This is a genomic window from Mycobacterium aquaticum (assembly GCF_002086485.1).
Classification (GTDB): Bacteria; Actinomycetota; Actinomycetes; order Mycobacteriales; family Mycobacteriaceae; genus Mycobacterium; species Mycobacterium aquaticum.
On the sequence record NZ_MVHF01000057.1, the window covers coordinates 1 to 47091 of the forward strand.

The window sequence follows — 47091 nt, forward strand, 5'->3', positions numbered from 1 at the left end:
CGTCCAGCTGAACCGGCGGGGGCGGGGCGAACGGATCGGCCGGCGGCGGGGCCATCGGGTCGGCCATCGGCGGAGGTCCCGGGGGCAGCGGAGCTTCCGGCGGGGGAGCGTCGAACGGTGCCTCGGGTGGCATCGCGGCCGGATCATCGGCAGCCACCGGCAGGTACATGTGGTGCGTGAACTGACGCTGGAAGGCGCCACCGCCGCCGATCTTGACGCCGCGGCCGCCTTCACCGGACGACACCGGCGTGCCGTCGGGCAGGGTCACGGCGGTGTGGCCGCCATTCCAGCCGATCACCAGGGCGCCTGGCTCGCTGCCGTACTTGAAGCCGCGGGCCAGCAGAGCGCGCTCCTGGTTGCCGGTGTTGAAGCGGTCCCCGAAGGCGGGGCGGCCGGTTGCCACGTTGCTGACCCAGGAGGCCAGACCGGAACAGTCGGTCCCGGCGGGAGTGTCACCACCGGAGATATACGGCGTGCCCGAAACGGACTGGACGAGCGCCATCAGCGATGCTGTCGCAATAGCAAACATGCGGCGGGACGTTAACAGCAGGCAAACTGGGCTGACAAAATATGTGACACCCTTCACAAGGGCCGTCGAGTATTGGCTGGTTCACGCAATTTCGGAATGAGTGTGCTCTTCCTTGGCGCCGGTACTCAGGCTCACCCGGCCTGCGGAGGTGGTCATCTGGTTCGTGTGACGGTTTACTCCAATGTCGTTGTCGCACTGGGCGAGGCGGTTGTTGCGTCACGGTGCGATTGGGTGGGGGAATGCGCGAATCGGCCGAATTCACTTATCAAATAGGCAATTTCGCAATCGGGTCGGATAAGGTCGCGCAACGGTGAGCGCCGCTCGGTGTCCGGAACCGGGGACGTTATGTGAGTTGCGGGCGGCATTGGCACGCTGCGCGGCGTTCGGTGATTCTGGCGAATGGCGGACCGGTATGAATTCTGCGCCCCTGCCGCGTCGGGCAGCGATTTCGCGGGGGTGCGACGACGACATGCAGCCAAATGGCTGCATAATGGGACGGCGCCGCCGGACGGCTGCGGATCAGGAGGTCGGTGGGCGATGGATGAGGTGTTCAAGGCCTTGGCCGACCCGAACCGGAGGCAGTTGCTGGACGCGCTCAACGACCGCGACGGACAGAGTCTGGCCGAGCTGTGCGCCGGCCTGCCGATCGCGCGGCAATCCATCACCAAGCACCTGGCGCGGCTGGAGGCCGCGGGGCTCGTCACCACGGTGCGCCAGGGCAGACACAAGTTGCACTACGCCAACGTCGAGCCGATCACCGCGATCACCGACGGCTGGCTCAGCCGCTACGAGCGGGCGGCGACGCCTGCCCTCAGCGACCGGATGGTGCACCCGCCCGACGTCACAGAGTTCCGCTACACCACATATATAAGGACAACGCCCGAGCGACTGTGGCAGGCCGTCACCAATCCGGCGGTGGCCCCGGAGTATCTGGGCCACGCGATCGAATCGGCGTGGCTCAAGGGTTCGGCCTATGTGTGGATCGAGAACGGTCTGCGTACCGAACACCCCGACCAGGTGATCCTGGAGTCCGATCCGTATCGACGGCTCGGATTCACCTACCGCACGCTCACCGCTGACGTCGCCGACCTCACCGAGGAACTGCTCGTCGCCGGTGACACCGAACCGCGCTCGCGCGTGCACTTCGACATCGAGCCGCTCGACGATCTGGTGAAACTCACCGTCGTCCACGACAACCTCAGCCCGGGCGGCGTCGTACTCCCACTGATCTCACACAGCTGGCCGATGAAGCTGGCTCACCTGAAGTCCCGATTGGAACAGGACGCGCCCTGACCGAGCGACGGGCGTGGTGCGCCTCAGGCGAGGGCGTCCGCCCGATTTCTTTCCGCCGGCTCGGGCCACGGTGCGGGTAGCGGCCGCTGGCGCACGTGCTGGGGCCACCAGAACCACTTTCCGAGCAGGGCCGCGATCGACGGCGTCATGAACGAGCGGATGACGAGGGTGTCGAAGAGCAGGCCGAGGCCGATGGTGGTGCCGACCTGGCCGATCACCGCAAGCTCACTGACGGCCATGGACATCATGGTGAAGGCGAACACCAGGCCTGCCGAGGTGACCACCGAGCCGGTGCCGCCCATGGCGCGGATGATGCCGGTGTTGAGCCCGGCGTGGATCTCTTCTTTGAACCGGGACACCAGCAGCAGGTTGTAGTCGGCGCCGACGGCCAACAGGATGATCACCGACATGGCCAGCACCATCCAGTGCAGCTCCAGCCCGACGAGGTGCTGCCAGATGAGCACCGAGAGACCGAAGGATGCGCCGAGTGATATGACGACGGTCCCGACGATGACGGCCGAGGCCACCACGCTGCGGGTGATGATCAGCATGATGATGAAGATCAGGCACAGTGAGGCGATGCCGGCGATCAGCAGGTCGTAGTTGGCGCCTTCCTGCATGTCCTTGAAGGTGGCCGCGGTACCGCCGAGGTAGATCTTGGAACCCTCCAGCGGCGATCCCTTGATGGCTTCTTTGGCGGCCTGCTTGATGGCGTCGATGTGCGAGATACCTTCGGGGCTCATCGGATCGCCCTCATGGCTGATGATGAAGCGCACCGCATGCCCGTCAGGCGACAGGAACATCTTCATGCCGCGCTTGAAGTTCGGATTGTTGAACGTTTCCGGCGGCAGATAGAACGAGTCGTCGTTCTTGGACGCGTCGAAGGCCTGGCCCATGGCCGTCTGGTCCTTCATCATCGCTTCCATCTGATCCTGCAGCCCACCCATGGTGGCCTGCATGGTCAGCATCATCGTCTTCATGTTCTTCATGGTCGCGATCATCGGCGGCATGATCTTGACCATCTGCGGCATCAGGACATCGAGCCGATCCATGTCCGGCATCAGCTTCTGAATGTCATCCGTCATGGTGTCGACCCCGTCGAGGGTGTCGAAGATCGACCGCATCGTCCAGCACACCGGGATGTCGAAGCAGTGCGGTTCCCAGTACAGGTAGTTGCGGATGGGCCGGAAGAAATCGTCGAAATCGGAGATGTGGTCCCGCAATTCGGCGACGTCGGCGACCATCACATGCATCTTGGCGACCATGCTGTGCGTGGTGTCGGCCATCTCCTGGGTCAGCTTGACCATGGATTCCATGGTGTTGATGGAGACCTGCATCTCGTCAGCCATCTTCAGCATGTCCTTCATGCGGTCCTGCATGTACTTCATGTTCATCATCTGGGTGGTGCCCTGCATGCTGATCTGGAACGGGATCGAGGTGTGCTCGATCGGCGTGCCCTGCGGGCGCGTGATGGCCTGCACCCGGGAGATGCCGGGAACCTGGAAAATGCGTTTGGCGATCCGGTCGACGACGAGGAAGTCTGCGGAGTTGCGCAGATCGTGGTCGCTTTCGATGAGCAGCAGCTCGGGGTTCATCCGAGCCTGGGAGAAATGCCGGTCAGCCGCGGCGTAACCGCTGTTGGCGGGGATATCCGACGGCAGGTACTTGCGGTCGTTGTAGTTGGTCCGGTAACCGGGCAGGGTCAGCAGGCCGATCAGCGACAGGGCGATGGTGGCGATCAGGATCGGTCCGGGCCAGCGGACGACCGCGGCACCGACCTTGCGCCATCCGCGAGTACGCATGGCGCGCTTGGGCTCCAGGGTCTTGCGGAACTTCGTGACGACCGTGATCACCGCGGGACCCATGGTCAGCGCCGCGAACACCACGGTGACCATGCCGATCGCCAGTGGGATACCGAGTGACTGGAAGTACGGCAGGTTGGTGAAGTGCAGGCAGAATGTGGCGCCTGCGATGGTCAGCCCGGACCCCAGGATGACGTGCGCGGTGCCGTGGAACATGGTGTAGTAGGCCGATTCCCGGTCCTCACCGACACTGCGGGCCTCTTGATATCGGCCGATCAGGAAGATCGCGTAGTCCGTGGCGGCGGCGATGGCCAAGGTCACCAGCAGGTTGGTGGCGAACGTCGAGAGCCCGATGATGTTGTAGTAGCCCAGGAACGCGATCAGGCCGCGGGCCGCGGACAGCTCCAGCACCACCATCAGCAGCACCAGCACGACCGTCACGATCGAGCGGTACACCAGGAGCAGCATCACGATGATGACCGTGAAGGTGAGTCCCTCGATCATCTGCATGCTGCGGTCGCCGGCGATGTGCTGATCGGCCGAGAGGGCCGCGGGGCCGGTCACGTAGGTGTGGATGCCCTGCGGAGCCGGCACACTCTTGACGATGTTCTGAACGGCTTCGACGGATTCGTTGGCCAGCGCCTCGCCCTGGTTACCGGCCGTGTAGACCTGCACGTACGACGCCTTGCCGTCGGAGCTTTGCGCACCTGACGCGGTCAGCGGGTCGCCCCAGAAGTCCTGAACGTGTTCGACGTGCTTGGTGTCGGCGCGCAGTTTGGCGACGATCTGGTCGTAGTAGTCGTGCGCATCCGAGCCCAGCGGCTCGTCGCCTTCGAGCACGATCATGACCGAGCTGTTGGACTTGAATTCCTGGAACACTTCGCCGACGCGCTTCATCGCGATCATCGACGATGCCTGGTCGGGGGTCATCGAGACCGAGCGCATCTTCCCCACCTCTTCGAGCTGGGGAACGATCACGTTGAGCACCACGATGACCGCGATCCAGCCGAGGATGATGGGCAGCGCCAGCCGCCGGATCCACTTGGCGATGCCGCCGTGGTTGACCTGCGGTGGCGACGCCGCGGGGAAGGCGTCGGTGGGCGCGTCGTGCGTGGGGGTGCTCATGCAGATTTCACCAAGCAGAAGGTCTGGGCGTTGACGCCGGTGGACGTGCGCTGGTCTTTGAGTTCGTCATCGACGGTGATGCGGCAGCTGATGGTGCTGCCGTCGCCCTGCGCCACGATGTTCGGGAACACCGACGGCGCGGTGCTCTCCAGCCGCAACGTCCACGGCAGGGATACCCCGTCGACGCGTTGCGGCTGGGCGTTGAGGTCGAGGTAGTTGACGTCGGCGGTCGCACCCGGCTCGCCGGTGATCTCGTAGACGACGACTTTGGGGTCGAAAGGTTTGGTGTCGTCGACCTTGGCGCTGGCGACGCCCGAACCGTCACCGGCACCGAAGAAGGTACGGACCCGCATCACGGTGAACGCCCCGATGACGACCACCACGAGGATGAGCACGGGGATCCAGAACCGTCTCAAGAGCTTCATGTTTCGCTGGTCAGCCTTTCGGGTGCGCGACGAGACAGCGGTCCTTGCCGTACGACAAGTGAAACCTATACAGGCGGCTAAGTTCAATCAAGTCGATTGGATAGCCGTTGATGTGATGTTGATGTGATGATGCGGACCCGCGCTGTCGCTTCCCCGGTTCACGGTTGCCGTCACCTTGATCCACGCGAGATATTAGCCTATTTAACAGATTCGCAAAACGGGTGGCTACCCGCGTCGTAGCTGGTAACCGTCGTCGGACTCATCGATGCCGGCGTGGTGACACGCCCGGCGCTGGCCCGAGAAATGGAAAACCCCCTGCGACATGTCGCAGGGGGTCGGCAAACCCGTGGGCTACTGCCAATTCCATACCGACATGTCGCCGGCCGGGTAGTTCGCGCAGACATCGGTGGTACGAGCCGCGACACCCTTGTTGTTGAAGAACAACTTGGCCCAGTTCGGCCACTTCCACGCCATGTTCTCGTAGAACGCGTTGGTCGCGGTGTCCTCGGAGTACTGCCGACGGGCCGCGTAATCGAGCGAGAAGAACCAGTGGATGCGGTCCTGCGTCTCCTGCTGGAGTTCGGGCGACTTGTTGTTGTAGTCGATCATGTATCGCTCGTAGTACACGGGCTCGACGTCCCGTGCGGCCGCCATGATCTGTTCTGCGGTGCAGGTGGTCCGCAGGATGCGGTTCGGGATCGGGTAGTCGTCGGTGGCATCGGCCGACGCCATGCCCGGCGCGGCGGCCAGGCTACCCGCGACGGCACACGCGGCGACACCGGTGCGGATCAGATTGCTTACCCGACGTGTACGCATTGCCTTCAATGTTTCGCTCCAAGCCCTCGATCTGGATCGGCTGACAATCAGCCCTGATGCGCTGCCACCTGATCGATCACCGGCTGCAGGTCAGGGCAGTAGAAGTTGATGGCCGTCCCCACGAACTGCCAGGCCTGTGCGGTGGTGCTGTCCTTGGGCAGGTTCTGGGATACGAACTTGGCCGACTGGTACGCGTCGTGATCGACGCCGTTGTGCAGCCGCTTGCACACGATCTTGCCGATCCAGGCGTTGTAGTCACGCGGCCCGTAAATACCGAAAGTGTGCAGCTGGTTGGCGAAGTCGGTGTCGATCTCGGCGTGTGCCGGAGCGGCGAACGCGATGGCGGCGGCGGCGCCGATTGCTGCCAGGCCTGCAATCTTCATGCGCTGAATCTTAGATCATCTAATACAGAATTGGACAGTCAACCCCCGAAGATCCGATTCCGAATTCGCCGGGTCATCGCTGCTCAACCGTAGGAAACCAAGAGCGGAATTCGTTGTTCGGCGCTGGTCAATGAGCCATGCTGGCCGATCAGCGACGACTCGATCGGCTCGGTCCTGCGGCGCAGCAAGGCCGCTGAACCGCGGGTCGCGGCCACGACGTCACCGATCCGGTACCGCACCTCGTCGCGGACCCGGGGCCCGAACCACCCAGCCGCGATGGCCTCGTCGCGGGGCAGCACCCATGCCGTGTCGGCGAGCGCTGCGCGCCACCGGGCCAGCACATCGTCACGCGCACCGGCCGCCGTGTAGACGTGCCGGGCCCGCGCTTCACCGCCGATGTCGGTTACGCCGTCGTGCAGGTCGGCGCGCTCATCGAGGTCGACGACCGCTGCGGGATCGACGGCGACCATGCCGTGGTCGGCGACGACGGCGAGCAGGGCGTCGCGCGGCAGCGTCTCAATGATCGACTCCACCAGCTTGTCGACCTGCCGCAGCTGCATCCGCCAGGCCGGCGAGCCCGGCCCGTGCAAGTGGCCGACGAGATCGAGGTCGCCGTGATAGCCGTAACAGAATCCGCCCCGAGCCACCGCGTCCGTCACACCGGCCGCGAGTTCTCCCAGGGCGTGCACACCGACGTAGCGGGCGCCCCGCAGTACGGCCCGGGTCAAGCCCGACCCGGCGAACTCCGCACCGGAGACCACGCTGACCGCCACCCCGGCCGCCGCTGCCCGCTCGAACGTCGTGGGCAGCGGCTGCAGCTCCTCGGGCCGCACCTGCTCCCGCAGGTCGTCGCCGCGGGGGTGCGGTCGCCACCGCAGGGCGTTCATCACTCGAACATCGGGGGCATCGGGCACCCGGAACGACATGCCCACCAGGCCGTGTTCGCCGGACCGGCATCCCGTGCCGATCGCCGCGAGGCCGGCCACCGTTGTGGAGGGGAACCCGACCTGCAGGGTCTGTCCGCGCAAACCGGCCAGCACCGGGGCGTCGGCGGCGTGGGCGTCCAGCAGTTCGGCGCCCAGCCCGTCCACCAGCAGAACGCTCGCGCCGCGCGCGGGGCCGGGCAACTGGAGGCGGGTATCGAAGCCCGCCACCCCGAGCGTGCTCAGCACCGCCGGGACCACGTCGGCGAGCGCAGGGGCGTCCGGATCAAGGTGTGGCACATCCACATTGCGAGCTTCCCATACCTCTCGCCCGCCCCAGGTCGGCGTGCTGGCCGACTCCTGCAGTGGTCGCAACCGGCACGGTGCGGCCGTGCGCGGACACCGGGGAATGCCCGGGCAACCGGTACGCTGGCGTGCTATGAGGCCGATGAGAGCAGCGATTCTCGCCGCGGCACTTGTCGCGGCCGGGGTGGGAACCTTCAGCGGCGTAGCCGCTGCTGATCCGGACACGCCGGAGCCGACGCCCGCACCGCCCGCCCCGGCGGCTCCCGCCCCCGCGGCACCGGCCGGCGGCCTGGCCACCAGCATCGATCACGACGGCACCTTCGTCGTCGGCAAGGACATCGCGCCGGGCACCTACGCGTCGGCGGGTCCGGTCGGCAGTGGTGCGTGCTACTGGAAGCGCATCGGTGACGACCAGAACCCGATCATCGACAACGCGATGACCAAGAAGGCGCAGACGGTGGCGATCGAGCCCACCGACAAGGCGTTCAAGACCAGTGGTTGCCAGCCGTGGGCGCAGACCGATGCGCCGCCGGACGCGCAGGCGCAGGGTGGCCTGCTACCTGCGTTGATCGCCGGGGGACAGCTCCGCGGCATGCTCGGCACTCTGAACAACGGCGCCCGTCAGTACGACGGATCTCAGGTCCCGATGCCCTGACGGGCCGATGCGCCCCGACACGCCGAGCCTGCGTCGAGCGTCCGTACCGGGCGCCTCACGCGTCGGCTGATTGTCTTGCCGCGCAAGCAAAACCGGTGGTCGAGCCGGGTCGGCGAGGCCTGATTCAGCAAGTGCACAGCGCCAGCGACGCGCGACGTGAGCGCTCCCGCTGTTAGTCTGCGAAGGCCGCCGGTCGCCAGGTCGCATCGGCGAGTGGACACGGAAATCGGCAAGGATACGTAGAACGTGGCGCGCGGCGCAGAGATCAAAGCCCTGACCGGAGTGCGCATCGTCGCAGCCGTGTGGGTGGTGCTGTTCCACTTCCGCCCACTGCTCTATCAAGTCGCGCCCGACATCACCAAGGCGCTCGCCCCGATACTCAACTGCGGTGCACAGGGCGTCGACCTGTTCTTCATCCTCAGCGGTTTCGTGCTGACCTGGAACTACTTCGAGCGCATGGGGCCGTCCTGGTCCACCCGCGCCACGTTGCACTTCCTGTGGCTGCGACTGTCCCGGGTGTGGCCGGTGTACCTGGTCACCCTTCATCTGGCCGCGCTGTGGGTGATCTTCACCCTCAACGTCGGTCATATCCCGCCGGAGGATGTCAGCCCCTTCAACGCGGTGAGCTACTTCCGGCAACTCTTCCTGGTGCAGCTGTGGTTCCAGCCCTACTTCGACGGATCCAGCTGGGACGGCCCGGCATGGTCGATCAGCGCCGAGTGGTTGGCCTACCTGTTGTTCGGGGCGTTGATCCTCGTCGTGTTCCGTGTTGCACGGGCCACCCGGGCCCGCAGCCTGGTGCTGCTTGCCATCGCGGCGTCGACGCCTCCCGTGGTGCTGATGCTGGTGAGTGGGCACATCTACACGCCGTGGAGCTGGTTGCCGAGAATCGTCATGCAGTTCACCGCGGGGGCGCTGGCCTGTGCCGCGGTGCGCAAGCTGGATCTCAGCGATACGGCGTGCCGTCGTGCCGGCTACCTGTCCATCCCGCTGGTGGCCCTGGTCATCGGCGGGCTGTATTTCTTCGACGCCCATCCGCTGAACACCGTCGGTGATGCAGGCGGAATCGTCGATCTGCTGTTCGTGCCACTGATGGTCTTGCTCGCCGTCGGGACCGGAAGCCTCCCGGCGTTCCTCTCCACCCGGCTCCTCGTCTACGGCGGCCAGATCTCCTTCGGCCTCTACATGGTGCACGAGCTGGTCCACACCGCATGGATATGGACGGTCAAGCAGTTCGAGATCACGCTGACGCCGACGTTGTCGGGTAAGGCGACCGTCTTCGGCCTCGTCGCGCTGTCGGTCCTCGGCGGCGTACTGCTGTACCACGTCGTCGAGGAACCGGCCCGGCGCTGGATGCGCCGGATGGTCGACATCAAACCGGCCGACCCACCGAACAGACTGCACCGCATCGACGGCGAGCAGCAAGCCCGCCCGACCGGCGTCTCCGCACGCGCCGGATAGATGCGCACGGCAGCGAAACAGCCTGTGCCACAGGTTGTAATGGGCTCGTTATCGGTGTGTCACCGTGGCTGGGGTAACCTGCCTCGGGGCCAAAGGCGCGCCGTGATCACGGTGGGGGACGCATCGTCTCACCGGCAGTGGAGGTAGCAGTGAGTCGTGTGTTCACTTTTGTCATCTCACTTGGCCTTCTGGCGGGTGTGGTCACGCACATACCGGTGCAGCGGTACACGACATCCGGTCTGGATCCGCGGCTCAATCACATTGCCGTGATCGGCGACTCGTACACCACGGGCAGCCTGGAAGGCGGCGAGGGTCCGCGGGGCTGGACCACCCTGGCGTGGGATCAGCTGGCCCATCGCGGTGTGCAGGTGAAGGCCGACGTGGTCGCCGAGGGCGGAGCGGGCTACGTGCAGCGCGGTAACCGCGGCAGCATCTTCGGTGACCTCACGTCGCGCGCGGTTAAGCCTGACGATTCGCTGATCGTGTTCTTCGGCTCGCGCAACGACAAGGACATGGACCCCGCGGCGATCACGATGATGAGCCACAACGCCCTGACGCTCGCGCAGCACATCGCGCCGTCGGCCAAGCTGCTGGTGATCGCGCCGCCGTGGGTATCGGCCGACGTGCCGCCCTCGATCCTGACCATCCGCGACATCCTCAAGGCCCAAGCCCACGATGTGGGTGCGGCGTTCTTCGATCCGATCGAAGACGGCTGGTTCTTCGACCGGCCCGACCTCATCGGTGGCGACGGTATCCATCCCACCGATGCCGGGCATGCGTACATGGCCGACCGGCTGGCCCCGCTCATCGGCAGGCAGCTGCCGCGCGCGCTCTGAGCGCTCAGTTCGGGGCCGAGGTGCGGAAGCGGTCGCGGTAGGCCTTCGGTGCCACGCCGAGGTGGTTGACGAACACCCGGCGCAGTGTCTCGGCACTGCCGAATCCGGCCAGCCGGGCGCTTTCCCCGACCGAATGCCCGGCGTCGAGTGCGGCCCGGGCGACGTCGATGCGGACCCGCTCGACATAGCGCGCCGGGGTGGTGCCCAGCTCGGCCGCAAACAGCCGCGTCAGCTGGCGGGTGCTCAAAGACGCAACCGCGGCAAGGCTTTTCACGCTGTGATCGGCGGTGGGATCGGCTGCGACGGCATCGATGACGCGCCGCAGCACGGAGGGCTCGGAGGCGTCGACCTCCACCAGGGTGGAGAACTGCGACTGACCGCCCGCCCGCTTGAGATACACTACCAGTGACCTCGCCACCTCGCGGACCAGGTCGGCACCGTGATCTCGCTCGACCATGGACAGCGCCAGGTCGATACCGGCCGACACCCCGGCCGAGGTGTAGATCTCGGCATCCTTGACGAATATCGCGTCCGGTTCGACGACGGTGTCGGGATACGCGCGCCCGAGCAGGTGGGCGTGCCGCCAGTGCGTGGTGGCCCGCCGGCCTTTCAGCAGGCCGGCCTCGGCGAGGATGAACGCGCCCGTGCAGATTGACGCCAGCCGGCGGGTACGGCCCGGCACCTCCCGTAGCGCGGCGACCAGGGCCGGGTCGATCGGCCGCCCGACCAGGTTGTCGCCGCCGGCCACCAGCACGGTGTCGACCTCATTGATGTCCGAAATGCGTTCGGTGACAGGGAATTTCGTGCCGATGGACGTGGTGACCTCACGTCCGTCCAGCGACGCGATCCGGATCACGTACTGCGCGCCGAACCGATTCGCCTCGGCGAACACCTCGGCCGGGCCCGCCGCGTCGAGCAGCTTCACGCCGTCGAAGACGACGATCACCACCACGCGCGGACGGGCGCTGCCTGCCATCAGCCTGCGGTACGGCGGTAGGCGAGCTCCTTGAGTTCGGTCGGCAGCGCGTCGGCCCGCAGAATCTCGTGCAGCAGTTGGGGTTCGAGGGTCAGGGCGCGGAACACGATGCCCACGGTCACGTCGTGATCGGGCCGTTCGGTCACCACGACCTCGTCACCCGCGCGCACGGTGCCCGGTGTCACCAGGCGCAGGTAGGCTCCCGGAATCGCAGTCCTGGTAAAGGTTTTGATCCATCCGTTGATCTCCAGCCATGCGGCGAAGGTGCGGCAGGGGATGCGCGGCCGGGACACTTCGAGTTCGAGGCCGTCCGAGCCCACCCGCCACCGCTCGCCGATGACCGCGTTGGTGACGTCGACGCCGGCCGTGGTGAGGTTTTCGCCGAACACCCCGTTGGCGATCTCGCGGTCCAGTTCGCTCTGCCAGTCGTCGAGGTCTTCGCGGGCGTAGGCGTAGACCGCCTGATCGTCACCGCCGTGCACCAACTGGTTGCCGATGGTGTCGCCGACCAGGCCGCTGCCGAGGCCGCCGTGCATGGGTCCGGGGGCGCGGACCGCGACCGCCCCGGCGGCCGGGCGCTTGTCGATGCCCGTCACCGTGCGCTGATCGTCGGGGTTGGGCCGTGGATGAGCCACGTTGACGGTCAGAACATGTGCCATGACGCTCAAGCTAGACCATCGGTGTCGCAACGTCATTCGGGGCGGCCGGCGGCGGCGGAACCGGCAGGCACAACCCGGTCGCGGTGTCGAGCTGGCGGCCGGGCACGCAGAACGGCGCGCATCCGTAGATGACGCCGGTTTCACCGTCCGGGCAGCCCGCCATCACGGTGGGCGTCGCGCTGCCGGCGAATCCCAGTGGCACCGCGGCGAACAACACTGCCGCCAGCGTCGTGATGCTCCGCCGCGCTCGGCTTGCCATGCCGTACTCCTGATGTGTTCGGGGCTCTCTGATCTGCTTGGAAGTTTAGGCTGCGACGAGAGGAGGAGGTCCACATTGCCCACCTCGATGCGTATCCCCGCGGTGGTGATCGTGGGCGCGGTACTGACGGCATGCGGCGGAGGGCGGCCAGTAGCCGGACCGTCGAGCGCGCAGCCGACCACATCGCCGCCCGCCGCGGCGTCCGCCGCGCCGCCGACTGCTTATGCGCCGGCCAAGCAGCAGAGCAAGGCCTGGGTGGATCTGCAGGCCGGAGACTGCCTGGTCGACATGCCACCGACCGATCCGAGCGTGGTGATGGTGACGACGGTCGACTGCGCCACCCCGCATCGCGCCGAGGCGTTCTACCGCGGTGATGTGGCCGTCAACGACGCCGTGGCGGGCGTCGCCGACCAGGCCTGTGTCTCGGGATTCGCGTCCTATACCGGCCACCCCGCGGGCGGCAGCAGATTTTCGGTGACCTATCTGATCGATTCCCGCCAGGACCGCACCTCGAACAATCCGGAACCGAGTTCGGTGATCTGCGTGCTGTACCCGGCGGACGGGACGCAGCTGACCGGGTCCGCCCGTCGGTGAGGCGATCCGGCGTCGGCTAGCGTCACCTGCTTGTGCAGACCCTGATCGACCTCGACAGCTCGCCGGTGTTCGCGATTCCCCTGCGCGACAGCACCGCCATCTACGAGGGCGTGCTGGTCGAGGGACCGCAGGGCTGGGGCGAGTTCGGCCCGCCGGCCGATGCCGAGGCCTCGACGCTGGTCCGCTGGCTGACCGCGGCGACCGAGCCCGGCACCGTCGGCTGGCCCGATCCGATGCGCGGCCGAATCCCCATCGCTGCCACCGTCCCCGCCGTCGATCCCTCGCGCGCCCGGGACATCGCGGTCGCATCAGGGTGCCGGTCGGCGACCGTCGAGGTCGGCACCGCGTTGGCCGACGACGTCGCCCGGGTGGCTGCGGTGCGCGAGGCCCTCGGACCCGACGGCGTGATCCGCTGTGACGCCAAGGGGAGGTGGGACGTCGACACCGCGGTGGCCGCGATCGCGGAGCTGCAGCGGGCGGCCGGCGGCCTGGAGTTCGTCGTGCAACCCTGCCCAAGCCTCGCCGACGGCGCGCGTGTGCGGGCTCTAGTCGACGTACGTATCGCGGCTGACGTGTCGATGCTCGCCGCCGAAGGGCCCGTGACGCGCGAGACCGCCGATGTCGCCGTCGTGTCGTGCGGCCCGCTGGGCGGCGCGCGCCGGGCGCTGCGGGTGGCCGAGATGACGGGGCTGCCGTGCGTCGTCACCTCGACCGTGCAGACCAGCATCGGCCTCATGGCTGGGCTCGCGCTCGCGGGTGCCCTGCCCGAGTTGCCCTACGCCTGCGAACTCGGCGGCCGCGCGCTGCTGGCGGGCGATGTCGTCGCGCAGTTCCGTTCGCTGACCGTGGTGGATGGCTTCCTGCCCGTCGCCCCGATGCCTCCCGCGCCCCAGCCGGAGCTGATCGACCGCTACGCCGTCACCGACCCGCACCGGATCGCGTGGTGGCGTGATCGCCTCCGCGCGGCCACCGCGCTGCAGAATTGAGAGCGCTCAGTCCTGCACGGCCTTGGCGATGGTCACGCACATCGTCAGCCAGTCGGCGTCCGGTTCATCCTGCTCGGTGAGCTCCCACATCGCGTTGTGCATGGCCCGCACGATCACCCGGGCCCTGGCCCGGTCGACGTCGAGTTCGGCGGCATCGGCCAGGGTGTAGAAGCGCCGCCGCACGCCGTCGCGGACGTAGCCGGCGAGTTCGTCCCACCGGTTCCACAGCATCGGGGCGATCTCGTAGTGCGGGTCGCCACTGATCGGTTTCGGGTCGATCACCAGCCACGGTTGTCGTTCGGCGGCCAGCACGTTCTCGTAGTGCAGGTCGCTGTGGATGAGTGTTGCCGAGCAGGCCGGGTCGGCGATGAGTTCGGTACCCAGCGTGATGGCCTGCTCCACCAGGCGGCGCGGGACCGGCGCGTTGCGGGGGAGTGCTGTGAGGTCGGCGGTCCAGCGTTCGACGAGTGCGGGCAGCCGGCGAAGCTGGGGTAGGGCCGGGACATGGATCCGCCGGTACAGCGACGCGACGATCTCGCACGCCTCGATGTCCCACAGCCCCTTGAGATCTCGAGTCTGCAACCGCTCGAGCAGCAGCGCCCGGCGATGCGGCTCGGCACGCAGCAACCGGACTGCACCGTCGCCGCCCCACCTGCGCAGCGCAAGGTGTTCGTGTTCGGACTCCTCGTCGGGCAGCGCGATCTTGAGCACCGCAGGCCCGGTGTCGCGGCTGCGCACCGGCACCACGATCGAGCAGAAGCCGTGCATGGGCGCCCCGTCCGGGGTGAGCGCCCAGTCGTCGAGCTGAGCCTGCAGCAGCCGTGGCAGCCGGTCCACCCAGTCCTGCCACTGTGGTCCACGCACCGCCATCGCGCGCATCGCGTCGGGCAGATCGATCATCGGCTCCATGGTCGCACCCCGGCCTGTCTCACCCGGCGCCGGTTTTGACAGACTGTGCCCATGGCACAGATAACCCTGCGTGGAAACCCCGTCAACACCGTGGGCGAGCTGCCCGCCGTCGGCTCGCCGGCACCCAGCTTCGCGCTCACGGGCACCGATCTCGGCCCGGTCACCAACGAGCAGTTCCGTGGCAAGGCCGTGCTGCTGAACATCTTCCCCTCGGTCGACACCCCGACCTGTGCCACGAGCGTGCGCACCTTCAACGAGAAGGCCGCATCCAGTGGCGCAGCCGTGCTGTGCGTGTCCAAGGACCTGCCGTTCGCGCAGGCCCGTTTCTGTGGCGCCGAGGGCATCGAGAACGTCACCACCGCGTCGGCTTTCCGCGACGGCTTCGGTGAGGACTACGGCATCACCATCGCCGACGGTCCGATGGCCGGGCTGTTCGGTCGTGCCGTCGTGGTCATCGGTGCAGACGGCAACGTCGCCTACACCGAGCTGGTGCCCGAGATCGCCAACGAGCCGAACTACGACGCCGCGCTGGCCGCGCTGCAGTAATCGTTCGACCACGTGCTGCCCGCCTGCGGTTCAGGCGGGCAGCACGTGTATCGGCCTCAGATGGGCCACTGCTCGCGCCGGTACCCGGCGTCGAAGAACATCCATTCGTACTGCGCGGTCTGCCGGAAATGCGCGCGCGCGACAGCCTCGTCGGCCTCGGTCAGGGTTGGCCCCACGCGGTCGGTCAGGGCCAGCACTTCCGCCACGGTAGCGGCGAAGGCCTCGCCGCCGTAGCTGTCGATCCAGCGCTGGTAGCGCGAATCACTCGATCCCCGGGCGGCCAGATCGGATCCCACCCGGGCGTAGATCCAGTAACAGGGCAGCACCGCCGCCAAGCCGTCGGCGAAGCTGCCGCCGTACGCGGTCGCCAGCAGATAACTGGTGTAGGCCCGGGTCGTGGGGGCCACCGGCTCCGCATTCAACGTCACGGGGTCCAGTCCCAGTTCGGGCAGCAGCTGGGTGTGCAGTTCCAGCTCGACGTCGAACACCTCGGCGGCGTGCCGGGCGAACATCGCGGTATCGGTCAGCTCCGGGGCCTTCGCCGCGACGAGGGCCAACGCACGCGCATAGTCCCGCAGATAGTGGACATCCTGGGCGACGTAGTGAGCGAACGCCTTGTCGTCGAGGCTCCCGTCGGTGAGCCCCGTGATGAAGGGATGGGCCAGGATCGCCGCGTAGGTGTCCTCGATGTCGGTCCACAACCGTTTCGACCAGCTTGTCGTCGCGTTCATGGTCGCCATCTTGTCATGTCCGGTTGTTCTGCGGGAAAAGGCATTGCCGCACAACCTCATTCACATGTGTTCTGGTCTGGGGCGGGCCTCGCCGGTCGTGCCGTCCGGCCCGGCGTGAGTCACCGTTCGGTCACGGTACTGCATCTCATTAGCGTTGTGCCGCATAGAAATTGGGCAGAACGCCGATCGGCCGGTACAAATAGTTGCGGTGACTGCTGTCGACGGGCGGTCAGCCTGAGATGACACTGGGTCGAAGAGAGTTGAAGTATCCGATGAAGCGCACGTATGCCCTGATGGTCAGCCTGGCTCTGCTGCTGGCGGCCCCCGGACTCGCGTCCGCAGATCCGTACCAGCGGCCGGCCGGCAACCAGAAATTCATCGAACAGGTTATCTCCCGGGCACTTTCGCAACGCGGCGTGCCGTTCGTCTACGGCGGCGGGGACTCCAACGGGCCTACCCGTGGCGTCGTGCGTGACGCGGCCGTGGCCGCCGCCAATCCCGCTCTCCCCGGTGCCGCGGGGCCGGTCTTGGCGCCCACCACACCGGCCACTCCGGGGCTGTTCCCCGGCCTGTTGGGTCTCGGTGCCACACCCGCCGCGCCCGTCGCTCCCAACGTCGTCGGTTTCGACGCATCAGGTCTCATCGTGTATTCGTTCGCCGGCGTCGGGGTGAAGCTGCCGCGGTCCTCCGGTGAGCAGTACAAGGTCGGTCAGAAGGTCATGCCCGCGCAGGCGGCTCCCGGCGATCTGATCTTCTACGGCCCGGAGGGCACCCAGAGCGTCGCGCTGTTCCTCGGCAACGGGCAGATGGTCGAGACCACCGAGCGTGGCGTGGCGGTGTCGCCGGTGCGGACCAACGGCATGGCGCCGTACCTGGTCCGCATCATCGCCTGACGCCGGGCGGCGGCCCCGGATTGGTGTCGGGGCCGCACCGCAACCCTCCGTAGTGTTGGGTCTGACACGACGAAGGGCACACCGATGGACCAGCCACCCGCGACCACACGGACCGTATTCCCCGGCATCAGTTCCCGGGCCTGGGAGCACCCTGCCGACCGCACGGCGCTGACGGCGCTGCGCCGGCTCAAGGGTTTCGACCAGATTCTCAAGATCCTGTCGGGGATGTTGCGCGAGCGGCAGCACCGGTTGGTGTATCTGGCCAATTCGGCGCGGGTGGGGACGCGTCAGTTCGCCGACCTCGACGCATTGCTCGACGAGTGCGTGCAGGTGCTCGATGCACCTACCAAGCCCGAAATGTTCGTCATGCAGTCACCTTTCGCGAACGCGTTCACCATCGGGATGGACGAGCCGTTCATCGTCATCACCTCTGGGATGTACGACCTGTTGACGCATGACGAGATGCGGTTCGTCATCGGGCATGAACTGGGTCATGCGCTCAGCGGGCACGCTGTGTACCGGACCATGCTCAATCACCTGATGCGCCTTGCGGCGTCGTTCGGTTTCATCCCGCTCGGCGGGTGGGCGTTGCGCGCCATCGTGGCGGCACTGCAGGAATGGCAACGCAAATCCGAACTTTCGGGGGATCGGGCAGGTCTGCTGTGCGGGCAGGATTTCGACACCGCCATCCGCGTCGAACTCAAGCTGGCCGCCGGTGCCCGCCTCGACAAGCTCGACACCCAGGCCTTCCTGGCGCAGGCCAGGGACTACGACGCGGCCGGTGACATGCGCGACGGTGTGCTCAAGTTGCTCAATCTCGAACTGCAGAGCCACCCGTTCTCGGTGCTGCGTGCGGCCGCCTTGACCAGATGGGTCGACACCGGCGGCTACGGTGCCATCATGGCCGGCGACTACCCGCTGCGGGCCGATGACGACAGCGTCCGGTGGTCCGACGACGTCACCGCTGCCGCCCGCCAGTACAAGGACGGTTTCGACCAGTCCAACGATCCGTTGATCCGGGGCATCCGCGACGGGCTGGGCGGGTTCGTCGACGGGGTCGGTCAGGCGGCCACCAGCGCGGCCGATTCGATGGGACGCAAAATCTCTGAGTGGCGGCGCAATTCGCGCTCCGAGGACGAATAGCCGACGTTCGCGTCAGGACTTGCCGTCGCGGCAACGGTAAGCCCCTAGACTGACCTGCGTGGGCATCCTGTTCGGTTTCGCGCCGTGGATCATCTACTGGGTTCTCGTCGGCAACGTGCCATTCCTGACCGCCGTGCTCGTCGCGCTGGCGGTTGCTGTCGCCACGTTCGTCATCAGCCGGATCGCGGGGACCCCGGGGCGCACCCTTGAGGTCGGCGCGCTGGGCACCTTCGTCGTGCTGACCATCCTCACGATGGTGTTGAGCCAGGATTTTCTGCAGAAATGGATCCAGCCGCTGAGCAACGCAGGCATCTTTCTGGTCGCGCTGACCGGGCTGTTGATCGGCAAGCCATTCGTGCAGGAGTACGCGGCCGCGGGCCAGCCTCCGGGTGTGGTGGAGAGCGACCTGTTCAAGCGGATCGTGACGATCCTGACGTGGATCTGGGTGGCCGCGTTCGGCGGTATGACGGTGTCGTCGGCGATCCCGCCGATCGTGCAGGGCGACGCCACCATCCTCGACACCAGAACGCCACTGTCGTTCATCTGCTACTGGGTGATTCCCGCCGTCCTGCTGGGCGTCGCCGCGCTGGCATCGCGGATCCTGCCCGACCGCATGACCGCAGGCATGAACGACATCGTCCGCAAGACCACCTTCGTCGCCTACAGCGAAGCGGCGATCGACGAGCTGTACTACCTCGCGCAGGAGCACGCCAACCGGGAGGTGGGCGCCGGGCAGGAGGCCTACGACGTGCGCGTCGGGGGATCGGGCACGCCGTTGCTGGGCGACGACACCAGGATGTCCTGGCCCTCGACCTACAAGGTCCGGGACCGCAAACGCTGACCCGTTCTGGTCATTTGGTCCCGAAGATGCGGTCGCCCGCGTCGCCCAGCCCCGGCACGATGTAGCCGTCGGCGTCGAGTTCGCGGTCCAGCGCCGCGGTGTAGATGGCCACGTCGGGATGGGCCGCCTGCATGGCGGCGACGCCTTCGGGACAGGTCAGCAGGCAGACGAACTTGATCGACTTCGGCTGGTATTCCTTGAGCCGGTCGATGGCCGCCACCGCCGAGTTGCCGGTCGCCAGCATCGGGTCGACCACCACCACGTCGCGCTCGTGCAGATCGCTCGGCATCTTGAAGTAATACTCCACGGCGACACGGGTTTTCGGGTCCCGGTACAGGCCGATGTGGCCGACGCGTGCGCTCGGCACGACATTGAGCATGCCGTCGAGGATGCCGCTGCCTGCCCGCAGGATGGATGCGAACACCAGCTTCTTGCCGTCGATCACCGAGCCCGTGGTGGACTCCAGCGGGGTGTCGATCTCGATCTCGTGCACCGGCACGTCGCGCAGCACCTCGTAGGCCATCAGCATCGAGATCTCGATCAGCAGCTGCCGAAACCCCTTGGTGGACACCTCTTTTTGCCGCATCATGGTGAGCTTGTGCTGGACCAGCGGGTGGTCCACGATGTGCAGGTTGCCCATGGCGCCTCCTAGAAGACCGTGCCGTCGCTGCTGATGGTCAGCGGTGGGCTGCCTGCCCGCAGCCGCTCGGCCAGCCGGCGTCCGGTGGCCCAGGTGCCGCCTTCGAGCACACATGCCAGCGGCAGATGCTCGGCGCCCGCACCGAGCCGAACCCGCACCAGCGCAGCGAGTTCGTCGAGCAGCGCAACCGTCAGGGCTCGCCACTCCACCACGAGTTCGTCGCCCACCGACCAGGTGCGTCGGGCCCACTCCGGCTTCCTGAGCTGCACCACCCCGGTGTCGAGCAGCAGGCCTCCGTTGCGGTATTCGGGCAGACCGGTCAACGCGTCGAGGCCCGTCACCTCGACACCGGACCAGGTGAACGGTTCCAGCAGTGAGTACGTCAGCCATTGCGACAGCTTGTGAAACGGCATCCAGCCCCACGACGGTCCGTCGCCGGGCACGGCGGGGTGTGGCCAGCAGTCACCCAGGGGCTGGCCGTCGATGGCGTTGTCGGCGGGCCAGATACCGGACAGCGACGTCAACAACCGGGTCAGGATGGTGTGGGCGGTGACGGTCGGGCCTGACACGGTGTCGAAGAGTCCACCGGGGCGGCCGGGCTCACCGAACACCGCGGGTTGGCCTGCCATCGCGGCACCCAGCCGACGCAACAGCTGTGCCCGCCCGTCGAGGCCGACGAGGGGATTACGGGAGTCCACCTGGAAAGCCCGGGCCAGTGCGTCGTCATCGAGAGCGCTGAGGCCGGCTGCGTCGACCTGCCAGGGTCGACCGGGGTCGCTGGAGAACACGCCGTCGAAGAATGCGTGCCAACTCGCGACCGCGAGACCTTCGGAACGGGCGAAGGTGCGTCCGGTGGTGGTTTCGCGGTACTGCCAACCGGGACCCGCCCCGGCGTCGAGCAGCACGCTGACCACGGTGAGATCGATCAGGGTCCTGGCCCGTGCTGCAGAGTCGAGATCGGCCAGCCGGCCGTCGAGTTCGGCCTTGCGGTCCACGCCGCCGGCTTCGAAGTGGCGCCACCGGCTGTGATACGGGATGTGCAGATCGGGATAGCGCTCCCGGGTGACCGCGGCGACTTCGGCTGCGGCGCGCGGCAACGCCTCGTCGTCGACCACGAACCAGGGGGAGCGGCCGGCCCTGGCCCGTTGCAGCAGCACGCCGGCCCGCTCCCGGATGGCGGCGGTGGACCGCAGGGTGGCGACCGCGGCGGCGGCCTCGGTATCGGCGGCGGTCATGGCAGGAGACCGCGCCCCTTGGCGATCCTGAGTTCCTCGGCGTCGGGTACCGGTCCTGGCGTGAAGTAGCCGGCCGCCATCTTCGCGTCGATCTCGACGCGAGCGTCCGGCGGGATCAGCTCGTCGGGGATGTTGACCCGCTCGCCGACTTCGATGCCGGAACCGGTGATGGCGTCGTACTTCATGTTGCTCATGGATACCAGGCGATGGATCTTGCGGATACCCAGCCAGTGCAATACGTCGGGCATCAGTTCCTGGAACCGCATATCCTGCACGCCGGCAACACATTCCGTGCGGGTGAAGTACGCCTCGGCCGTGTCGCCGCCTTCCTGGCGTTTGCGGGCGTTGTAGACCAGGAACTTGGTGACCTCGCCAAGGGCGCGCCCCTCCTTGCGGGAGTAGGCCACCAGCCCGACGCCGCCGCGCTGCGCGCCCCGGATGCACTCCTCGATGGCGTGGGTGAGATAGGGACGGCAGGTACAGATGTCGGAACCGAAGACGTCCGACCCGTTGCATTCGTCGTGGACCCGCGCGGTCAGTTCGACACCGGGATCGGCCAGGTCTCGCGGGGCGCCGAAGATGTAGACGGTCTGGCCGCCGATCGGGGGCAGGAACACCTCGAGGTCACCGCGGGTGACGAGTTCGGGGTACATGCCGCCGGTCTCCTCGAACAGCACGCGCCGCAGATCGTTTTCGCTGCACCCGAAGCGCGCCGCGACGCCGGGCAGATGCCAGACGGGTTCGATCGCGGCCTTGGTGACGACGGCGGCGCCGCTCGGCAGCAGGGTCTGACCGTCGGGCTTCAGCCGGCCTTTGGCGACCGCTTCGGCGATCTCCGGCAGGATCACATGCGCCTTGGTCACCGCGATGGTCGGGCGGATGTCGTAGCCGGCGGCGAGTTCGGCTGTGAATGCCTCGGCGACCATCGCGCCCCACGGGTCCAGGCTCACGATGGTGGCCGGTTCTCCCCATTGCGGGTAGGGCCCGATCACGTCGGTGGGGGCGGTGTTGGTCAGGTCGGCGCGGTGGTCGCGCGACAGTGCTCCGGCCGCCACTGCCAGGGCCCGGTAGACGCTGTAAGAGCCGCTGTGCGTGCCGATCACGTTGCGGTGGGCGCGCGTGATCGTCGTTCCGATGACCGGGCCCCGTTCGGCCGCGGTGGGCGCGCCCCAGTGGATGGTGAGGGCGTCGGCCGCACCGCTGTGTGAGGTCAGCCGGATGTGCCGGGCCGGGCCGTGACCCGGTGCCGGCGCGGCAGAGCCTGGATCCACAACCATGGCCATGGCCCCTTTCTGTGGCGTGAGGCCTCCAGTCAACCTCGAATTCGGCGGGCGCGCAGCGGCGTCGCCACAGTGTGATGAGATCGCCGAGTACAAAGAGATGGTGGACCAGACGCCGGCCCGGCGCGCGGTCGCCGTGGTGGCGGCCGCCGTCACGCTGGTCCAGTGTTCTCCTGCGCCGCCGAAGCGGCAGCCGTCGGCAACCTCGTCGTCGACGCGTGTGCAGGCACCGCCGTCGATCGCTCGGGTCACGGCCGCCGAGCTCGGCGCGACCTGGCATCCGGGCTGCCCGCTGGGGCCCGAGCAGCTGCGCCGCGTCGAACTCGACTACTTCGGCTTCGACGGCACGACCCGGCGCGGCGTGCTCGTCGTCCACGAAAGCCTTGTGCCGCAGGTGATTGCGATCTTCGACCAGCTCTACCGGATGCGTTACCCGATCGAGCGCATGCGCACGGTGGATCACTACCCGCAGGCGCAGGACGAGTTGTCGATGGAGGACAACAACACCTCGGCGTTCAACTGCCGTGGTATCCCGGGCTCTGGCAATTGGTCACTGCATGCCTACGGCCGGGCCATCGACCTCAACCCGCTGCTCAATCCGTACGTCGATGGCGCCGATGTGGAGCCGGCGAACGCCGGGCGGTATCTGGATCGCACGCGCACGGACCCCGGGCTGCTGCACGCCGACGATTCCGCGGTGCGCGCGTTCACCGATCGCGGCTGGCAGTGGGGTGGCGCGTGGCGATCCCCGATCGACTACCAGCATTTCGAAGTGCGCTGAGTCAGTGGCACGACGCGGCCGGCCGCGGGCCGTACTCGTCGTGCCAGTTCCACCATTCGTACGGCGCGGACTGGGGATAGCCCTCAGGTGAATCTTCCCAGGTCTCCTGGCGTCCCAGAGCCGTCATGTCGAGGAAGCTCCAGGTGTTGACGAAGGCCTCGTCGCCGCGGTTGTTGATGAAGTAGGTGCGGTAGACGCGGTCGCCGTCGCGGATGAAGGCGTTGGTGCCGTGCCACTGGTCCACGCCGAAATCCACGTCGAACGGCTGCCCGGCAGCCGGCTCGGCGTTGATCGTGCACCACGGGATGTGCCAGCCCATCCTGGCCTTGATCCTCGCGATGTCGGCCTGTGAACCGCGCGAGGCGTACACCAGCGTGGTGTTGCGGGCGTTCAGATGGGCCAGGTTTCCGATGTGATCGGCCATCAAAGAGCAACCGACGCAACCGTGTTCGGGCCAGCCGTGCACGCCCGGGTCGACGAACGCGCGGTAGACGATGAGCTGGCGGCGGCCGTCGAACAGGTCGAGCAGCGTGACGGTGCCGTCGGGACCGTCGAATTGGTAGTCGGGGCGCACCGGGGTCCAGGGCATGCGGCGGCGTCGCGCGGCCAGGTCGTCACGGGCCCGGGTGAGTTCTTTTTCGCGGACCAGCATTTCGCGGTGCGCGGCATCCCATTCCTGTGCCGTGACGATCGGTGGTGTCTTCATGTGGGCTCCTCCTGACGTTCAACAACACGGTTGAATATCTGTTTCTTCAGGACACCACGACATGTGGATATAGTCAACAATGTGGTTGAAGATCAGGTGTTGGACCGGGCGTACGCGGCGCTCGCCGATCCGACCCGTCGCCAGCTGCTGGAGGCGCTGCGCCACGGCGACGCGCGGATCACCGATCTGGCTGCGCCGCTTCCCATGACCTTTGCCGGCGTGTCACGACATGTCGGGGTACTCGAATCGGCCGGGTTGGTCCGGCGCGAGGTGCGCGGGCGGGAACACTGGCTGTCGCTGCAACCCGATGGACTGGCGCTGGCCCAGCAGTGGATCAACGAGCAGACCGAGTTCTGGGCGGTGCGTACCGATGCGCTGGCCGAGCGGCTGCGGCGGAAGAAGGGCGGTCGATGAGCACCGAGACGGTGGTGGTCCGGGTGCAGCGGGTGATGCCCGCCACTCCCGAAGAGGTCTTCGACGAATGGCTCGACCCGGAGGCCCTGCGGGAGTGGATGTGCCCGCGCCCGGTGCGATGCGTGACAGTGCATGTCGAACCCCGCGTCGGCGGCCTGGTCCGGTTCGACGTCGACGACCGGGGCTCCAGCGTGCTGATCACCGGGCAATTCCTGACCATCGACCGGCCGCGGCTGCTCAGCTTCACGTGGTCCAACTCCGACTGGTCCGATCCGACTGCATCCAGCGTCGTCAACGTCACCTTCACCGCGCAGGGTGACGATCAAACGCTCATGGCCATCGAGCATTCCCTACTGCCGTCCGAGGAATTCGAGAACTTCCACAACGGCTGGATCCTCACGGTCGATCAGCTGGCGGCGGTGCTGGCCCGCCGCTGACGTCGGCCGGGCCGGATCGACTGCTCGGCGCCGCCGGGCCAATGACTCTGCGCTCAGGGCGCGCTGGTCTCGGTGTTTGTGGCCCTCGCCGCACGGTCAATGGTTGTGGCACCTTTGCTAGTCGAGTGCCCAGCGCTGGCGGGCCGACGACTCTGCGCTCGGGGCGTGCTGGTCTCGGTGTTTGTCGCCCTGGCCGCAGGGCCAATGGTTGCGAGGTCCTTGCTAGACGAGTGCCCAGCACGATGCCCGATGCCCTCGGGCTCTCAGCCAACACCCAGCCCGCTGGGACGGATTGGGGCATATTGGCACCATGCGGCTCGCCTTCGGACGTATCGGCCCGGTCATCGCCACTGCCGTCGTGATGGTTGCGGCGCTCGTCATGGGAGCACCGGCGAATGCCTCCCCGGCGCCCTGGGCGGCGGCCCAGATCGACTTCGGCGGGGTGCCCCGCAGCTACGAGCTGCACGTCCCAGCCGGCGTAGACCACCCCTCCGGCCTCGTGGTGAACCTGCATGCGGCGGGCGCGACGGGCCACGACCAGGCCGCGCTGACCCACTACGACGCCGTCGCCGACGCGCACGGATTCATGGTGGTGTATCCCGACGGCATCGATCTGAGCTGGGCCGACGGGCGCGGCGCCTCGCTGCCCGACCGGCAGGGCGTCGACGACGTCGGATTCATCTCCGCGCTGGTCGAGCAACTGGTCGCCGAGTATCACGTGGACCCAGGCCGGGTGTTCGCGACCGGCTTGTCGGCCGGCGGGTTCATGGCCAACCGGCTGGCCTGTGACCGCCCGGACCTGTTCGCCGCGATCGCCCCGGTCGCGGGCACCCTCGGCGTCAACGTGGGCTGCAGTCCGTCGCGTCCCGTGTCGGTGCTGGCCACCTATGGAACCGCGGACCCCATCGTGCCGTTCGACGGCGGCACCATGACCGGCCGCGGCGGAACCAGCGACATCCTGTCCGCCCCGGCGCTCATCGACCGGTGGCGCCAGGTGAACGGCTGCCCGGGGGCATCGGCGGCGGACCAGCTTCCCGCGACCGGCGACGGCACGGGCACGCAGCGCATCACCTATGCGCCGTGCGCCCAGGGCACCGCGGTGGTGTTCATGCGGGTGGACGGCGGCGGCCACACCTGGCCCGGCGCCCCGGAGATCCTGCCCGCGCAGGCGGTCGGTCCGGCCACTCACGGGTTCGACGCCTCGGAGGAGTCGTGGCAGTTCTTCGACAGCCACGCGAGATAGCGCCCGCGCAGGTCAGCGGGGCCGGTCCGCGGCGCGCTTTAGACTGCCAGCATGGCTTTTGAGGCACCGGAAGGTCTGTTGCGGATCGAGGATTGCCTCGACGCTCACGGCAACGTCGTCCTGCCGCCGGGCGTGCACCTGATCTCCCTGATCGAACGCAACATCGCCAATGTCGGCGACACCGTCGCGTACCGTTTCATCGACCACAGTCGCTCGGACGGCGAGCTCACCGAGCTGACCTGGACCCAGCTCGGTGTCCGGTTGCGTGCCATCGGAGCGCAGCTGCAACAGACCGCGGCGCGCGGTGAGCGCGTGGCGATCCTGGCGCCGCAGGGCCTTGAGTACATCGCGGGATTCTTCGCCGCGATCAAGGCGGGCATGATCGCGGTCCCGTTGTTCGCCCCGGAATTGCAGGGCCATGCCGAACGACTGGAGACTGCGCTGCTGGACGCGCGGCCTGCGGTGATCCTGACGACGACTGCCGCGCACCCGGCGGTCGCCGAGTTTCTCGAGGCGCTGCAGCCCGGGCGGCGTCCGCGCGTCGTGTGCATCGACGAGATCCCCGACGCAGCGGGGGAGACGTTCCAACCGGTGGTGATCGACGCCGACGACGTCTCGCACCTGCAGTACACCTCGGGATCGACGCGACCGCCCGTCGGCATCGAGATCACCCACCGCGCGGTCGGTACCAATCTGCTGCAGATGATCCTGTCGATCGATCTGCTCGATCGAAACACCCACGGCGTCAGCTGGTTACCGCTCTACCACGACATGGGCCTGTCGATGATCGGCTTCCCCGCCGTCTACGGTGGGCACTCCACGTTGATGTCGCCGACCGCGTTCATCCGGCGGCCACAGCGGTGGATCCGCGCCCTGTCCGACGAATCGCGCGACAGCCGGGTGATCACCGCGGCACCCAACTTTGCCTACGAGTGGACAGCGCAACGGGGTCTACCCGCACCGGGTGACGACATCGATCTGAGCAACGTGGTGCTCATCATCGGCTCCGAACCGGTGAGCATCGGGGCGATCACCACCTTCAACAAGGCGTTCGCGCCATACGGGTTGCCCGCCACGGCCTTCAAACCCTCGTACGGCATCGCCGAGGCGACCCTGTTCGTGTCGACCATCGCCCCGCACGAGCAGGCGGCTGCCACCTACTTCGACCGCGAGCAACTCGCGGCGGGCCGTGCCGTGCGCGTCGCGGCCGATGCGGTCGGCGCGGTCGCGCATGTGGCGTGCGGCCAGGTCGCGCGCAGCCTGCAGGCCGCGATCGTCGACCCGGCAACCGCCGCGGAATTGCCGGATGGTTCGGTCGGAGAGATCTGGTTGCAGGGCAACAACATCGGGCGTGGCTACTGGGGGCTGCCGGAGGAATCGCAGCAGACGTTCGGTGCCGAACTGCGGACACGTCTCGCGAGCGGTCACACCGACGGCGCGGACCCGCGACGCCCGTGGCTGCGCACCGGAGACCTCGGGGTGTACCTCGACGGCGAACTCTATGTCACCGGCCGGATGGCAGACCTCATCGTCATCGCAGGCGGACAGCACTACCCGCAGGACATCGAGGCGACCGTCGCCGACGCCTCACCGATCGTGCGGCGTGGGCACGTCACCGCATTCGCCATACCCGGCGAAAAGTCTTCGGGGGAACGCGAACTCGTGATCATCGCCGAACGTGCCACAGGAACCGGGCGCACCGACCCGCAGCCCGCGGTCGAGGCGATCCGGGCCGCGGTGACCAACCGGCACGGCTTGTCCGCCACCGACGTGAGGTTCGTCCCGGCCGGGGCGATCCCGCGCACCACCAGCGGCAAGCTCGCCCGGCGCGCCTGCCATGCGCAGTATCTGGCGGGCGAGATCGGCGGATAGCGCTACCCGGCGTCGTCGAGCAGGCCCAGCTGCCGCAGGTCGACGATGTACTTGGCGATCAGCTCCTCGGACAGGTGCGGTACATCGTGGCCAGCCCCGATACCGGCGGATTGCACTGCTGCGCGGAACTTTTCGGCCGGCATCGCAACCCCGCCGGTCGGCGGCGCGGGGTGCGCATACGCGCTCATCAAGGGCAGCACCGAGTTCTTGCGCTGGTCCTCGGGCAGGGCCTTCATGGCCTCTTCGAATCGCTCGCGCCACTCGTCGTAATCGTCGATGCGTTCGATGGGAAGCCCCTGCGCGATGAGCCAGTCGACGAACTCGTCGAGCGAGATCCCGTCGTCGTGGGTGTTGAGCACGTTGTAGGTGTGGTAGCCGCTGGTGCCCGCGACACCGAGCGTGGTGATGGCTGCCGAGGTGAAATCCGCAGGCAGCCCGTCGTAATGGGCCCGCTGCCGGTTGCCCGCGGCGTCGAGGGTGTAGAACGATTTGGGCGCCAGGCCGGTCGCGACGATACTCAGGATCAGCCGGGTGAACATGTCGGTGACATTGACCTGACCCGAATACGTGCTGTGCGCCAGGATCATGTCCGAGCGGAACACCGTGACGGGTAGGCCGCACAGATCGTTTGCCTCGCGCAGTAGGACTTCGCCGGCCCACTTGCTCGTCGCGTAACCCCCGGCGTACGCCGTGCCGAGGGACCGGGCCGGGCTGGCTGCCCGCACGTCGACATCCTCGCCGACATAGGTGCCGTCGGGCAGCGCGGTCACCGCGACCGTGGAGATGTAGTTGACGGGCTTGAGCCGGTCGGTGATCGCCAGCTTGATGATCTCGGCGGTGCCGACGGCATTCGGCCCGAACAACTGGCTGTACGGCAGAACATGATTGACCAGCGCAGCGGAATGCACGATCAGGTCGACCGAGTCAGCCAGCCGGTTCCACGTCGCCGTGTCGACGCCGAGATTGGCCGCACCCACGTCGCCGACGAGGACCTCGAGATGCTTGTCGGCCAGTTCGCGGAAGCGTTTGGACAGGGCCTCGTCGCCGGAGTCGATGGCCTCCTCGATGCGTTGCCGCGCCGCGATCGGATCGGCGCCACGCGCCAGGCAGATCAGCCGGCCGCCGGTCGGCGCAAGGCGTTCCAGCCAGTCCAGGCACAGGAACCGGCCGAGATAGCCGTTGGCCCCTGTCATCAGCACCGTGTTCACGGTCGCACTCGGGGCAGGCAGAGTCGGTGCGGCGGCGAGGGTGGCCGCGTCGATGAACTTGTCCAGGGTCAGATCCGTCGCCTTGGCCACCTCGGCACCGCGTCCGTGCACCGACGCGAAAGTGGGTCGGGTAGAAGCGGATTGGCGTTCGCCGTCGACGTACTCCGCGATGGTGGTCAGCGTCGCGGTGGGGCTGACGATGGTCTGCACCGGCACGTCGATGTTGAAGATGCCCTCCAGCAGCGTCGCGAACGAGAACGCCGACAGTGAATCACCGCCGAGTTCGATGAACTTGGCGTCGGACGGCAGGTCGGATCCACCGGCTTCCAGGCCGAGCGTCGCGGCTGCCGCACCCCGCACGGTCTCGATGGTGGGTTGATGACGGCTGTCGGCGCGTAGCGCGTCGAGCTGATTGTCTTGTCCCGCCGTGATTTCCGCGTACATCGCGTCCAGGCGGTCCTGGTAGTGCCGCTTCAGCGCGGGGCGCAGCAGCTTGCCCACCCCGGAGAGCAGACCGTTGTCGCGCGTGAAGGGCTCGGGTTCCAACAGGAAATCCCGGGGAATCTCATAGGGATTGAGGTGATTCTCTGCGGCGATCTGCTGCACTGAGTGGGCGATCAACGACCGCGCGTCGCCCGCGCCCACGCCGTCGGCGTTCGGCACGATCACGGCGAGCAGGAACGGTTGATCGCTGCTGCCGTAGATGTAGATCTGCCGGATGTAGGGGCTGGTCGAATAACTTGCTTCCAGGTTGGACACCGCCACGAATTCGCCCTGCGACAGCTTGATGACGTTGTTGCGGCGGTCCAGGTACACGAGGTGATCCGGGCCGATCTCGGCCATCACGTCCCCGGTCTTGTAGAAGCCGTCGGCGTCGAAGATGTCGGCCGACAGCTCGGGGTGCTTGTAGTAGCCGGGAATCAGGGTGGTGGTCTTGAGGTACAGCTCGCCGCGCGGGTGCGGCTTGTCGGTGGTGGAGTAGCCGAGTTCGGGTACGTCGACGAGTTTGTACTCGGTGACCGGTGGGCGCTGCACCACACCGTTGCGCATGATGCCGCCACCGTTCTCGGTGGACCCGTAGCCATCGCTGACGGCGATGTCCAGCAGCGATTCCACGAACGCGTGCATGTCTTTCGACAGCGGGGCGCTGCCGCACATCGCCGAGATCACCCGGCCACCGAGAAAGTCCTCGCGCAGCTGGGCCTTGACGGTCTCCTCCAGGTCCGCCGCGGTGGGCTCGGCTGCGGTGCGCTGGTCGAGCTCCTTGCGGTACCGCCGGAAGAACATGTCACACACCCGCGGCACCAGGTTCAGCGCGGTGGGTCGTACCAGCGTGATGTCGTCGAACAGGGTTGACATGTCGCTCTTGGCCGCGAAATAGCCGATGCCACCCGAGGTCAATGTCGAGATCAGCCAGGCCATCCCGTACACGTGGCTCAGTGGCATGTACTGCAGGTGGACCGCCGGGATCTCGATACCGACGTCCAGCGATGGACTGCGCGGCCGCTGCCACAGCCGCGTCATCAGATCGGCGGTGTACATGGCCCCTTTCGGGGCGCCGGTGCTGCCTGACGTGTAGACGAGCGTGGCCAGCGGATTCTCACCGGGCGCCGGGATGAACGGGGAAGCCTCGGCCATCGACCGGCCCGCGTCCATGTCGGCCACCAGCGACACCACCTCGACCGCGCGTCCTGCGGCGGCCAGGCGGGCGGTCGCCGCCTCGACATGCTCACGCTGGTCGTCGTCGGCCTCGGAGTAGTCGAAGACCACCAAACGCCGCACCGACGGGGCCTCGATCGCCAACTCGACGGCAGTGTCGAGAGACTCCACGCTCGCGGCGAAGATCCGCGGTGTGGTCTCGGCGATGATGGGCGCCAGCTGCTGTGCTGATGAACTGGTCTGCAGGGGAACGAAAACTGCCCCGAGCCGGGCGCAGGCCAGCTGGATCACGGTGTAGCCGATGCTGGTGAAACCCAGCACCGCGACGAAGTCGCCTGGCTCGAACCCGCTGTCGTGCCAGGTGTTGGTCAGTGCCACGACGTTGTCTCGCAGACGGCCGTAGGTGATGGTGTCGAACCCGGCCAGCAGGCGGGTGGTGGTGCGCCCGGTGGCCGGGTCACGGATCACCTCACGGGATCGCAGGCCGAGGGCGGGGCGGTCGGCATAGCCGGTCAGGCACCTGTCGATCGCCTGCCACAGGCGCAGGTCCGGATCCTGGATGCGGAGGCTGACCTCGGGATCCGGGGCGGCAGCCCGGAACTGTGGGTCGGTCGCGTGCAAATGCTGGATGCGCTGGATGAGTCGTTGCTGTCGGGCGTCGTCGGTCATCGTGGTGTCGTCCCCCCGTCGTACCTGATACGCATTTCTCCACTACACCACTTGGCGACGGACGTTTCCACGTGTTCAGGCAACGCACAGACACGGTCACGCCCCGCTCAGGAATGAAAACGTTTGCTGCCCAGTGCCTTTCCGGCGCACTGTCACGGGCGGCTGACGGTGAAGCGGTCTGAGTCGGCTTCGGCGAATATCTCGCCGGGGCCGCCCATGTACGCGCGGCACGTGATGCGCCAACCATCGATGTCGCCGTCGGGCAGCAGCGACCGCTTGACGTTGAGGTCGAGCACCGATCCGACCCGTGCCGACAACAGATCGGCGTAACCCTCGACGGGGCGGGCACCGTCAACCGCTACTGCCAGCACGTCGTAGGAATTCAGGGACGGATGCGGCGTGCGGGAGCGGATTGCGCCCTCGATGTCGGTTCGGTTCTCGGCGACCTGGACCATGATCACGCGGCCTTCCCGGCGAGGAACTCGACCAGCGCGGTGCTGATGGGTTGACCCGCCTCGGCTTCAAAATAGCTGTATCCGGGCATGGGATTGACCTCGAAGCACACATGATCTCCGTCGGGGCGTCGACGCAGATCGATCCCGGCGAACGGCAGGTCCAGTCGCGCACTGAGCTCGACGCACCGCGCCGCGACGTCCTGCGGAAGCTCGACGGGCGTCAGCACCGCGGTGGCGCCGTCGCGGTGCGCGTAGCGGTAGTCGACCACCGAGCTGCTGATCTCCGTGGCGAAGACCTGCTGCCCGACGACATGGACCCGGACGTCGACTCCCTCGACGAGCTCCTGGAACTGGGTTGGCAGATCGCGCACCCGGTCCAGTCCGGCGGCGCGTTGCTCGTCGAGTGGCCGGACGATCGACCGGATGCCGCTGATCGACTTGAACACCACGCTGCCGTGCCGAGCCCAGAATTCGCGGACGCGTTCGGGGTCGGTGCTCACCAGGGTGTCGGGCACCGAGAATCCGCAGGCGGCAATCTCCTGGGCCTGGAACGGTTTTGACGCGTTCGAATGCATGGCTGCCGGTCGGCTGACCACCAGGCAGTCGGCCACATCGAGCCATTCGATGAACACGTCGTCGAACGCGCGGGCCCGTTCGCGCTCGCGCTGATCGCCGTGCATCGGTGTGGTCAGCGGCCTGGCGTAGACGGCCTCGATCTCATCGATGCGAATACTGCTGCCGCTCACCACCAGTCGCCCCCGCACGTCGCCATCGCGGACTTCGAGGCACATGTCGCTGTGCGCGGCGTGCCGCTGGTCGATCACCAGATAGTCGAGCCCCAGATCGGCGGCCGCATCGATCGCTCGCTCCAACGGCCGGTCGTCGGGATACCCGTAGAAGACGATCATGCCGCTACTCCGGCAGTTGTGAGAGCCACGCGCGCCACCAGAGCAGCGACCGCGTCCACCGCCCTCGGCTGGATGACGGTTCGGAACGGCACCGGACGTACCGCGACGACGTGCCCGGCGGCGAGCTCGACCTCCAGCACGCGACACCGGGCGGCGGCGGCCAACGCGAGGTATGGCACGGCATCGACGCCGGACCGGTCGGCTACGACGACATCCCCTGCGATGACGGCGATTTCGCTCGCGGTGCCCACCCGGGTGCCAGTGGCCAGGTAGGGGCGGCGGGCGTCGTAGGGCGATCCCTGCCAGCCCTCGACGATGCGGGCCGAGCTGGACCGGGCGGAGTCCACGACCGGTAGCCCGGCCCGGCCCGCCTCGACGAGCCATCGCTGCGGGCTCCAGGACGGCCCGCTGAGACCCATTCCGTCGACACCGTTGATCACGCGTGGTCCGAGGCTACGCAGCCAACTGACCATGAGTGCCCGGAACTCGCCGGCCGCATAATTGCGGTCAGCGGTAGTCGATTTCGCGAACCGGGGGACCGGCACGGCCTCACTGCGCACCAGGACCGCGGCAACTTCGGTGCTGTCGATCCGGCGCCCACCGGGCAGGGCGATCTTCGTCGTCGCGGCCCCGCCGCGATCGACGGTATGGGTCCATGCGGCGCCGGACAGGCTCGCGGGCGACGCGACGGTCACCCGCAGATCGGCACGGAGCGCGGCGGTAGCCGACGCCACCGCCGCAGCCCCTGCGTCGCCGGGATCGGCGACGATCACCATGTCGGCCACGTCAGCACGGCGTGGTGTCGAACTCTCGCTTGGCACTCGGGTCTCCCGAAGCCATGCGACCGGTCAGGTTGCCCTGTTCGGCGGCGGGTCCACCGATCAGGTCGGGCCGCAGATCGCTGCCGATGAACGGTTGCGCCGCCCCGGCCGCGACAGTGGCTTCCAGGGCCGCCACGCGTGCTTCGAGTTCGCCGACCCGGTCATATCCCGCACCGGAATCGGCGTCGTAGTAACCGGCATCTGCGCCGAACCCGCCACCGCCGAGGTCACCGCCACCGGGCCGATCGAACGGCTTGTCGCCGGCGCCCTCTTTCAGGTCCTTGCCCTCTTTGGCGGCGTCCTTGCTGTCCTTGAGGCTCTCCTTGATGTCCTTGCGGCCGTCTTTGAGGTCCTTGGCGAGTTCTTTGATGTCCTTGCGGAGGTCCTTGACGTCCTTGGGCCCGTCTTTGAGATCTTTGCGGCCGTCTTTGAGGTCCTTGGCGAGTTCCTTGGTGTCCTTGCGGAGGTCTTTGACGTCCTTGGGCCCGTCTTTCAGATCCTTCGGTCCGTCCTTGAGATCCTTGACCAGGGTCTTACCGCAGTGAACGCTGATCGTCGCCGTCATCGTCGGGCCGGACGGCGAGATGCTGGTGATGGATACGCAGGTGTCTTGGCCTGCATACGACTTCGTGTTCGGCGTGGAGCCCGCCGTCAGCGACGTGTTGTTGCTGCTGCCCGGATAGGGATCGCCGGCGTCGCCGCGGTTGTGGTTCAACTCCAGGTCGCGGTTGCCGTCGGCTTGCAGCAGGCCGACCTTGTAGTGGTTCTCGTCGGTGTTGCCGGGCTGGTTCTCGTCGATGTGCCACGCGAGAAGACCGTCGCCCGGCAGGTCGGCGTCGAACCCGGTGCGCTGGCGGTTTTCGACGAGGAAGTACTCCGGTCCCGCTGTGCCGTCCTTCCACAGCCGCAGCAGGTTGTGACTCGTCTTGACGTCGGGAATGGTCACCGAACCGTTGGCAGTGATGCTGGTGACCGAAGCCCAGCCCTGGTTCGCTTTGCACCACGCAGACGGGTGAGCCGGCACGTCGCCGCCACCGTTCCAACTGCCACCGGCCATCAGGCACCAGTTGCCGATGCCTTCCGAGGTGTAGTCGGTGTCGTAGAGATCGGGGAATCCGAACAGCAGGTGGCCCAGCTCGTGGGCACACACCCCGATCTTGGCGTCCTCCGGAATGGTCAGGTAGCCATAGATTTTGGTGTTGTCGGTGCTGTAGGCGGTGGCCAACGTCGACTTGTGCGACCAGATGTCACCCGCGTTGCCGGTGACCTCGGCGCCCTGTCCCGCGTGCACGACGATGAAAGCGTCGACAAAGCCGTTGCCGTCGTTGTCGTACGGCCCGAAGTTCACGTCGGGATCGGCTGCCACCGCCGCGTCGTGCGCGAGTTGCGGCGAGCGGAAGGCGCCGCCGCCCTTACCGATGCCGTAGTTGTTGTTGGCGTACCACGCCAGCGTCTGCGGCATCTGGTACGGACCGACGACGTCACCCGACAACGACACCAGGCCGTTTGTGACCTCGTTGTAATACTCCTTCACGCTACCGTGGGGCAGCACGCCGGTGGAGAAGAACAGATCGCGGAAGTGGTTGGCGTCGTTGCCCATTGCCTTGTCGGAGAACTGCACGAGCACGACGATCACCCGGACGGTGCCGCGCAGCGGAGCGCGGTCGGCGGCGGCGCGGCTGATCACGCTCACCGGTGTGCCCAGCGGGAACTCCTCGGGCGGGATGATCACGCCGTCGTCGAAGCCGAGGCGGCGCGGTTTTCGCTCCAGGCCCAGGGCATTGGTTTCGGCGCGCGTCCCGCGCTTCTTGACGCGTTGCAGTTCGGCGGTCCAGCGGTCGCGGAGTTCTGGGCTCGGGCCCACCGCGCAGAAGTCGCTGTAGCGGGCGATGACAGAGTGCTTGTTCGTGTTGGGCCGCGAGTCGCCGGTGGCGATCGCGTCGCGGTGATGGGTGGCCCCGGAGGGCTCCCGAAACGGTTTGGTAGTCATGGATCGGGACAGTATTGAAAATGCGCAGTGTTATCCCGAGTAGTCGACTACTTCACTTTGCGTCCCGCAATGCCCAATAACGCTGGTGCATGGCGGTATTCGCAAGTATCCCACGGTGGCTCCCGGCCGGCGTCCAGGCCGCTTCGCTCGGGTTCTGATCGGGTCAGTGGGTGAATGACGTTGTGTACCAATAGCGTAACCGGGCGACATGCGCATGCGCCGTGACGGAACTACTTGCAGATGCAAGCACGATCATGGCTGCGCCGCGGTTTTCCGTGCCCGAGAGGGTATTTGAGAGAACACCCGTGGACACACGGTAGGCGTGAGTACTCGGCTACTCGTGGCGGCGCTGCCCGGGACCGTCAGGTCGTTCGACGATGCGAAGATGGACAGGTGGCGATCTCTTCAATCCATGACGTGCAGTGGCGTGGTTTTGCCAGTGACAACTATGCCGGCGTTCACCCGGAAGTTCTCGCGGCGATTTCCGCAGCGAACGGCGGCCATCAGGTGGCCTACGGGGGCGATCAGTACACCGCCCGTCTGCAGGAGGTCATTCGCGAGCAGTTCGGTGCGCACGCCGAAGCGTTCCCGGTTTTCAACGGCACGGGCGCCAACGTCGTCGCGCTCACCAGCCTGCTCCCACGGTGGGGTGCGGTGGTAACCGCGACCACGGCACATATCAACACCGACGAGGCCGGCGCCCCGGAGCGCATGACCGGCATCAAACTTCTCGCCGTGCCTGCGCCGGACGGCAAGCTGACGCCGGAGCTGGTGGCTCGCGAGGCATGGGGGTGGGGCGATGAGCATCGGGCTCAGCCGCTGGCCGTCAGCATCACGCAGAGCACCGAGCTGGGCACCGTCTACACGCCCGCAGAGGTACGCGCGATCGCCGACTTCGCCCACGAGCACGGGATGGCGGTGCACATGGACGGCTCGCGCCTCTGGAACGCCGCGGCTGCCCTTGGGGTGCCGTTTCGCGCGTTCACCGTTGATGCCGGGGTCGACATCGTCAGCCTCGGTGGCACCAAGAACGGTCTGCTCGGGGTAGAGGCCGTCGTCGCGCTGGCCGCTACCCCCGACGCCGGGCTCGTCTACCTCAGGAAGCTGACGATGCAACTGGCCAGCAAGATGCGCTTCGCCTCGGCACAGCTGCTCGCCCTGTTCGACGACGACCTTGGCCTGCGCAGTGCCGGGCACGCCAACGCCATGGCCGCCCGGCTGCGGTCCGCGCTGGAGGCAGGCGTCGCCGACGGAGCGCTACCCGGACTGGCGTTCACCCAACCCAGCCAGGCGAATGCGATCTTCGCGACGTTACCGACAACCGTCGCGGACCGGATCCGCGAACGTGTGCGGTTCTACGATTGGGACCGCGCCCGCGGCGAGGTGCGCTGGATGGCCGCGTGGGACACCACGGAGGATGATGTCGACCGGTTCGTCGCCATCATCCGCGAGGAGTTCGGTCGCGGGCAGTATCAAGCCGAAAACCTGGCGGCGACAACGCAGTTCGACTGAACCCGCGGGGAACTTCCGGCTTCGGCGTCGTCGGTGTCCGCGCCCTCGCGATGCTCGACGGTGACCGTTCTGCAACGAGAGCCGTGGCGTGTCCGGACCGGCCGCTCAGTATCGTTTTGGGTGATGGCACGAGATCGATCAGGCGGCCTGCCCCGCTTCCGCAGCGGGGCGTGGATCGCGCTACCCGGACGCCGTGACCCGGCACCCCTTGCAGGCCAACGCAGCCGGACTCCCAGCGAGATCGGTGAAATCCACACCAGGAAGGTTCTCGACCTCACCATCCGGCTCGCCGAGGTCATGCTGTCGTCGGGGTCCGGTACCGCTGACGTCGTGGCCACGGCCAAGGATGTGGCACAGGCGTACCAGCTCGCGGATTGCGTCGTCGACATCGCGTTCACCACCATTTTCGTGTCGGCCCCGCCGACGCTGGACGGGGCGCCCGTGACGATCGTGCGATCGGTGCGGACCCGGGCAACCGACTACACGCGGATGGCGGACTTGGACCGATTGGTCCAGCAGATCACCTCCGGCGAGGTCACGCTGGATCAAGCCCACGAGGCGATGGACAGGTTGACCGAACGTCCCCATCCCTACCCGCGGTGGCTGGCGACGGCCGGGTGGGCCGGCTTTGCCCTCGGCGTGGCGATGCTGCTCGGCGGTACCTGGCTCACCTGTCTGCTGGCGGCGCTGACCGCCGCAGCCATCGATCGGCTCGGGCGTGTCCTCAATCGGATGGGGACGCCGTTCTTCTTCCAGAATGTCGTCGGCGCTGCCGTGGCGACCCTCGTTGCGATCGGGGCGTACCTGGCCACCGGCGAGGGACTCACCGCGCTGGTGGCCACCGGAATCGTCATGCTGCTATCAGGTTTGACGCTGGTCGGCGCGACGCAGGACGCGCTCACCGGCCACATGATCACCGCGGTTGCCCGGCTCAGCGAGGCGCTGTTCCTCACCGCCGGGATAGTCGTCGGCATCATCGCCGGCCTGCAGGTCGTCACCGTCGCCGGCATCGAGATCCGGCTACATGTCGATACGACGCTGACTTTCGTCCCAGTCGACCGGCCGCTGCCCATCTTTCTGGCGGTTGCCGGCGCCGCGCTGGCCAGCGTGTGTTTCACGATCGCGAGTTATGCACCATTGCGTTCGGCCGCACCTGCTGGGCTCGCGGCCGCGCTCGCCGAGCTGGTGCTGATCGGCTTGGGCCTGGCCGGGTTCGGCCAGCTCGTGGCAACGGGTATCGCGGCCACCGGCGTCGGCCTGTTCGCCACGCTGGTGTCGGTCCGGCGCCGGGCGCCGGCCCTCGTGACGTCCACGGCAGGCATCATGCCGATGTTGCCCGGCATGGCAGTGTTCCGTGCGGTCTTCTTCTTCGCCGTCGAGGACCGTTTCACCGATGGTGTGGCGCAGATGGTGGCGGCCGGAGCCACAGCCCTGGCGCTTGGCGCGGGTGTGGTGATGGGTGAGCTGTTCGGGTCCCCGCTGCGCCACGGCACCGGACGGATTCGTGACTTCTTCCGGATCGAAGGACCGCCCGGCCTGCGGCGCGTGGTGGGCCGCGTCGCGCGGCTACGGCCAGCCGTCACACCCCCGTCCGAGCGCAGCCGCCGCCGGCGCCCACGAAACTTCGCGCTCAAACCGAAGCCCACCTCGGATGCGAGCGCTGCGGAGGACACCAACGGCCAGGATCAGACGCCGGATTGACCTCAATGTCTGGCTGGAGCGCGACGACCAGCGATGGTCGTGCAGTTGTCGAGTGTGATACGCGACTGTGATGCCGCCGCGGCCGTACCCGGATCAGGTGAGCGGGATGAACCCGTCGTTGATCCACACGCCCCAGTGACCGCCCGAACCCCAGTCCCACCACACGACCGGCTGACCCTGCCACGTCTGCGCCGGTTTGCGCGGCGCCGAGGGCGGTGCCTCGAGCGATGGCGGCGGTGCAGCCGGGTCGGCGCTCGCGATGGCGGCGCCCAGACCGACTGCTGAGCCGGCGATCGCGCCGGCGACCGCGACGGCCGCCAGAGCGCTCTTGCGGGTGAGGATCATGTTTTGTACCTCGGCGGTTGGACTGAAGTCGGACACTTGAAGCTTAACCAGTCTAAGCGAACGGCTGTCGGACGAGTCGCCTCGGTGACGGCTGGAAAAAAATGGCGACGAAAGATGTCGAGAACGTCGTCGCGGCTCCGTCCCAGACGTGAACAACCAACTAGGGTCGCTCACCGAGCGGACCAGAAACGGAGAATGTCATGGCCAAGTACCTGCTGCTCAAGCACTATCGCGGCGCGCCTGCCGCCGTCAACGACGTGCCGATGGATCAGTGGACGCCCGCCGAGATCGAGGCGCACATCGGCTACATGAACGATTTCGCGGCGCGCCTGCAAGAAAGTGGCGAATACGTCGACAGCCAGGCACTCGCACCCGAAGGCGCCTGGGTGCAGTACGGCGGTCAGGGCAAGCCGCCGGTGACCGACGGCCCGTTCCCTGAGACCAAGGATCTGATCGCGGGCTGGATGATCATCGACGTCGACTCGTATGACCGGGCTGTCGAGCTGGCCGGCGAGTTGTCCGCAGCGCCCGGCGCCGGAGGCGCGCCGATCCACGAATGGCTTGAGGTGCGGCCGTTTTTGACCCACACGCCGACCGTCACCGAGTAGATGACCGATGGCACCGCGGTGGATGAGGCGCAGCTGCGGGATCTGATCCCTGGTGTGCTCGCGGCGCTCGTCCGCCGCGGCGCCGATTTCGCGACAGCCGAGGACGCGGTCCAGGAGGCGCTCGTCAAAGCTGTTGAGACATGGTCGAATACGCCGCCGGACGATCCCAAGGGCTGGCTGATCACCACGGCGTGGCACCGGTTCGTCGATATCGTCAGGGCCGATACGGCACGACGCAACCGCGAGGATCGCCTGTCGGCCGAGCCGCCGCGAGGGCCCAGTGCCTCGACGGATGACACGCTGCAGCTGTATTTCTTGTGCGCACATCCCAGCCTGACGCCGTCATCGGCCGTCGCGCTGACACTGCGGGCGGTCGGTGGCCTGACCACGCGTCAGATTGCCCAGGCGTATTTCGTCCCCGAAACGACCATGGCTCAGCGGATCAGCCGCGCGAAGCGGACCGTGGCCGCCGTGCGGTTCGATCGTCCCGGCGACCTGCACACGGTGCTGCGGGTGCTGTACCTGGTCTTCAACGAGGGGTACACCGGCGACGTCGACCTCGCCGTGGAGGCCATTCGGCTGGCGCGGCAGCTGACGGCGGCGACGGACGATCCCGAGGTCGCAGGCCTGCTCGCGCTGTTCTTGCTCCACCACGCACGACGCAGGGCCAGAACCCGCCCCGACGGCAGTCTGGTGCCGCTGTCCGAGCAGGACCGAGGGCTGTGGGAGCGGGACCTCATCGCCGAGGGGATCGCGGTGCTGCAGGCCGCGTTGGCGCGTGACCGACTGGGGGAGTACCAAGCGCAGGCGGCCATCGCGGCGCTGCATGCCGACGCGCAGACCGTCAGCGAGACTGACTGGGTGCAGATCGTCGAGTGGTACGACGAACTCGTCCGGCTCACCGACAGCCCGATCGTCCGGCTCAACCGCGCTGTCGCCGTCGGTGAGGCCGATGGACCGCGGTCGGGGCTGGCGGCGCTGGCGCAGCTCGACCCGTCGTTGCCGAGGTACACCGCCGCCGCCGCGTACTTGCACGAACGATCCGGTGATATTGCCACGGCGGCAAGGCTTTACACCGAGGCCGCGGCACACGCGCAGAATCTGGCCGAACGCAACCACCTCACGCTGCAGGCGGCGGCTATCCGCCAGCGGCTCTCGTGCGGCGACGGCTGAACGGCGGATCGGGCGCCAAGACGAGGTGCGGTAACGGGCCGGGCATATTCGACGTGAGATAGGTGCGACGCGCCGATGTGTGCGACGATGCCTCTACGCTCGGCTCGTTCGTCATGAACTCCGGGGCCGCAACAGACTCCCACGGGGCAACAGAGAGGACCGCCGGATCGATGACCCAGCGCCGTGCCACGCTCTCCAGCAGCACTGTGAAGTTCGCGATCGCCGGCGTGGCCGCGGTCGGTGCCGTCCTGGCCCCCGCTGCCCCGGCATTCGCCGATCCGGCTCCGGCTCCTACGCCGGCTCCAACGGATCCAGCCGTCGCGGCTCCCGGCCAGATCGTGGTGTCGAACGACGGCCCCGCCGGTCCGCCTGCCGCGCCGCCGGTCGGCCCGCCGCAGGTCCCTGAGATCGCGAATCCGGTGTACGGCTCCGGCCAGTACGGTTCGGGACCGATCGGATCGTTGCGCGACCTCTGGCACCAGGCCCGCGACCCGTACGCCTTCCAAGATCCCGACGTAGCCGGCGGCGTCGCGCCCCCACCCGGTGCGGGCCCGGCGCCGAAGCTGCCTCCCGGATACGTATCCATCAATGCGCCGGGCTCTGAGACCCCGGTGACAGCGCCTGCCCCGGGCAGTGCGCCTGCCGGTCCGGCTCTTCCGCCTGGCTATTACCCCTTGAACGGTCCGCCGCCGCCCGGATATCAGTTCAACAACGCACCGGGTGGTCAGCCGCAGCCGCCCGCGCCGGGCGAGCCTGTGACGCCTGCTCCGGCATCCTGACGATTCGGTTTCGCTGTACCCGCGAATTGGCCGAGCCGACCGTCGTCGCCTTCCCTGCAGAGCCCTGTGTCGCCAACGTGCATGCGGTCATGCCGCGTTGTTGGCGTGGCCGGCGGTAGCTGTGTCGTCGAGCCGCGTACCGCACGACGTGCTGCCGTTATGACGTCGTCGGTGGTTGAACCACAATAATCACAGGCACCTCAGATATCACACTAGTAACAATTTTCATTTTTGCCACTGTGGCAACTTTGAGATAGTGCGTATCAATTCCACCAATTGTCACAGGTATTCGGTCGAATTGTGTGAACGCCGATAGCTGCCGCCGTGGGTACTTGTCGATATGGGCGGCAGGCTGACCTGCGACTATCCGGTAGTTGAGCTCTCACCGGCCACATTGGGCACATAACTATTAAATAAACTCAAAGAAGACAATTAGACTCTCTAGCACGCCTGATTAACTTCTGCCCCGTTGGTAAACTCCGTATCACGATGGGGGGCGGGCAAAGCGTCTCGCCCTTGCCTTTAACGGCGTGCGCCTTGGCGCACGGCCCAATGAAGGGATCGACATGCTCGTGCGAAAGATCGTCACGGTGCTCGCGATCGTCGGTGCGATGGCCGTGGCGCAAACAGCCCTGCAAGTCCCGGCTGCCGATGCTGAACCCAACTGGGACGCGATGGCTCAATGCGAATCGGGCGGGAACTGGTCGGCTGATACCGGTAACGGCTTCTATGGGGGGCTGCAGTTCACCCCGGCAACCTGGGCGGCCAACGGCGGGACGGGTTCACCGGCCGCCGCTCCTCGCGCCGAGCAGATCCGGGTGGCGCGCAATGTCCTGCAGACGCAGGGGCTCGGTGCCTGGCCGGTCTGTGGTGGACCGGTCGGTATGGCCTCAGGGACGTGTCGTTCGATGGTGGCTTGGATTCCCATCGGGCGTCTGCCGCGGTTGTGCACGCTGTTGCTCAATCCGTTTGGCTGAGTTCGCACCTAACCGGTCGGCTTGCGAGCCCGCAGGGTGTAGCTGAGGGGTGCGACGCCGGGCCGCGTGGCCAGTGCCCACTCGCCGTTGGGGCGCAGTGTCATCTGGCCGGGGAGTGCCTCCCAGGGCACGCTGTCGTGCTCGACGAACATCTCCAGGCGTAGGCCGGCCTCGAGCACGGCGGTGATGATCTCACCGATGGAGTGATTCCACTCGTAGGTCTTCGTCGCCTGCAGTGGCGTGCTGGTCGGCACGTAGGTCGACGCGTCATCCCATTCCAATGGCGTCTCGCGCTCGAAGTACGGAAACCGCAGATGCAGATCGTCATCGAGGGATTCATCCATGGCCCACAGGATCGGGTGGCCCTCGCGGACGTGGACGACGCCTCCCGGAGCGAGCAGTGCTGCCACTACTTTTGCCCATTGGCCGACGTCGGGCAGCCAGCACAGCGCGCCCACGCCGGTGTAGACCAGATCGAAGCTTCCGGCTGGCAGTACGGACGTGGCGTCGCGGACGTCTGCCTGGACGAAATCCACGGTGTCGCCGGTCTCGGCCACGAGTCGGCGGCCCTCGTCGAGTGAGCGCCCGGAAAAGTCCAGACCCGTCACTCTTGCGCCGAGCCGAGCGAGCGAGAGGGTGTCGGTGCCGATGTGGCACTGCAGATGTACTGCCCGCACGCCGCTGATGTCGCCGAGCCGGGGGAGGTCGAACCGCACGACGTGGGAGAGTGCTGATCGGTCTTCGATGAACTGCTGGACGCGGTATCCCGAACCGTCACGGGCGGCGTGCAGCCCGGCACGATCGTCCCAATTGGCGCGGTTCGCGTCGAAGAAGTCGGTCATCACCCTCACAGCCGTCGGACGTCGAGCGCGGTCTCGGTCACCGCGCGGTTGGATGCTTCAACGAAATATGCGCCTGCCGAAGGGGTTTCGGCGACCGCTTCGGTGAATTCGGTGCCGCGGTAGAGCAAGCCCGCACCGTCGTCGGTGGCGTACGCCGCGGGCAGCACGTTGTCGCCGACGAGCTTGTGCAGCAAGGGGCGACGTTGGTCCTCTGAGTCGTAATGAACGCCGTTCGCATAGGGAACGAAGCCAAGGCCGTTGCCGATCGGTTGCAGTTGAGGCCCGAACGAGTCTGTCGTGCCGCCGGTGTGCCAACAGATCGAACCGGCCGATATGCCGGTCAGTACGACCCCGGCTTGCCATGCGGTGCGCAGGGCTACGTCGACACCGTGCAGTCGCCACATCGCGAGGAGTCCGGCGACGCTGCCGCCGAACACCCACACGACGTCGTGGGCAAGGAGATGTGCGGTGAAGTCCTCGACATTGGGCATGGGGAACAACGACACATGTGAGGGTGTGAAGCCGCGTGCCTGCGCCGCCTCGGTGAGGTAGTGCAGCACAGCCTTGTCATCGCCCATTGCCGTCGCCAGGAGGCAGAGACGCGGGGACCGGCCGGTCACTCCGGACAATTCGACGGCGAAGTCGGTGAGCGCGGTGAAGGCGAAGCGGGTTCTGCGGCCCGCTCCGATACCTCCGCTCGTCGCCAGAATCGTCGGTATGTCTGCGGGCATGACCCGACCGTAGGCGTTGGCTTCTCGCGCCGACAACCGGTTTTCGTCGCGCCTGATTTTTCGCTGAGAGTTTGGATTGGATAGCCCAGCTCGGCAAGTTAGCGATATATCGTGATATTGACGCGATGCAGCGTTGAATCGAACAGGTGAAGACCTCACGAGAGGGAGGCAGACATGTTTCACGGTGGATTCCCCGGTGGATTCGGCTTCGGCGGAGCGGGTTTCGGGCCCTTCGGTGGCGGTTTCGGCGGTCCGGGGTGGGGCGGCCCAGGGTTTGGCGGCCCAGGGTTTGGCGGCCATGGGTTCGGTCACGGGTTCGGCCGCGGCAAGTTCGCGGCGGCAGCGACCGCGGCTCTGTTGCTCGACGGTCCCGCCGACGCCGAGGAGATCACCCGGCGGGTTACCGAGGCGACCGACGGTGCATTCACCCCGCCCGACGGGGCGGCGGAGGTCGGCATCGGCTTGTTGGCGGGGCGCGGCGTGGTGACCGTCGACGACGGTGTCGCAACGCTGACGGAGTTCGGCGAGAACCTCTTGGCCTGGCGGGGTATCAACAGCGACACCGCGCACGCGTTCCTCGCGCAGGCCTCGAAGTTCGCCGGTGTCCTCAAGCTGCGTAAGGAGTTCTTCGAGGTCGCCGGTCTGGCCCGAACGATCATGTGGACCGGCACGGACGAGCAGCGGGAGAAGCTGGAGGAGGCGAGGAACACCATCCTGGCTGCCGTCACCGACGCCAAGCGGTCCCTGTACGCGGCTCTCGCGCAGGGCTGATCTGACCCGGTTTCGGTGCGGCCGCGATATCCGGGGCCGCACCGAAACCACTTCTGGTGCTTATGGTTTGGCGTCACCGCCCAGCGGTGCGCTCACGCCCACTGGTCCCAGGGCACGCTCCAGTCGCCGTTCTGCCACAGCTGCAACGGTTTTCCGCCGGTGTTCTTCACTTCGACGACATCGCCGGGCACCGAGAAGTTGTAGAACCAGGCGGCATTGTCGTGGTTGAGATTCAAGCAGCCGTGGCTGGTGTCGGTCTTTCCTTGCGCCCAGACCGTGGCTTCGAGCTCATGCAGGTAGACGCCGTCCGAGCTGATCCGCACGGCGTAGTTGATCGACTCCTTGTACCCGAGGTGGGAGTTGATCGGTAATCCGTAGGTCGACGAATCCATGACCACGGGGTTGCTCTTGTCCATGACGGTGTAGACACCGGGCTGTGTCCAGAAGCTCAGCGTCTTGTCGCCGACCTTCTCGGTGCCGCCGCGCCCCATGGAGGTCGGCATGGTGCGTACGAGGGTGCCGCCGTCATAGACGCTGACCTGCTTGGTCGCATCGTCGGCGATCGACACGTGCGACGCCCCGATGGTGAACGTCAACGGCGCGTCCTGGCCGACGGTCACCACGGTGCCCGGGGCGTAGTACTGCGGTGGGCGCCAATGTGCGGTGTGGTCGTCGACCCAGTGCCAGGCCCCCGACACCGGCGGCTCGGTGGTGACCGCAAGTTGCTGCTCGGCAGCGCCCCGGTCCTCGACGGGGCCGGCGAAGTGTGCGACCACGACCATGCCGATGCCGTAGGTGGCCCCTGGCTGCAGTGGTGCACCCGACGTGCCGGTCAGCGACACCGGAGGCAGGCCAGGATCGTCCGCGCGCGACACCCCTGCCGGCGCGCACAACAGTGCTGTCAGCGCTGTCGCCACCGAACAGAGCAGCATCGACGTCCGCACTGCACTCACCATTGGCCACACTCCGATTCACGATTTCAGACCCCGGTTCGGATCCAGTCGTTAGGCATCCTAGCCATCGTGGCTGTCAGCGAAGCTGTGACGCGACGCGCACGGAAAACGGCTCGACCGGTAATGCCCCGTCCTTCCGCTGGCCGTGTGGGCGCGGCTACGGTTCAGATGTTTCGGTGGCGCACATCCCTGTGGTCGGTATCACGGAAACGCCCGAACTCCTGTGCCCGGAATTTGATTGACATGTCATCTGTTCTATTTGAGTGATTGACGTGTCAATCACATCTGGCTTAGGGAGCAGCATGACCTACGAGAACGTACGCCGCCACCTGGCGTCAGCGATCACTGTTGCGGCCGCGATATCGATGATCGGTCTCGCTCCGGCGGCATCAGCCAAAGTCGCTGTGCTGCAGAGGGAATCGTGCACCGGTCCGGATATCGTTGCTGGTTCGTGCGAGAAGCCGCCGCAACCGGTTCCGGTCCATATCTTGAGTCCTCACGGATCGAAATTGCGCAAGATGGCAATCGCCGCAGAACGGCAGGCGGCGAAACCGGCGTGCCCGCCATCGTCGAAGGACAGGGACTGAGCGCCGAACCCGGCGCTACCCCAATCTGGCAACAACTATCGACCGTCGTCGGCCAGGTCCAGGTGTCGCTGGATCGCGGCCATCAAGCGGGCGAGGTCACGCATCTGCCTGTCGGTCAGGCTGTCGACGAACAGTTCCTTGAGTGCGCGCAGGTGGGGGCCCATCGCGCGGGACATTGCCTCGCGCCCTGCGTCGGTGGACTCGACCACCGCGCCTCTGCTGTCGGCCGGATGCGGCTCACGCCGAATGAGTCCGCGCTGCTGCATGCGCCCGAGATGATGGGACAGCCGACTGCGCTCCCAGTGGATGGCATCAGCCAACTCCGAGGACCGCAGCGCACCATGGTCGGCTTCCGCCAAGGCGACCAACACCGCGAAATCTCCCTCCGACAGTGCCGCGGTCTCCTGGAACACCTGTGAGAGTCGGCTGCGTAGCTCACCGCTGACGTCCAACAGTCCTCGCCACGCGGCGATCTCCGTCTGGGAGAGTCCCGATTCGTCGAACGCGCGGAAAGCGGATGACACGCCGATCTACCCCTCGAACGTCGATTCGAAATGATTGACGTATCAATTGCACCACAGTGCGGGCGCGACTTCTGGGCAGACTCGCGTGAATGAGCCAGTGCCTATCGGCAGCCGTTCGCGCTGACCCACCGCCCGTTGTAGCCGACGCAGCCGCTGACGGCGGGCGGCGGTGGGGGAGG

Annotated in this window: 47 protein-coding genes and 1 pseudogene; 23 read left to right on the forward strand and 25 right to left on the reverse strand. The window is 67.0% G+C overall.

Going from position 1 to position 47091, the window contains the following annotated elements; all coding sequences use genetic code 11:
* Positions 1 to 529, reverse strand: a 529-nt coding sequence (locus tag BST13_RS34060) for an NlpC/P60 family protein (RefSeq protein ID WP_142282912.1), incomplete at its 3' end; no start/stop codon positions are given.
* A gap of 537 nt (positions 530 to 1066) precedes the next feature.
* Between BST13_RS34060 and BST13_RS34065 the strand changes: the two genes are divergently transcribed.
* On the forward strand, positions 1067 to 1822 hold the full coding sequence (locus BST13_RS34065) for an ArsR/SmtB family transcription factor (RefSeq protein ID WP_083170077.1): 756 nt from the start codon (positions 1067 to 1069) through the stop codon (positions 1820 to 1822).
* A gap of 23 nt (positions 1823 to 1845) precedes the next feature.
* On the opposite strand, the gene BST13_RS34070 is transcribed toward BST13_RS34065, so the two are convergent.
* From BST13_RS34070 to BST13_RS34090, 5 genes are all read right to left on the reverse strand, one after another.
* Positions 1846 to 4749 carry an MMPL/RND family transporter gene (locus BST13_RS34070; protein WP_083170079.1) on the reverse strand — a complete coding sequence of 968 codons (2904 nt, stop codon included), beginning with the start codon at positions 4747 to 4749 and terminating at the stop codon, positions 1846 to 1848.
* Positions 4746 to 5174 carry an MmpS family transport accessory protein gene (locus BST13_RS34075; protein WP_029374272.1) on the reverse strand — a complete coding sequence of 143 codons (429 nt, stop codon included), beginning with the start codon at positions 5172 to 5174 and terminating at the stop codon, positions 4746 to 4748. Before BST13_RS34075 ends, BST13_RS34070 begins: the two co-directional genes overlap by 4 nt.
* Before the next feature lie 351 nt (positions 5175 to 5525).
* Positions 5526 to 5990 carry a DUF5078 domain-containing protein gene (locus BST13_RS34080; protein WP_083170081.1) on the reverse strand — a complete coding sequence of 155 codons (465 nt, stop codon included), beginning with the start codon at positions 5988 to 5990 and terminating at the stop codon, positions 5526 to 5528.
* Positions 5991 to 6037: 47 nt separating this feature from the next.
* The gene (locus tag BST13_RS34085; protein ID WP_083170083.1) at positions 6038 to 6373 is read right to left on the reverse strand and encodes a DUF732 domain-containing protein; all 336 of its coding nucleotides are present in this window, start codon (positions 6371 to 6373) and stop codon (positions 6038 to 6040) included.
* Between the two features lie 83 nt (positions 6374 to 6456).
* Positions 6457 to 7602, reverse strand: coding sequence for an alkaline phosphatase family protein (locus BST13_RS34090; RefSeq protein WP_083170085.1), 1146 nt, complete (start codon positions 7600 to 7602; stop codon positions 6457 to 6459).
* A gap of 133 nt (positions 7603 to 7735) precedes the next feature.
* Here BST13_RS34090 and BST13_RS34095 point away from each other — a divergent pair, with 133 nt between their 5' ends.
* The 3 genes from BST13_RS34095 (at position 7736) to BST13_RS34105 (ending at position 10554) form a co-directional block, all read left to right on the forward strand.
* Complete coding sequence (locus BST13_RS34095) at positions 7736 to 8257, forward strand: Rv1352/Rv1906c domain-containing protein (protein WP_083170087.1); 522 nt, start codon at positions 7736 to 7738, stop codon at positions 8255 to 8257.
* A gap of 246 nt (positions 8258 to 8503) precedes the next feature.
* Positions 8504 to 9718: an acyltransferase family protein gene (locus BST13_RS34100; protein WP_083170089.1), complete on the forward strand. Its 1215-nt coding sequence runs from the start codon at positions 8504 to 8506 to the stop codon at positions 9716 to 9718.
* Positions 9719 to 9867: 149 nt separating this feature from the next.
* The gene (locus BST13_RS34105) at positions 9868 to 10554 is read left to right on the forward strand and encodes an Rv0518 family GDSL lipase (protein WP_083170091.1); all 687 of its coding nucleotides are present in this window, start codon (positions 9868 to 9870) and stop codon (positions 10552 to 10554) included.
* Between the two features lie 4 nt (positions 10555 to 10558).
* On the opposite strand, the gene BST13_RS34110 is transcribed toward BST13_RS34105, so the two are convergent.
* The 3 genes from BST13_RS34110 to BST13_RS34120 are packed head-to-tail and all read right to left on the reverse strand — an operon-like array spanning position 10559 to position 12448.
* Positions 10559 to 11530, reverse strand: a complete 972-nt coding sequence (locus BST13_RS34110; RefSeq protein ID WP_083170093.1) for a GlxA family transcriptional regulator — start codon at positions 11528 to 11530, stop codon at positions 10559 to 10561.
* Positions 11530 to 12189 (reverse strand): MOSC domain-containing protein, encoded by a 660-nt coding sequence (locus BST13_RS34115; protein ID WP_083170095.1) that lies wholly within the window; start codon positions 12187 to 12189, stop codon positions 11530 to 11532. The genes BST13_RS34110 and BST13_RS34115 overlap by 1 nt, the downstream gene beginning before the upstream one ends.
* A 10-nt stretch (positions 12190 to 12199) precedes the next feature.
* Positions 12200 to 12448, reverse strand: coding sequence for a hypothetical protein (locus tag BST13_RS34120; RefSeq protein WP_083170097.1), 249 nt, complete (start codon positions 12446 to 12448; stop codon positions 12200 to 12202).
* Between the two features lie 75 nt (positions 12449 to 12523).
* Between BST13_RS34120 and BST13_RS34125 the strand changes: the two genes are divergently transcribed.
* Together BST13_RS34125 and BST13_RS34130 are read left to right on the forward strand one after the other, a co-directional pair.
* Positions 12524 to 13042, forward strand: a complete 519-nt coding sequence (locus BST13_RS34125; protein ID WP_142282913.1) for a hypothetical protein — start codon at positions 12524 to 12526, stop codon at positions 13040 to 13042.
* Positions 13043 to 13074: 32 nt separating this feature from the next.
* Positions 13075 to 14028 (forward strand): enolase C-terminal domain-like protein, encoded by a 954-nt coding sequence (locus BST13_RS34130; protein ID WP_083170101.1) that lies wholly within the window; start codon positions 13075 to 13077, stop codon positions 14026 to 14028.
* Between the two features lie 6 nt (positions 14029 to 14034).
* Here the strand turns inward: BST13_RS34130 and BST13_RS34135 are convergent, their stop codons facing one another.
* A complete protein-coding gene (locus BST13_RS34135; protein WP_083170151.1) occupies positions 14035 to 14928 on the reverse strand; it encodes an aminoglycoside phosphotransferase family protein in 894 nt (297 codons plus the stop codon).
* A gap of 60 nt (positions 14929 to 14988) precedes the next feature.
* On the opposite strand from BST13_RS34135, the gene tpx reads away from it, so the two are divergent.
* Entirely contained in the window at positions 14989 to 15483 is a 495-nt protein-coding gene (gene tpx / locus BST13_RS34140) for a thiol peroxidase (protein ID WP_083170103.1), read from the forward strand.
* A gap of 56 nt (positions 15484 to 15539) precedes the next feature.
* Here the strand turns inward: tpx and tenA are convergent, their stop codons facing one another.
* Complete coding sequence (gene tenA, locus BST13_RS34145; RefSeq protein WP_083170153.1) at positions 15540 to 16214, reverse strand: thiaminase II; 675 nt, start codon at positions 16212 to 16214, stop codon at positions 15540 to 15542.
* 272 nt (positions 16215 to 16486) lie between these two features.
* On the opposite strand from tenA, the gene ripD reads away from it, so the two are divergent.
* From ripD to BST13_RS34160, 3 genes are all read left to right on the forward strand, one after another.
* Positions 16487 to 17107: an NlpC/P60 family peptidoglycan-binding protein RipD gene (gene ripD / locus BST13_RS34150; RefSeq protein WP_083170105.1), complete on the forward strand. Its 621-nt coding sequence runs from the start codon at positions 16487 to 16489 to the stop codon at positions 17105 to 17107.
* Positions 17108 to 17191: 84 nt separating this feature from the next.
* On the forward strand, positions 17192 to 18250 hold the full coding sequence (locus BST13_RS34155) for a M48 family metallopeptidase (RefSeq protein ID WP_083170107.1): 1059 nt from the start codon (positions 17192 to 17194) through the stop codon (positions 18248 to 18250).
* A gap of 58 nt (positions 18251 to 18308) precedes the next feature.
* Positions 18309 to 19091: a hypothetical protein gene (locus BST13_RS34160; RefSeq protein ID WP_083170109.1), complete on the forward strand. Its 783-nt coding sequence runs from the start codon at positions 18309 to 18311 to the stop codon at positions 19089 to 19091.
* Positions 19092 to 19101: 10 nt separating this feature from the next.
* Here BST13_RS34160 and upp read toward each other — a convergent pair whose 3' ends face one another.
* The 3 genes from upp to BST13_RS34175 are packed head-to-tail and all read right to left on the reverse strand — an operon-like array spanning position 19102 to position 22243.
* A complete protein-coding gene (gene upp / locus BST13_RS34165; RefSeq protein ID WP_083170111.1) occupies positions 19102 to 19731 on the reverse strand; it encodes a uracil phosphoribosyltransferase in 630 nt (209 codons plus the stop codon).
* Between the two features lie 8 nt (positions 19732 to 19739).
* Positions 19740 to 20966, reverse strand: coding sequence for a URC4/urg3 family protein (locus BST13_RS34170; RefSeq protein WP_083170112.1), 1227 nt, complete (start codon positions 20964 to 20966; stop codon positions 19740 to 19742).
* Entirely contained in the window at positions 20963 to 22243 is a 1281-nt protein-coding gene (locus tag BST13_RS34175; RefSeq protein WP_083170155.1) for a GTP cyclohydrolase II, read from the reverse strand. The genes BST13_RS34170 and BST13_RS34175 overlap by 4 nt, the downstream gene beginning before the upstream one ends.
* A 103-nt stretch (positions 22244 to 22346) precedes the next feature.
* On the opposite strand from BST13_RS34175, the gene BST13_RS34180 reads away from it, so the two are divergent.
* Positions 22347 to 23027: a M15 family metallopeptidase gene (locus BST13_RS34180; RefSeq protein ID WP_083170157.1), complete on the forward strand. Its 681-nt coding sequence runs from the start codon at positions 22347 to 22349 to the stop codon at positions 23025 to 23027.
* Position 23028: 1 nt separating this feature from the next.
* Here BST13_RS34180 and BST13_RS34185 read toward each other — a convergent pair whose 3' ends face one another.
* On the reverse strand, positions 23029 to 23733 hold the full coding sequence (locus BST13_RS34185) for a DUF899 domain-containing protein (protein ID WP_083170113.1): 705 nt from the start codon (positions 23731 to 23733) through the stop codon (positions 23029 to 23031).
* Between the two features lie 81 nt (positions 23734 to 23814).
* Between BST13_RS34185 and BST13_RS34190 the strand changes: the two genes are divergently transcribed.
* The 4 genes from BST13_RS34190 to BST13_RS34205 all read left to right on the forward strand — a co-directional run bounded on the left by BST13_RS34190 (position 23815) and on the right by BST13_RS34205 (position 27699).
* Positions 23815 to 24147, forward strand: a complete 333-nt coding sequence (locus BST13_RS34190) for an ArsR/SmtB family transcription factor (RefSeq protein WP_083170159.1) — start codon at positions 23815 to 23817, stop codon at positions 24145 to 24147.
* Positions 24144 to 24584 (forward strand): SRPBCC family protein, encoded by a 441-nt coding sequence (locus tag BST13_RS34195; RefSeq protein ID WP_083170115.1) that lies wholly within the window; start codon positions 24144 to 24146, stop codon positions 24582 to 24584. Before BST13_RS34190 ends, BST13_RS34195 begins: the two co-directional genes overlap by 4 nt.
* 310 nt (positions 24585 to 24894) lie before the next feature.
* On the forward strand, positions 24895 to 25827 hold the full coding sequence (locus BST13_RS34200; protein ID WP_083170117.1) for an extracellular catalytic domain type 1 short-chain-length polyhydroxyalkanoate depolymerase: 933 nt from the start codon (positions 24895 to 24897) through the stop codon (positions 25825 to 25827).
* 51 nt (positions 25828 to 25878) lie between these two features.
* Positions 25879 to 27699: a fatty acyl-AMP ligase gene (locus tag BST13_RS34205; protein ID WP_083170119.1), complete on the forward strand. Its 1821-nt coding sequence runs from the start codon at positions 25879 to 25881 to the stop codon at positions 27697 to 27699.
* A gap of 2 nt (positions 27700 to 27701) precedes the next feature.
* Here BST13_RS34205 and car read toward each other — a convergent pair whose 3' ends face one another.
* The 5 genes from car to BST13_RS34230 all read right to left on the reverse strand — a co-directional run bounded on the left by car (position 27702) and on the right by BST13_RS34230 (position 35409).
* Positions 27702 to 31235: a carboxylic acid reductase gene (car, locus tag BST13_RS34210; protein WP_083170121.1), complete on the reverse strand. Its 3534-nt coding sequence runs from the start codon at positions 31233 to 31235 to the stop codon at positions 27702 to 27704.
* A 152-nt stretch (positions 31236 to 31387) separates the two neighbouring features.
* Positions 31388 to 31696, reverse strand: coding sequence for a hypothetical protein (locus BST13_RS34215; RefSeq protein WP_083170123.1), 309 nt, complete (start codon positions 31694 to 31696; stop codon positions 31388 to 31390).
* The gene (locus tag BST13_RS34220; protein WP_083170125.1) at positions 31693 to 32598 is read right to left on the reverse strand and encodes an ATP-grasp domain-containing protein; all 906 of its coding nucleotides are present in this window, start codon (positions 32596 to 32598) and stop codon (positions 31693 to 31695) included. Before BST13_RS34220 ends, BST13_RS34215 begins: the two co-directional genes overlap by 4 nt.
* Positions 32595 to 33383: a hypothetical protein gene (locus BST13_RS34225; protein WP_083170127.1), complete on the reverse strand. Its 789-nt coding sequence runs from the start codon at positions 33381 to 33383 to the stop codon at positions 32595 to 32597. Before BST13_RS34225 ends, BST13_RS34220 begins: the two co-directional genes overlap by 4 nt.
* A 1-nt stretch (position 33384) precedes the next feature.
* Complete coding sequence (locus BST13_RS34230) at positions 33385 to 35409, reverse strand: M6 family metalloprotease domain-containing protein (protein WP_083170129.1); 2025 nt, start codon at positions 35407 to 35409, stop codon at positions 33385 to 33387.
* Positions 35410 to 35802: 393 nt separating this feature from the next.
* Here BST13_RS34230 and BST13_RS34235 point away from each other — a divergent pair, with 393 nt between their 5' ends.
* The gene (locus BST13_RS34235; RefSeq protein ID WP_083170131.1) at positions 35803 to 36921 is read left to right on the forward strand and encodes a threonine aldolase family protein; all 1119 of its coding nucleotides are present in this window, start codon (positions 35803 to 35805) and stop codon (positions 36919 to 36921) included.
* A gap of 123 nt (positions 36922 to 37044) precedes the next feature.
* Positions 37045 to 38622, forward strand: coding sequence for a threonine/serine exporter family protein (locus BST13_RS34240; protein ID WP_083170133.1), 1578 nt, complete (start codon positions 37045 to 37047; stop codon positions 38620 to 38622).
* A gap of 93 nt (positions 38623 to 38715) precedes the next feature.
* Here BST13_RS34240 and BST13_RS34245 read toward each other — a convergent pair whose 3' ends face one another.
* Complete coding sequence (locus tag BST13_RS34245; RefSeq protein WP_083170160.1) at positions 38716 to 38967, reverse strand: hypothetical protein; 252 nt, start codon at positions 38965 to 38967, stop codon at positions 38716 to 38718.
* A gap of 200 nt (positions 38968 to 39167) precedes the next feature.
* Here BST13_RS34245 and BST13_RS34250 point away from each other — a divergent pair, with 200 nt between their 5' ends.
* The 4 genes from BST13_RS34250 (at position 39168) to BST13_RS34265 (ending at position 42504) form a co-directional block, all read left to right on the forward strand.
* A complete protein-coding gene (locus tag BST13_RS34250) occupies positions 39168 to 39575 on the forward strand; it encodes a YciI family protein (protein WP_083170135.1) in 408 nt (135 codons plus the stop codon).
* Positions 39576 to 40748 (forward strand): RNA polymerase sigma factor, encoded by a 1173-nt coding sequence (locus BST13_RS34255; protein ID WP_083170137.1) that lies wholly within the window; start codon positions 39576 to 39578, stop codon positions 40746 to 40748.
* Between the two features lie 170 nt (positions 40749 to 40918).
* On the forward strand, positions 40919 to 41527 hold the full coding sequence (locus BST13_RS34260) for a hypothetical protein (protein WP_083170161.1): 609 nt from the start codon (positions 40919 to 40921) through the stop codon (positions 41525 to 41527).
* Between the two features lie 566 nt (positions 41528 to 42093).
* Positions 42094 to 42504, forward strand: coding sequence for a transglycosylase family protein (locus BST13_RS34265; RefSeq protein ID WP_083170139.1), 411 nt, complete (start codon positions 42094 to 42096; stop codon positions 42502 to 42504).
* A gap of 8 nt (positions 42505 to 42512) precedes the next feature.
* Here the strand turns inward: BST13_RS34265 and BST13_RS34270 are convergent, their stop codons facing one another.
* Entirely contained in the window at positions 42513 to 43346 is an 834-nt protein-coding gene (locus BST13_RS34270; RefSeq protein WP_083170162.1) for a class I SAM-dependent methyltransferase, read from the reverse strand.
* 5 nt (positions 43347 to 43351) lie between these two features.
* Positions 43352 to 44077, reverse strand: a complete 726-nt coding sequence (locus BST13_RS34275) for a Type 1 glutamine amidotransferase-like domain-containing protein (RefSeq protein WP_083170141.1) — start codon at positions 44075 to 44077, stop codon at positions 43352 to 43354.
* A gap of 174 nt (positions 44078 to 44251) precedes the next feature.
* Between BST13_RS34275 and BST13_RS34280 the strand changes: the two genes are divergently transcribed.
* Positions 44252 to 44848 (forward strand): hypothetical protein, encoded by a 597-nt coding sequence (locus BST13_RS34280; RefSeq protein ID WP_083170143.1) that lies wholly within the window; start codon positions 44252 to 44254, stop codon positions 44846 to 44848.
* Between the two features lie 92 nt (positions 44849 to 44940).
* Here the strand turns inward: BST13_RS34280 and BST13_RS34285 are convergent.
* Positions 44941 to 45690, reverse strand: a pseudogene (locus BST13_RS34285) (L,D-transpeptidase); the annotation flags it as partial.
* A 413-nt stretch (positions 45691 to 46103) separates the two neighbouring features.
* Here BST13_RS34285 and BST13_RS34290 point away from each other — a divergent pair.
* Positions 46104 to 46388 carry a hypothetical protein gene (locus BST13_RS34290; protein WP_083170147.1) on the forward strand — a complete coding sequence of 95 codons (285 nt, stop codon included), beginning with the start codon at positions 46104 to 46106 and terminating at the stop codon, positions 46386 to 46388.
* 35 nt (positions 46389 to 46423) lie between these two features.
* Here the strand turns inward: BST13_RS34290 and BST13_RS34295 are convergent, their stop codons facing one another.
* On the reverse strand, positions 46424 to 46912 hold the full coding sequence (locus BST13_RS34295) for a MarR family winged helix-turn-helix transcriptional regulator (RefSeq protein ID WP_083170149.1): 489 nt from the start codon (positions 46910 to 46912) through the stop codon (positions 46424 to 46426).
* Between the last annotated feature and the right edge of the window lie 179 nt (positions 46913 to 47091).

What these genes read in the sequence shown, in the direction of transcription:
- BST13_RS34065 (WP_083170077.1), top strand. Translation starts at nt 1,067, where the DNA reads ATGGATGAGGTGTTCAAGGCCTTGGCCGACCCGAACCGGAGGCAGTTG.
- BST13_RS34070 (WP_083170079.1), bottom strand. Translation starts at nt 4,749, where the DNA reads ATGAGCACCCCCACGCACGACGCGCCCACCGACGCCTTCCCCGCGGCG.
- BST13_RS34075 (WP_029374272.1), bottom strand. Translation starts at nt 5,174, where the DNA reads ATGAAGCTCTTGAGACGGTTCTGGATCCCCGTGCTCATCCTCGTGGTG.
- BST13_RS34080 (WP_083170081.1), bottom strand. Translation starts at nt 5,990, where the DNA reads ATGCGTACACGTCGGGTAAGCAATCTGATCCGCACCGGTGTCGCCGCG.
- BST13_RS34085 (WP_083170083.1), bottom strand. Translation starts at nt 6,373, where the DNA reads ATGAAGATTGCAGGCCTGGCAGCAATCGGCGCCGCCGCCGCCATCGCG.
- BST13_RS34095 (WP_083170087.1), top strand. Translation starts at nt 7,736, where the DNA reads ATGAGGCCGATGAGAGCAGCGATTCTCGCCGCGGCACTTGTCGCGGCC.
- BST13_RS34110 (WP_083170093.1), bottom strand. Translation starts at nt 11,530, where the DNA reads ATGGCAGGCAGCGCCCGTCCGCGCGTGGTGGTGATCGTCGTCTTCGAC.
- BST13_RS34115 (WP_083170095.1), bottom strand. Translation starts at nt 12,189, where the DNA reads ATGGCACATGTTCTGACCGTCAACGTGGCTCATCCACGGCCCAACCCC.
- BST13_RS34120 (WP_083170097.1), bottom strand. Translation starts at nt 12,448, where the DNA reads ATGGCAAGCCGAGCGCGGCGGAGCATCACGACGCTGGCGGCAGTGTTG.
- BST13_RS34135 (WP_083170151.1), bottom strand. Translation starts at nt 14,928, where the DNA reads ATGATCGATCTGCCCGACGCGATGCGCGCGATGGCGGTGCGTGGACCA.
- tpx (WP_083170103.1), top strand. Translation starts at nt 14,989, where the DNA reads ATGGCACAGATAACCCTGCGTGGAAACCCCGTCAACACCGTGGGCGAG.
- tenA (WP_083170153.1), bottom strand. Translation starts at nt 16,214, where the DNA reads ATGAACGCGACGACAAGCTGGTCGAAACGGTTGTGGACCGACATCGAG.
- ripD (WP_083170105.1), top strand. Translation starts at nt 16,487, where the DNA reads ATGAAGCGCACGTATGCCCTGATGGTCAGCCTGGCTCTGCTGCTGGCG.
- BST13_RS34155 (WP_083170107.1), top strand. Translation starts at nt 17,192, where the DNA reads ATGGACCAGCCACCCGCGACCACACGGACCGTATTCCCCGGCATCAGT.
- upp (WP_083170111.1), bottom strand. Translation starts at nt 19,731, where the DNA reads ATGGGCAACCTGCACATCGTGGACCACCCGCTGGTCCAGCACAAGCTC.
- BST13_RS34170 (WP_083170112.1), bottom strand. Translation starts at nt 20,966, where the DNA reads ATGACCGCCGCCGATACCGAGGCCGCCGCCGCGGTCGCCACCCTGCGG.
- BST13_RS34175 (WP_083170155.1), bottom strand. Translation starts at nt 22,243, where the DNA reads ATGGTTGTGGATCCAGGCTCTGCCGCGCCGGCACCGGGTCACGGCCCG.
- BST13_RS34180 (WP_083170157.1), top strand. Translation starts at nt 22,347, where the DNA reads ATGGTGGACCAGACGCCGGCCCGGCGCGCGGTCGCCGTGGTGGCGGCC.
- BST13_RS34185 (WP_083170113.1), bottom strand. Translation starts at nt 23,733, where the DNA reads ATGAAGACACCACCGATCGTCACGGCACAGGAATGGGATGCCGCGCAC.
- BST13_RS34195 (WP_083170115.1), top strand. Translation starts at nt 24,144, where the DNA reads ATGAGCACCGAGACGGTGGTGGTCCGGGTGCAGCGGGTGATGCCCGCC.
- BST13_RS34200 (WP_083170117.1), top strand. Translation starts at nt 24,895, where the DNA reads ATGCGGCTCGCCTTCGGACGTATCGGCCCGGTCATCGCCACTGCCGTC.
- BST13_RS34205 (WP_083170119.1), top strand. Translation starts at nt 25,879, where the DNA reads ATGGCTTTTGAGGCACCGGAAGGTCTGTTGCGGATCGAGGATTGCCTC.
- car (WP_083170121.1), bottom strand. Translation starts at nt 31,235, where the DNA reads ATGACCGACGACGCCCGACAGCAACGACTCATCCAGCGCATCCAGCAT.
- BST13_RS34220 (WP_083170125.1), bottom strand. Translation starts at nt 32,598, where the DNA reads ATGATCGTCTTCTACGGGTATCCCGACGACCGGCCGTTGGAGCGAGCG.
- BST13_RS34230 (WP_083170129.1), bottom strand. Translation starts at nt 35,409, where the DNA reads ATGACTACCAAACCGTTTCGGGAGCCCTCCGGGGCCACCCATCACCGC.
- BST13_RS34240 (WP_083170133.1), top strand. Translation starts at nt 37,045, where the DNA reads ATGGCACGAGATCGATCAGGCGGCCTGCCCCGCTTCCGCAGCGGGGCG.
- BST13_RS34245 (WP_083170160.1), bottom strand. Translation starts at nt 38,967, where the DNA reads ATGATCCTCACCCGCAAGAGCGCTCTGGCGGCCGTCGCGGTCGCCGGC.
- BST13_RS34250 (WP_083170135.1), top strand. Translation starts at nt 39,168, where the DNA reads ATGGCCAAGTACCTGCTGCTCAAGCACTATCGCGGCGCGCCTGCCGCC.
- BST13_RS34255 (WP_083170137.1), top strand. Translation starts at nt 39,576, where the DNA reads ATGACCGATGGCACCGCGGTGGATGAGGCGCAGCTGCGGGATCTGATC.
- BST13_RS34260 (WP_083170161.1), top strand. Translation starts at nt 40,919, where the DNA reads ATGACCCAGCGCCGTGCCACGCTCTCCAGCAGCACTGTGAAGTTCGCG.
- BST13_RS34265 (WP_083170139.1), top strand. Translation starts at nt 42,094, where the DNA reads ATGCTCGTGCGAAAGATCGTCACGGTGCTCGCGATCGTCGGTGCGATG.
- BST13_RS34270 (WP_083170162.1), bottom strand. Translation starts at nt 43,346, where the DNA reads ATGACCGACTTCTTCGACGCGAACCGCGCCAATTGGGACGATCGTGCC.
- BST13_RS34275 (WP_083170141.1), bottom strand. Translation starts at nt 44,077, where the DNA reads ATGCCCGCAGACATACCGACGATTCTGGCGACGAGCGGAGGTATCGGA.
- BST13_RS34280 (WP_083170143.1), top strand. Translation starts at nt 44,252, where the DNA reads ATGTTTCACGGTGGATTCCCCGGTGGATTCGGCTTCGGCGGAGCGGGT.
- BST13_RS34290 (WP_083170147.1), top strand. Translation starts at nt 46,104, where the DNA reads ATGACCTACGAGAACGTACGCCGCCACCTGGCGTCAGCGATCACTGTT.